The organism is Clostridium sp. K04 (genome assembly GCF_019734375.1).
GTDB lineage: Bacteria > Bacillota > Clostridia > Clostridiales > Clostridiaceae > Clostridium > Clostridium saudiense.
Map to the genome: position 1 here is coordinate 1 of NZ_JAASHD010000026.1, position 57,057 is coordinate 57,057.

General features: G+C 29.0%; 46 protein-coding genes. 10 read left to right on the forward strand and 36 right to left on the reverse strand.

Annotation, left to right across the window (positions count from 1 at the left end):
- Window positions 1-163 precede the first annotated feature (163 nt).
- The 8 genes from HCG70_RS11475 to HCG70_RS11510 form a co-directional block, all read right to left on the reverse strand.
- Window positions 164-1,093, reverse strand: a complete 930-nt coding sequence (locus HCG70_RS11475; RefSeq protein ID WP_221697797.1) for a 1-phosphofructokinase family hexose kinase — start codon at window positions 1,091-1,093, stop codon at window positions 164-166.
- A 77-nt stretch (window positions 1,094-1,170) separates the two neighbouring features.
- Window positions 1,171-2,025 carry a tagatose bisphosphate family class II aldolase gene (locus HCG70_RS11480; RefSeq protein ID WP_195954068.1) on the reverse strand — a complete coding sequence of 285 codons (855 nt, stop codon included), beginning with the start codon at window positions 2,023-2,025 and terminating at the stop codon, window positions 1,171-1,173.
- A 13-nt stretch (window positions 2,026-2,038) separates the two neighbouring features.
- Window positions 2,039-3,466, reverse strand: coding sequence for a 6-phospho-beta-galactosidase (gene lacG / locus HCG70_RS11485; RefSeq protein ID WP_195954067.1), 1,428 nt, complete (start codon window positions 3,464-3,466; stop codon window positions 2,039-2,041).
- Between the two features lie 53 nt (window positions 3,467-3,519).
- On the reverse strand, window positions 3,520-5,196 hold the full coding sequence (locus HCG70_RS11490; protein ID WP_221697798.1) for a lactose/cellobiose PTS transporter subunit IIB: 1,677 nt from the start codon (window positions 5,194-5,196) through the stop codon (window positions 3,520-3,522).
- A 48-nt stretch (window positions 5,197-5,244) separates the two neighbouring features.
- Window positions 5,245-5,559: a PTS lactose/cellobiose transporter subunit IIA gene (locus HCG70_RS11495; protein WP_195954065.1), complete on the reverse strand. Its 315-nt coding sequence runs from the start codon at window positions 5,557-5,559 to the stop codon at window positions 5,245-5,247.
- Window positions 5,560-5,610: 51 nt separating this feature from the next.
- A complete protein-coding gene (gene lacB, locus HCG70_RS11500; protein WP_221697799.1) occupies window positions 5,611-6,129 on the reverse strand; it encodes a galactose-6-phosphate isomerase subunit LacB in 519 nt (172 codons plus the stop codon).
- 11 nt (window positions 6,130-6,140) lie between these two features.
- Window positions 6,141-6,566: a galactose-6-phosphate isomerase subunit LacA gene (gene lacA, locus HCG70_RS11505; RefSeq protein WP_195954063.1), complete on the reverse strand. Its 426-nt coding sequence runs from the start codon at window positions 6,564-6,566 to the stop codon at window positions 6,141-6,143.
- Window positions 6,567-6,568: 2 nt separating this feature from the next.
- Entirely contained in the window at window positions 6,569-7,336 is a 768-nt protein-coding gene (locus HCG70_RS11510; protein WP_221697800.1) for a DeoR/GlpR family DNA-binding transcription regulator, read from the reverse strand.
- A gap of 462 nt (window positions 7,337-7,798) precedes the next feature.
- Here HCG70_RS11510 and HCG70_RS11515 point away from each other — a divergent pair, with 462 nt between their 5' ends.
- Together HCG70_RS11515 and HCG70_RS11520 are read left to right on the forward strand one after the other, a co-directional pair.
- Window positions 7,799-9,358 (forward strand): glycosyl hydrolase 53 family protein, encoded by a 1,560-nt coding sequence (locus HCG70_RS11515; RefSeq protein WP_221697801.1) that lies wholly within the window; start codon window positions 7,799-7,801, stop codon window positions 9,356-9,358.
- 189 nt (window positions 9,359-9,547) lie between these two features.
- Window positions 9,548-10,960: a subtype B tannase gene (locus tag HCG70_RS11520; RefSeq protein WP_221697802.1), complete on the forward strand. Its 1,413-nt coding sequence runs from the start codon at window positions 9,548-9,550 to the stop codon at window positions 10,958-10,960.
- 209 nt (window positions 10,961-11,169) lie between these two features.
- On the opposite strand, the gene HCG70_RS11525 is transcribed toward HCG70_RS11520, so the two are convergent.
- Complete coding sequence (locus tag HCG70_RS11525; RefSeq protein WP_221697803.1) at window positions 11,170-12,009, reverse strand: hypothetical protein; 840 nt, start codon at window positions 12,007-12,009, stop codon at window positions 11,170-11,172.
- Window positions 12,010-12,304: 295 nt separating this feature from the next.
- Entirely contained in the window at window positions 12,305-12,646 is a 342-nt protein-coding gene (locus HCG70_RS11530) for a helix-turn-helix domain-containing protein (protein WP_042399303.1), read from the reverse strand.
- A 130-nt stretch (window positions 12,647-12,776) separates the two neighbouring features.
- Here HCG70_RS11530 and HCG70_RS11535 point away from each other — a divergent pair, with 130 nt between their 5' ends.
- The gene (locus tag HCG70_RS11535) at window positions 12,777-13,115 is read left to right on the forward strand and encodes a TIGR04076 family protein (RefSeq protein ID WP_042399301.1); all 339 of its coding nucleotides are present in this window, start codon (window positions 12,777-12,779) and stop codon (window positions 13,113-13,115) included.
- Window positions 13,116-13,160: 45 nt separating this feature from the next.
- On the opposite strand, the gene HCG70_RS11540 is transcribed toward HCG70_RS11535, so the two are convergent.
- The 3 genes from HCG70_RS11540 to HCG70_RS11550 are packed head-to-tail and all read right to left on the reverse strand — an operon-like array spanning window position 13,161 to window position 15,572.
- Window positions 13,161-14,642 carry a UbiD family decarboxylase gene (locus HCG70_RS11540; RefSeq protein WP_172684725.1) on the reverse strand — a complete coding sequence of 494 codons (1,482 nt, stop codon included), beginning with the start codon at window positions 14,640-14,642 and terminating at the stop codon, window positions 13,161-13,163.
- Entirely contained in the window at window positions 14,635-15,204 is a 570-nt protein-coding gene (locus tag HCG70_RS11545; protein ID WP_042399296.1) for a UbiX family flavin prenyltransferase, read from the reverse strand. The genes HCG70_RS11540 and HCG70_RS11545 overlap by 8 nt, the downstream gene beginning before the upstream one ends.
- Complete coding sequence (locus HCG70_RS11550; RefSeq protein ID WP_042399294.1) at window positions 15,201-15,572, reverse strand: hypothetical protein; 372 nt, start codon at window positions 15,570-15,572, stop codon at window positions 15,201-15,203. The genes HCG70_RS11545 and HCG70_RS11550 overlap by 4 nt, the downstream gene beginning before the upstream one ends.
- A gap of 196 nt (window positions 15,573-15,768) precedes the next feature.
- Between HCG70_RS11550 and HCG70_RS11555 the strand changes: the two genes are divergently transcribed.
- Entirely contained in the window at window positions 15,769-16,638 is an 870-nt protein-coding gene (locus tag HCG70_RS11555; protein WP_042399291.1) for a LysR family transcriptional regulator, read from the forward strand.
- An 81-nt stretch (window positions 16,639-16,719) separates the two neighbouring features.
- On the opposite strand, the gene HCG70_RS11560 is transcribed toward HCG70_RS11555, so the two are convergent.
- The 6 genes from HCG70_RS11560 to HCG70_RS11585 form a co-directional block, all read right to left on the reverse strand.
- On the reverse strand, window positions 16,720-17,628 hold the full coding sequence (locus HCG70_RS11560; protein WP_042399288.1) for an ROK family protein: 909 nt from the start codon (window positions 17,626-17,628) through the stop codon (window positions 16,720-16,722).
- 104 nt (window positions 17,629-17,732) lie between these two features.
- Window positions 17,733-17,972 carry a helix-turn-helix transcriptional regulator gene (locus HCG70_RS17810; protein ID WP_221697812.1) on the reverse strand — a complete coding sequence of 80 codons (240 nt, stop codon included), beginning with the start codon at window positions 17,970-17,972 and terminating at the stop codon, window positions 17,733-17,735.
- Between the two features lie 484 nt (window positions 17,973-18,456).
- The gene (locus HCG70_RS11570; RefSeq protein ID WP_221697804.1) at window positions 18,457-20,826 is read right to left on the reverse strand and encodes a glycoside hydrolase family 3 C-terminal domain-containing protein; all 2,370 of its coding nucleotides are present in this window, start codon (window positions 20,824-20,826) and stop codon (window positions 18,457-18,459) included.
- Window positions 20,819-23,578, reverse strand: a complete 2,760-nt coding sequence (locus HCG70_RS11575; protein ID WP_221697805.1) for an alpha-L-rhamnosidase — start codon at window positions 23,576-23,578, stop codon at window positions 20,819-20,821. The genes HCG70_RS11570 and HCG70_RS11575 overlap by 8 nt, the downstream gene beginning before the upstream one ends.
- A gap of 38 nt (window positions 23,579-23,616) precedes the next feature.
- On the reverse strand, window positions 23,617-24,993 hold the full coding sequence (locus HCG70_RS11580; RefSeq protein ID WP_195952913.1) for an MFS transporter: 1,377 nt from the start codon (window positions 24,991-24,993) through the stop codon (window positions 23,617-23,619).
- 127 nt (window positions 24,994-25,120) lie between these two features.
- On the reverse strand, window positions 25,121-26,551 hold the full coding sequence (locus HCG70_RS11585) for an MFS transporter (RefSeq protein ID WP_195952914.1): 1,431 nt from the start codon (window positions 26,549-26,551) through the stop codon (window positions 25,121-25,123).
- 175 nt (window positions 26,552-26,726) lie between these two features.
- Between HCG70_RS11585 and HCG70_RS11590 the strand changes: the two genes are divergently transcribed.
- Window positions 26,727-27,920 (forward strand): helix-turn-helix domain-containing protein, encoded by a 1,194-nt coding sequence (locus HCG70_RS11590; RefSeq protein WP_195952915.1) that lies wholly within the window; start codon window positions 26,727-26,729, stop codon window positions 27,918-27,920.
- 44 nt (window positions 27,921-27,964) lie between these two features.
- On the opposite strand, the gene HCG70_RS11595 is transcribed toward HCG70_RS11590, so the two are convergent.
- The 4 genes from HCG70_RS11595 to HCG70_RS11610 all read right to left on the reverse strand — a co-directional run bounded on the left by HCG70_RS11595 (window position 27,965) and on the right by HCG70_RS11610 (window position 32,978).
- Complete coding sequence (locus HCG70_RS11595; RefSeq protein WP_221697806.1) at window positions 27,965-29,419, reverse strand: glycoside hydrolase family 1 protein; 1,455 nt, start codon at window positions 29,417-29,419, stop codon at window positions 27,965-27,967.
- Between the two features lie 252 nt (window positions 29,420-29,671).
- The gene (locus tag HCG70_RS11600) at window positions 29,672-30,409 is read right to left on the reverse strand and encodes a DeoR/GlpR family DNA-binding transcription regulator (protein WP_055291255.1); all 738 of its coding nucleotides are present in this window, start codon (window positions 30,407-30,409) and stop codon (window positions 29,672-29,674) included.
- A gap of 259 nt (window positions 30,410-30,668) precedes the next feature.
- Window positions 30,669-30,983, reverse strand: coding sequence for a PTS lactose/cellobiose transporter subunit IIA (locus HCG70_RS11605; RefSeq protein WP_221697807.1), 315 nt, complete (start codon window positions 30,981-30,983; stop codon window positions 30,669-30,671).
- A gap of 24 nt (window positions 30,984-31,007) precedes the next feature.
- Window positions 31,008-32,978 carry a family 78 glycoside hydrolase catalytic domain gene (locus tag HCG70_RS11610; RefSeq protein ID WP_221697808.1) on the reverse strand — a complete coding sequence of 657 codons (1,971 nt, stop codon included), beginning with the start codon at window positions 32,976-32,978 and terminating at the stop codon, window positions 31,008-31,010.
- A 440-nt stretch (window positions 32,979-33,418) separates the two neighbouring features.
- On the opposite strand from HCG70_RS11610, the gene HCG70_RS11615 reads away from it, so the two are divergent.
- On the forward strand, window positions 33,419-34,258 hold the full coding sequence (locus HCG70_RS11615; protein ID WP_221697809.1) for a DUF6518 family protein: 840 nt from the start codon (window positions 33,419-33,421) through the stop codon (window positions 34,256-34,258).
- A gap of 230 nt (window positions 34,259-34,488) precedes the next feature.
- Here the strand turns inward: HCG70_RS11615 and HCG70_RS11620 are convergent, their stop codons facing one another.
- The 4 genes from HCG70_RS11620 to HCG70_RS17445 form a co-directional block, all read right to left on the reverse strand.
- Window positions 34,489-36,405 carry a hypothetical protein gene (locus HCG70_RS11620; RefSeq protein WP_052330775.1) on the reverse strand — a complete coding sequence of 639 codons (1,917 nt, stop codon included), beginning with the start codon at window positions 36,403-36,405 and terminating at the stop codon, window positions 34,489-34,491.
- Window positions 36,380-36,652: a hypothetical protein gene (locus HCG70_RS11625; RefSeq protein ID WP_042403065.1), complete on the reverse strand. Its 273-nt coding sequence runs from the start codon at window positions 36,650-36,652 to the stop codon at window positions 36,380-36,382. The genes HCG70_RS11620 and HCG70_RS11625 overlap by 26 nt, the downstream gene beginning before the upstream one ends.
- Window positions 36,653-36,975: 323 nt before the next feature.
- Window positions 36,976-38,274, reverse strand: a complete 1,299-nt coding sequence (locus HCG70_RS17440) for a PHB depolymerase family esterase (RefSeq protein WP_311776466.1) — start codon at window positions 38,272-38,274, stop codon at window positions 36,976-36,978.
- 12 nt (window positions 38,275-38,286) lie between these two features.
- Window positions 38,287-38,754, reverse strand: coding sequence for a hypothetical protein (locus HCG70_RS17445; RefSeq protein WP_260457819.1), 468 nt, complete (start codon window positions 38,752-38,754; stop codon window positions 38,287-38,289).
- Between the two features lie 249 nt (window positions 38,755-39,003).
- Here HCG70_RS17445 and HCG70_RS11635 point away from each other — a divergent pair, with 249 nt between their 5' ends.
- Window positions 39,004-40,062, forward strand: coding sequence for an AraC family transcriptional regulator (locus HCG70_RS11635; RefSeq protein ID WP_052330648.1), 1,059 nt, complete (start codon window positions 39,004-39,006; stop codon window positions 40,060-40,062).
- A gap of 90 nt (window positions 40,063-40,152) precedes the next feature.
- On the opposite strand, the gene HCG70_RS11640 is transcribed toward HCG70_RS11635, so the two are convergent.
- From HCG70_RS11640 to HCG70_RS11660, 5 genes are all read right to left on the reverse strand, one after another.
- Window positions 40,153-40,767: a sugar O-acetyltransferase gene (locus HCG70_RS11640; RefSeq protein WP_154820632.1), complete on the reverse strand. Its 615-nt coding sequence runs from the start codon at window positions 40,765-40,767 to the stop codon at window positions 40,153-40,155.
- 218 nt (window positions 40,768-40,985) lie between these two features.
- Window positions 40,986-42,752 carry a 1-deoxy-D-xylulose-5-phosphate synthase gene (locus HCG70_RS11645; RefSeq protein WP_154820633.1) on the reverse strand — a complete coding sequence of 589 codons (1,767 nt, stop codon included), beginning with the start codon at window positions 42,750-42,752 and terminating at the stop codon, window positions 40,986-40,988.
- 352 nt (window positions 42,753-43,104) lie between these two features.
- Window positions 43,105-43,989 (reverse strand): carbohydrate ABC transporter permease, encoded by an 885-nt coding sequence (locus tag HCG70_RS11650; protein ID WP_042397752.1) that lies wholly within the window; start codon window positions 43,987-43,989, stop codon window positions 43,105-43,107.
- The gene (locus HCG70_RS11655) at window positions 43,989-44,852 is read right to left on the reverse strand and encodes a carbohydrate ABC transporter permease (RefSeq protein ID WP_221697810.1); all 864 of its coding nucleotides are present in this window, start codon (window positions 44,850-44,852) and stop codon (window positions 43,989-43,991) included. Before HCG70_RS11655 ends, HCG70_RS11650 begins: the two co-directional genes overlap by 1 nt.
- A gap of 19 nt (window positions 44,853-44,871) precedes the next feature.
- The gene (locus HCG70_RS11660) at window positions 44,872-46,125 is read right to left on the reverse strand and encodes an ABC transporter substrate-binding protein (RefSeq protein WP_042397758.1); all 1,254 of its coding nucleotides are present in this window, start codon (window positions 46,123-46,125) and stop codon (window positions 44,872-44,874) included.
- A 221-nt stretch (window positions 46,126-46,346) separates the two neighbouring features.
- On the opposite strand from HCG70_RS11660, the gene HCG70_RS11665 reads away from it, so the two are divergent.
- A complete protein-coding gene (locus tag HCG70_RS11665; RefSeq protein ID WP_055275038.1) occupies window positions 46,347-47,204 on the forward strand; it encodes an AraC family transcriptional regulator in 858 nt (285 codons plus the stop codon).
- Window positions 47,205-47,268: 64 nt separating this feature from the next.
- Here the strand turns inward: HCG70_RS11665 and HCG70_RS11670 are convergent, their stop codons facing one another.
- From HCG70_RS11670 to HCG70_RS11685, 4 genes are all read right to left on the reverse strand, one after another.
- The gene (locus HCG70_RS11670; RefSeq protein WP_055275035.1) at window positions 47,269-48,627 is read right to left on the reverse strand and encodes an MFS transporter; all 1,359 of its coding nucleotides are present in this window, start codon (window positions 48,625-48,627) and stop codon (window positions 47,269-47,271) included.
- Between the two features lie 222 nt (window positions 48,628-48,849).
- Window positions 48,850-51,039 (reverse strand): alpha-galactosidase, encoded by a 2,190-nt coding sequence (locus HCG70_RS11675; protein ID WP_042397767.1) that lies wholly within the window; start codon window positions 51,037-51,039, stop codon window positions 48,850-48,852.
- 261 nt (window positions 51,040-51,300) lie between these two features.
- The gene (locus HCG70_RS17815; protein ID WP_242858424.1) at window positions 51,301-51,375 is read right to left on the reverse strand and encodes a hypothetical protein; all 75 of its coding nucleotides are present in this window, start codon (window positions 51,373-51,375) and stop codon (window positions 51,301-51,303) included.
- Window positions 51,376-51,528: 153 nt separating this feature from the next.
- Window positions 51,529-54,315, reverse strand: a complete 2,787-nt coding sequence (locus HCG70_RS11685) for a glycoside hydrolase family 3 C-terminal domain-containing protein (protein WP_221697811.1) — start codon at window positions 54,313-54,315, stop codon at window positions 51,529-51,531.
- A 195-nt stretch (window positions 54,316-54,510) separates the two neighbouring features.
- Between HCG70_RS11685 and HCG70_RS11690 the strand changes: the two genes are divergently transcribed.
- Window positions 54,511-55,467, forward strand: coding sequence for a carbohydrate kinase family protein (locus HCG70_RS11690; protein WP_042397774.1), 957 nt, complete (start codon window positions 54,511-54,513; stop codon window positions 55,465-55,467).
- A 22-nt stretch (window positions 55,468-55,489) separates the two neighbouring features.
- Window positions 55,490-56,953 carry a sucrose phosphorylase gene (gtfA, locus tag HCG70_RS11695; RefSeq protein ID WP_042397777.1) on the forward strand — a complete coding sequence of 488 codons (1,464 nt, stop codon included), beginning with the start codon at window positions 55,490-55,492 and terminating at the stop codon, window positions 56,951-56,953.
- Window positions 56,954-57,057 lie beyond the last annotated feature (104 nt).

The following is a 57,057-nucleotide window of genomic DNA, read 5'->3' on the forward strand; positions in this document are numbered from 1 at the left end:
TTATTCCAAATCTACCACTTTAAAATACAAAAAAGGATGTAGTAGATTTGTTTTTCCACAAATCTTACTACATCCTCCATAAAATCAATTATCTAGAAAAAGCTAAATCATATATAAATTTATATGATCTAGCTTCCACCTAAATTTGAAATACAAATACCTACTATTCCAAAACTTCTATTCTAATTTTATCTATTAATTCATCAACAATCTCTTTCCTAACACTTCCAGTTTCCTTCTCCATAGCATTAGCGGTTCCACAAGCTGAAGCCAATTTCAATACATCATTTATATTATAATTTCTTGCTAATCCAATAGCTACACCTGCAACATACGAATCACCTGATCCAACAGGATTAATTGCATTAACCTTAGGTACCGTTACCTTATATATCTTATTATTAAAACCAACTATTGAGCCTTCTTCACCTAAAGATATAACAACAAATTCTATTCCCTCATTATGAAAGTATCTAATTTCATTTATCGCATCATTAGTACATTCTATTTTTCTACCAGTCAATGCTTCAATTTCATCTCTGTTTGGCTTTACAAAATAAGGTTTTCCTTTAACACCATTAACTAAAAGTATCCCACTTGTATCTAATAACACTTTCTTGTTCTTTTTATTAGCTATTTCTATTAATTCTCTATAAAATCCAGTTTCAATATTTTGTGGTACACTACCTGAAATTACTATAATATTCGCACTTTCACTTAGTTTATTAAACTTCTCTATAAAGTTCACTCGTTCATTATTATCAATAATTGGTCCTGGCTCAAGTATTTCTGTTTGTATTAAATCATTAGTTATTATAGCTAAACACTCTCTTGTATCACCCTTAATTTTTACAAAGTCAGATTTAATTCCATAATCCTTAAGCTTTTCCTCAATAAATTCTCCTGTCTTCCCGCCTAAAAAACCAGTTACTATACATTCTTCATCTAATATTGTAGCTACATTAGCAACATGTATCCCCTTTCCACCAGGTGTATTCTCCACTGTTGTAGCTCGCATTACTTCTCCTTTATCTAACTTTTCCATTTCATACCTCTTATCTACAGATGCATTTAAATTTATTACTAATATCATATATACCTCCAATATTTTTCCACTTTAATACTTTTTATAGAAAAAGGCCGTGCATTTACTGCAACAGCCTTTTCCTACTAGTATCTATTCATACTTCCACACACTTCAATCTTATTCTTAACTATTTCCTTCATAGCTAGTTTCCCTGGTGTCATATATTTTCTTGGATCACTTTCACCATTATGCTCATCTAAATATTCTTTTACTGCCTTTGCAAAAGGAATTTTTAAATCAGTAGCAACATTTACTTTACATATTCCTAATGATATAGCCTTTTTAACTAAATCATCTGGTACATCAGATGCTCCATGTAAAACTAAAGGAATATCTACCTTTTCTTTTATCTCTACTAATCTTTCAAAGTCTAATTTAGGTTCTCCTTTATACAAACCATGAGCAGTTCCAATTGCTACTGCTAAAGAATCAATATTAGTTCTACGTACAAACTCTGCAGCATCCTCAGGATTTGTATACATTGTATCTTTTTCATCAACAACTAAATCATCTTCTCTTCCACCAAGCTTACCTAATTCAGCCTCTACTACTACATCATATCTATGAGCATAATCTACAACTTCTTTAACTGTCTCAATGTTTTTTTCAAATTCCATTTTAGATGCATCTATCATACAAGACTTAAAGCCTAAGTCTATATTCTTCTTAATAGCATCAACATCTTCAAAGTGATCTAAGTGAATAGCAATAGGAACATCATATTTAGTTGCTGCAACTTCAGCCATTGCTTTAATATAATCTGGCCCAGCATAACTTTCTATTGTGGATGGAGTTCCTGCTACAATAACAGGAGACCTCATTTCCATTGCAGTTTCAACAACCACTTGCAAAGTTTCTAGATTATGAATATTAAATGCAGGCACTGCATATCCTTCTCTTTGAGCCTTTAAAAGCATTTCCTTAGTAGATAATATCATTTACACCATCTCCTTAATACCTTATTTCATTTAAATCAACTAATCTTTTTTCTTCTGACATTTTCTTAAACCAATAAGCACTTTTCTTTGGATATCTTTGTTGAGTATTAAAATCTACATAAAATAGACCATATCTTTTATTAAATCCATTGCTCCATGAAAGTACATCCATAAGTGACCATATAAAGTATCCCTTTACATTTACCCCTTTTTCTTTAGCTTCTAGTATAGCTTTTAAATGTCTTGCTACATAATCAATACGAGGAGTATCCTCTATTTTTCCATTTATAAATTCATCTTTATATCCCATTCCATTTTCAGTTACATATATCTTTTTATAGTTAGGATAATCATTTTTAATTTTTATTAACATATCACAAAGCCCTTGAGGGTAAATTGGCCAATCCCATTCAGTTGTTTCTACTTTAGGATTATTTACACGTGCTCCTACGCCTTTAAGTGCAAAAATGCTTGTCCCTTTTTCTCCATTACCATTATGATATATATTACTTTCACCTTCGTAAGCTTGTAAGAAATGACTTGAATAATAATTCATTCCTAAAAAATCTATTTTTTCAGATGCTGATTTAATAATCTCTAAATCACCAGAATAAATCTTAAGTTCACCATGATTCTTATCCATAATTTCATTAATAACTTCCATAGTTTCTTTAGAATAATATCCCTTAAAATTAGAATCTAGCATAAATTGATTAGATAATACATAATCTAATTTTGCAGCTCTAACATCTTCTGGAGAATTAGTAATTGGATATTTACCTTCTAGAGTATGAACTATTCCTATTTCTCCATTTAGATTCATACTTTTATATAATTCAATAACTTTACTATGCGCTACCATCATATTATGCATAGATTGTATAGCTTTAGGAATATCATACTTTATGCTTGGTGGAAAATTACCAATTATATATCCATTTTGAGCTACTGCCCATGCTTCATTAAATGTTATCCATTTAGTTACCCTATCTCCAAAATTATCAAAACACACCTTAGCAAAATTAACAAAATGATCAATATTATTTCTATCTAACCAATCACCATTTTTGAATAATTGTAATGGTGTATCGAAATGATGCAAAGTAACATACGGCTCAACGTTATTAGCTATACACTCATTTATTAAATTATTGTAATACTCTATTCCTTTTTCATTAACCTCTCCTACACCTTTTGGTATAACTCTACTCCAAGAAATAGATACTCTAATTCCATTTATTCCAAATTCATTTGATAATTTTATATCCTCTTTATATTTATGATAAAAATCACTTGCTACATCTCCATTAAATTTACTTTCTGGTCTATTTAAATACTCATCCCATATACATGGTCCTCTTCCATCATCTTTTGCTCCACCTTCTGCTTGATATGCAGCTGTTGCCCCACCAAAGATAAAATCGTCTCCAAAGTTATACATATTCTTTTTTCTCCTTTTACACTCATAGTATGATATTTACTTTGTTTCTAAAATTAATTATTTATTATATCTAATGCAAATTTTAATGCTCCTAATGAATCTCTTGTTAATTTTACATATTCTACTCCAGAAGTAGTGGCTGATTTTACACCTTTTGCACTACAATCCTTCTCTAATTCCTTATACATAGATGCCATTTGAGGAGCTAAAATTATCAAATCATAGTCTGTTATAACTTCTTTATGTTGCCCATATGCCATTGCAATTGATTCTAATTTTATATTCTTCGCTTTTGCACCTTTTGAAATAGAGTTTGCTAACATACTGCTTGTTGCTCCACTAGCACAAAGCACTAATACACTTAACTCTTTATCTGATTTACTAGCTATATCTATTTCTCTTACTGCTGCAACTTCAGCTTTTACTTCTTCTTCAGCATTTTCTATAATTACATCTGCTCTTTTCTTTGCTTCTTCTTCAACTAACTGTGCATCATATACCTTAAAGAATGGATAATACATTGCAAAATCAATTACTAATAATAATGGTGCTAACACAAATGATAACCCTGCAAATCCAGTTCCTAAAATTAAACCAATTGTTCCTGGTGTTGTCCAAGGTAAAGTATAAATAAAGCTGTTCATTCCTAATACCTCAACGAAGAATTTAAATATCCATACATTAAATATAGGAGTCAATATAAATGGAACAAAGAATATAGGATTTAAAACTATAGGAGCGCCAAATAATACTGGTTCATTTACTGCACATAATACAGGTATAAATGATGTTTTCCCTAAAGCCTTAAGTTGCTTTGATTTAGCCATAAATGCAAACATTGCTGTTAACATTAAAGTTGCTCCAGTTCCCCCTAAAGTAGCAACAAAATATGATGTACCATGTGTTAAAATATTGGTAGCTTGTTCCCCAGCTTGTACAAGTTGTAAGTTTGCCTCAATATTCGAAATATAAATTGCTGTTACAGCGGGTTCAACAATTGAAGGTCCATGAATTCCAACAAACCAAAACATAGCCATAGCTCCATAAATAATAGCTACACCCAAATATCCATCTGCTGCTGTAAATAATGGTTGAAGAACCTCTAAAATCCATGCACTAAAACACATTCCTGCAAAATTAGTAAATACTATATCAAATAGCCAGAAAAATAATACACAAATTGATAACGGAATTAAATCAGCAAAAGTTTGAGAAATATTTTTAGGCACTTCATCTGGCATTTTTATAGTGACATTATTCTTTACACAAACTTTATAGATATTAGGTACTATAAATGCAACAATAAATCCTGCCAATAGACCCTTTGTTCCCATATAAGTGGTTGATAAACCACCTTCAATAGTTTCTACACTTACTAATAAGAAAGAAATTATTGCTACAATCATTACTGATACAATATTTATTTGCCTTGTTTTAGGTAATTTATTATTAAAGTTTTCTGCTAAACTCTTAGCTATTGTTGCTACCATAAGTATAGATAATATTCCCATTGAATAGTTATAAGCTTTCCATAATGCAGTATCTACATCAGCCGGCCAATAATACCCAAAAATATTGGGCACACATGCTACTAAAATGAAAAGACTTGAAAATAAAACTACTGGAATACAACTTACAAAACCATCTCTTATAGCTCTTAAATAAGGATTTCTTGAAACCTTTTCAAAAAAAGGCTTCATTTTTTCAATTAGACCTATTAATTTGTTCATCTATATCTCCCCTTACCAATTTTTCAATACCCAATTACACTTTTTATACTATCCTATTTTTTTTGCCAAATTTACAAAGTTTTTAACTATATCTCTTAATAACATTACTGTCATTAAATGATCCTGTGCATGTACCATTAAAAAGCTAACATCTACTTTATTTCCTGCCGCTTCCATTTGTATCATATTAGTTTGTACTTTATGAGCTTCATTTATTAACTCTGATGCTTCTTCTATTAATTTTTCTGCTTCTCCAAAATTGCCTTCATTTGCATAATTTAACGCTTCTACATATTTAGATCTTGCATCTCCTGCATAAGCTACTATTTCAACTGTTATTAATTCTAATTCTTCTGGTGTCATAATTTAACCCTCCATTATTTTTATTCTTATTTTTATTCTTATTTTTATTTTTTAATCGTGATATTCTCCTCTATCCCACTTTTCTAAAAATTCATCAAAGAATTTTTCATTACCAAATTGCCCTTCTTTTGCTACCGCAATTGAATCAATCTTTTCAATTATTTTATTATCTGCTTCAGTTGGCTCAAATTTAGTTTCTAAAAACGCATCAATTATATTCTCCATTAGTCCTACTCCAGTAATTCTTCCTCCAAACCCCAATATATTGGCATTTAAATGTTTCCTTGCATATACTGCTGAAGATATATCCCTTACTAATGCTGGTCTAGTACCTACAACTTTAGCTGTAGATGCTGTAATTCCAACACCAGTTCCACAAAGGACTACACCTAAATCAGCTTGTCCACCAACAACTTTCTCAGCTGCTTTTTTACCATATATAGCATAGTGAGTTCTTTCATTATTATAAGTACCACAATCTATAACTTCATGACCCTTTTCCTTTAAATATTCTACTACATGATTTTTTCTATCTGTAACAATATGATCACACGCAACTGCTATTCTCATCTTTAATCCTCCTATAACATTTTATTCAACATATCTACTCTTATTTGATGTCTACCACCATCATATTCTGATTCTAAATACGAATCGACTATTCTTTCAGCTAATTTTTCTCCAATTATTCCTGATCCTAAAGCTATTACAGATGTATTATTATGACCTATTGTCATATGTGCTGAATGCTCATCAGATACCTCTGCACATATTATTCCTTTATGCTTATTAGCAGCCATAAATGATCCTGCGCCAAATTCATCTATTAGTATTCCCCTATCTCCTTCATTACTAAGTATTCCTTTACAAACTACATGAGCTGAATCGACTAAATCCATTCCATCTTCTGTTTTATCAATCACTTGATATCCTTTACAGATAAGATATGATTTTAGGTGATTCTTTAAAGATTCACCCTTTTTATCTGACCCTATTAATATTTTCATTTTTATTCCCCCTTTATACTACAAATTATTTTACAATAATTAGAATACTTATCTTTTAATTCTTTATCTAAACATTCATTAGTAACCAATGCAGTAATATCCTCTAACTTATATAATGTATAGAAGTCTTCTTTTTCAATTTTGCTACAATCACACATTAAATACCTTTCCATTGAATTATTAATTATAATTCTTTGGCTTTCACCTTCTTCTTCATTAGATGTCATTATATTATTATCCGAAATACCATTAGCACCAATAAACGCCATTTTAACTCTTATTTTACTTAAAGTTTCATTAGCAAAGGCTCCAACAAATGTACTTGTTTTCTTTCTTAATCTACCGCCAACTAATATGACGTCAAATTTATCATCATCTTTGAACTTTTCAAAAATATTAAGGCAATTAGTTATAATTTTTACATTTCGAGCTTCAATATAATCATACATATACTCAGTTGTTGTTCCTGGCCCTATATATATATTATCATTATCGCTTATTAAACTTGCTGCAATCTTGGCCACTTCTATTTTGTGTTGAGTATTTATACTCCTCTTTTCATTTGGTGAAAGCTCCTCGAATCTTATATATTCCTTAAGCCTTGCACCACCATGAATTCTTATTAATAATCCCTTATCTTCTAAAAATCTTAAATCCCTTCTTATTGTCATTTCAGTTGCTTCAAGCTCATCTGTTAAATCTGCAACCTTAATAATTCCACTCTTATTTAGTTTTTCTAAAATGAACTGATGTCTTTCTTCTTTAAGCATATTTTTTCACCTCCGATGCTTGCCTTTGTTTGTATTTGTTTGTTTTTTATCTTTTTTGTTTATATTTTTATTATATACTTATTTCCTTTTTTTTCAATGAATTTATTTACTCATATTTTACTTAATTTGGGTATTCATTTAAATTATATCACTCTTACTCTTTATTACTACTGATTACTATATTTTCCTATTATTTTCTTTTTAATACATTAATTTCTTGTTTATATTTGTTTTAAATTAATATTTTTTTCTTTGATTATGTTTACATTTAATATTTTTACTTATAAAATATATTTAAAGACGTCTTTTATTCTTTTTAACAAAATAGGATTTGCTATATTAATTTCTAAATTACTTAATAAATCTATTTAGCTTATACACAAAAACAAACATTTTCAAACACATCTTATAAAGTTCTACCCTATTTTGAAAATTCAATTTATTTTTCAGGAGGTAAAGCTTATGTTTAAAAATTTTCTCAAAATTATTTTACTGGTGATTATTTCATTATTCTTGTTGACTTCTTTTAATAACTCTACTAAAAGTATTGCTGCATCTGCTTATTCTACTATTTCTAAGGGTGCTGATATTGGATGGATAAGTCAGCTTCAAGATAATGGAATATCATGGGTAAATGAATCTGGAATTACTGAAAATCCATTAAAAATACTTAAAGACCAAGGGATTGATTCTGTTAGATTAAGGGTTTTTGTTAATCCTCCTACAAGTGCTCAATGGACTAAAAACGATGGTACTACTTGTTTATTAGGCTATGCTGATAAAGATAGTGTAGTCGAAATGGCTAAACAGGCTTCTGATTTAGGGCTAAAAATAATGATTGACTTCCATTATAGCGATCATTTTGCTGATCCTGCTTATCAGGACATCCCTGAGGAATGGTCCAATCATTCATTAGAACAACTCAAGGAAGATGTATATAATCATACTTACGAGGTTATGACTTCCCTTGCTAATGCTGGTATTTATCCTGAATGGGTACAAGTTGGTAATGAAAATAATTCAGGAATGCTTTGGCCTTACGGCTATATCTGGAATGGAAGTAGCACTCCTGATGTTACTAACTGGGTATCATTCATAAATAAAGGTTATGAAGCTGTAAAAAAAGTTAGTCCATCATCAAAGGTTATTATTCATTTAGCAGAAGGTCATGAAAATGAATTATTTAGAACCATTTTTGATTCCTTAACTACTGCTGAAGCTAACTATGATGTTATTGGTATGTCTTATTATCCTTATTGGGCCGATATGGATTATAAAGATAGTATTGATGAATTATCTTATAACTTAAACGATATGGCTTCTCGTTATAATAAGGAAGTTATGGTTTGTGAAGTTGGGGGTTTAGATAGTGATGAAACTGAAAGTTATAACCTAATTAAAGCTGTTATTAATGCTGTTATGGAAGTTCCTAACAATAAAGGTTTAGGCGTCTTTTATTGGGAGCCCGCAGTTACCTCCTCTGTTCTTCCAGATGAATATCCTTTAGGTGCTTGCAAAGAAGTTTCTACTAATACTCTTAAATTTACAACGGCATTAGATGCCTTTAAGACTATTAATAGTTCTTTTCCTAATACTGATACCAATTATAAAATAATAAATAGATTAAGTGGAAAAGCCTTAAATGTTTCTGGAGGCTCTTCTGATAATGGAAGCACAATAGAACAATACACTTATTACGGTTGGGATAGTCAAAAATGGAGGCTAATTTCTACAGGAGATGGCTATTATAAAATTCAAAATGTCGGAAGCGGAAAAGTTTTAGATATATCATCTTCTTCATTGTATGATGGTGCATCCTGTGTTCAATGGCAAGATAATAATGGATATAACCAACAATGGAAATTTAATAGTACATGGGATTCTTATTATACACTGGAAAATAGAAATAGTAGTAAAATACTAGGATTGCAATATGATTCTCGAGAAGAATTAATTCCAACAATTCAAACTACTAATACCGAAGCTTGGTCTCATATGTGGATATTAGTAGAGGTAGATTAAATTTATGTAATATAAATAAATCAAAAATCATATGTGTTTTTAATAATCTCACATATGATTTTTTTGTTTTACTTTTGGCAATTAAATATATTCCTAATTGGAATATATCCATTTTACAAATTGAATTGCTTACTTTCCCATAATAATCTTAAAATTATATAAAAGAATATTATTGAAAGGAGCCATAAAATGAATTACGATTTAAAATTTAATGATAAAAAATATACTATAGAAACAATAACTTTAGATGAGAAAACACTAAAATATCGTGCATTTGAAAACATAATATATGTTAATAATCCAATAGATACTAACTTTCAAAAACTAAGCATATTTGTACCTGAAACTTATTATGAAGGAAATTCAATAGGAAACTATAATTTAAAAACTGCACCAATCTTTTTTCCAAATACAGTAGGTGGCTATATGCCTGGAGCTCCTGAAAGACCTGGCATTAACAAATTTATTAACAAGCCCAATGCTACTTTTTATGCACTTTTACACGGATATATCGTAGTTTCTCCTGGTGCTCGTGGTAGGGGATTAAAAGATAAAAATGGTAAATTTACCGGAACTGCTCCAGCATGCATTGTTGATTTAAAAGCCGCTGTACGTTACCTTCGTCATAATAAAGACATTATTCCTGGTAATGTAGAGAAAATAATTTCTAATGGTACTAGTGCTGGTGGAGCCTTATCTGCACTTCTTGGTTCAACAGGAAACCATCCTGACTATGAATCATATTTAAAAGAATTGGGAGCAGCTGATGAAAGAGATAATATTTTTGCATCATCATGCTACTGTCCAATTACAAATTTAGAAAATGCAGATAAGGCCTACGAATGGGAGTTTTGTAGAATAAACGACTATCATAAAATGAAATTTGAAAGAATTGAAGGATCTCCAAAACCCAAACTTGTACCTATAAGTGGTGAAATGAATGAATTACAAATAGAACTTTCTAAGGAATTAAAATCTTTATTCCCTGAATACTTAAATAAATTGAATTTAAAATCATCAAATGGTACATTACTAACAATTGATTCTGAAGGAAATGGAACTTTTAAAGATTATATTAAATCTTTTGTTATTAAATCAGCTCAAAAAGAATTAAATAAAGGAAAGAGCTTATCAGATTTGAAGTGGATTACTATAGTAAACAACGAAGTAACTGATGTAGACTTTGATAAATTTATAAAGTTCCGTACTAGAATGAAAGATACACCTGCTTTTGATAATATATCAATGGGTACACCTGAAAACGAATTATTTGGTACACCCGAAATTCAATATCGTCATTTTACTGAGTTTAGCAAAAATCATTCAATTGTAAATGGTGAATTATCTGAGGAAGCTCAAATTAAATTAATGAATCCGATGAATTATATTTCAGATAATTCTTGTACTACAGCTAAAAATTTCAGAATTCGTCATGGTGCTATTGACCGTGATACTTCACTTGCAATATCAGCTATTTTAGCAGTAACTTTAGAAATGAATGGAGTTAATGTAGATTATGATCTTCCATGGGGAATTCCTCATTCAGGTGATTATGATTTAGATGAATTATTTGCTTGGATAGATAACATAGTATCAAACTAAAAATTATTATAATCAAATATAAAGTATTCTTTTTTTGCTCTTATATCAGTAGTCTTAAAATAATAAAAGTAGATATACTTATTATTAAAAATACATATATCTACTTTTATCATAATACATCTTTGTATACCTTATATCCCTAGATTTACATTATAAAAAATGCACCTTCTAATAATGCATCTGTAAAAATCCTTAAAAATAATCTACTTTTATCTACCAAAAATAGGTTCATTAGAATTCCTATTATATAATTTAATAAATCCAATTAAAGAAATTATATTTGCTACAACTCCAAATATATTTGCAACTACTAAAATTTGTTTAGGTAAAAGTAATAACTCCTTTTCAAACTCATCACTGCTATTCATTAAATCTTCTAATTCATTACAACTAATATCATAAAGTACTCCCCTTTGTATAACATAAATTTCTGCTGCAATTACTGCATCTACATCAGGATTTTCAATTTTGTCTATTCTTTTATCGTATTTGCTTTTTATTAAATTAATACTTTTTAATGTAGCACTTAACAAAAAATAGTCACCATAAAACCTCATTATAAAACATGCTGCTTGTAAATATAATCTATCTATATGTTTTTTATCACATTTAGAACTATCTATAACAAGACTAACTTTATATATTTCCACGAATACAACTACATTCAATTCATATAGTATGATTGTAAGTATAGATGCTTGCTTTATTAAAGCTTCTGGTTCTAATGACTTATTTATCTCTCCTTTTTTATATCTTTCATTTAGTTCATTATATCTACTAAAATCTATATAAGAAATTAATATACTTGCAATTAAGGCTAAATATTGCCCTTCAATTAATAATATATTTGGATTACTATCTGAAGCTTTTTTATTACAACTTATATTTATACTCTGAAGTGTACCACCGAAAAGAAATATATTGGATATCATATATATTAAAATTATCTTTACTTGCAGATTTAATAATGATAATTGAAATTCATCGCTCTTAGATATGTTCTTAATTTGCTCTTTATCCTTCTTATTTTTCGCTCTCTTACACCCCATATATAGTTTACCCCATATTTATTGTCATACATAAAGCTTCACAAACTAAAATACCAAATTAATTATTTAAATAAACTACTAATATCCTAAATTCTACTTGTATTATATGTAAACACTTAATAGTTAGTTACATCTTTCAAATTCAAAAATATTACTAAAACTTATTAGTAGTTTTATCTTTAGCTATTTATTTTGATGTATAACATAGTATCAAAACAAAAATTATTTTAAGAATACCTAAAGTTAAAATTATGTATTCTTATATACTTTAAATACTAAAATTACTTAAATAAATTTAAATTTTATTGACTTCTCCCCATTTACACATCTCTTCTAAAATGGGCATTAAAGATAAACCACGTTTTGAAAGTCTATATTCTACCCTTGGGGGAATTTGAGGATATTCTTTTCTAATAATAATTCCATCCTTCTCTAATTCTTTTAATTGATTATTTAATATTTTATCACTTATTTGCCCTATACACCTCTTCAGTTCCCCATATCTTAATACTTCATACTCCACCAACCAAAACATTATTATCATCTTCCATTTTCCACCTATAATTGAAAGCGTATATCCAAAAGGAGTAGACTTAATATCTGTTAAATCTGAATTTTCCAAGTCCTTCATACTCATTTTTTCACCCTCTTAAAAATTTAATACTAACCCAAAGGTATGTACTTTACCTAAAAGTGCATACTTGTTTAAATATAAAATACCACATATACTCATATTCGTAAAAGATAGTTAAAGGAGATGGAATTTTATGAAAAAGTGTAAAATTGAAGTTCTTAAAACAACATTCCATGAAGATTTAGCAAAACAATATGGTTGCAAGAATCTTGGAAAATGTCCTATGCATAAAGTAGGAGATATATTTTATGGAGATTATTCAAAACCTGAAGGATTATGTGATGAAGCTTGGAAAGCTATGTATCAATATGTTTTTGCTATATCTCATGGCTGTGACAAATTTTATTATGAAGATTGGATAGATCAAAAGGGAATAGCAATTTGCTCCTGTAATGACGGTATTCGCCCAGTAATTTTTAAAATTGAATCAACTAATGAACAATCTAAAATTAACTACGAACCTATTAAATAATTTAATAGAGACATCAAAAGTTATTTTGATGTCTCTTATTGACTATTATTTATAATCTTCTATTTTAAACTTCTCTAAATCCACTTCAGTAAATTTAGCTCTCTTAAATTTATCTTTTAATTCATAAGGTACAGTACAATCAAATATAGTTTTGCACGCTATCCCCCTATCTCTAATAGTCCAACTATATTCGGGACTTTGTGAAGGATCTAAAGGATGACATCTTACTCCTGGAATAAATATTGTATCAATATCCCCTTGATATCTAGTATTTAATGCCCATAAAACATCATTACTATCAAATGGATCTACATCTTCATCAACTAATATTACAGTTTTTAATTCTGAAAATGCTGATAATGCCAATAATGCCGCTTGTCTTTCTCTACCTTGATCACTAGCCATACTCTTTTTAATTTGTAATATAGCCATATATTTTCCACCACCTGCTGGATGAGCATATACATTTACAAGTCTACCTGGCATTGCTTTTTCAACCATTTGAATTATACTTGCTTCTGTTGGAATCCCAGCCATATTAACATGCTCTTCACTTGGTCCTATACAAGTTTGCATTATTGGATTTTTTCTATGAGTTATAGCTTTTACTCTAATTACAGGTAATTCTTTAGCAGCTTCACCTGTGTAACCTGGAAACTCAGGCATTGCCTTTCCAGTGTTTGTATTCATATCCTCTCTTACTCTCTTATTAGGTACTAACTCACCTTCAATTACATATTCAGCTCTTGCAATTGCAGCTTCATCAACAGTTAAACATTTTACCATTTCAACTGGTTTCTTTCTTATTGCTCCAGCTATAGATAATTCATTAAATCCAATTGGTGTAGTTGGTGGTTCAAAACATGATGCTATTTCAATTGCAGGATCAACACCTATACTAATAGATATTGGTAAAGGTTCTCCACTTTCCTCCGCCTTTTTTCTAAATGCATCTAAATGTCTTACCCCAGGTGTAAAGAACATTGATAATTCGTCCTTACCTTGTAAACATAAGCGATGAATTGTAACATCCCCTTCTCCAGTTTCAGGATCTCTTGCATAACACATTCCTAAAGTTATATATGGTCCAGCATCCTCTTCTGTATTAGTAGGTGCAGGTAATATTTTTCTTATATCAAACTCTTCATCTGTTGCATAATGTACAACCTCTTGGCAAGGTGCATTTTCATTTTCTATTATAATTGGATTTATTGGATTCTTTACTGCTTCATTCAATAAAAAACCTAACTTTTTAGATTCACAACCTAAAAGCATACCAACTCTTTCTCTACTAGCTAAAAGACCGATTATAACTTTAGCGTCTTTATGACCTTTAATATTATTAAAAATCATAGCTGGCCCTATCTTTGTTGGTCTCTTTACAGTTCCTCCAGCACCAACATATCTATATACCCCTGCAAGTTCGCCATGTGGATTTACTTCAACATCACTTTTAACTAATTGTCCTTTAATATCCTTTAAGTATTCAATAGCACTTCTTAAATCATTAATTTCTACTTTATTCATACTCATTTACCTTCCATCTTAAATCATTTCTTATATTTATATTAAATTGATCTAATATTTTCATAATATGATGATTTATAATATCATCTAAAGATTTAGGATTTGAATAAAATCCTGGCATTGGTGGCACTATTCTAACCCCTAACTTTGAAAGTTTTAGCATATTTTCTAAATGTATTGAACTTAAAGGTGTTTCTCTAGGTGAAATAACTAATTTTCTTCCTTCCTTAATCATTACATCTGCAGCCCTATCTATTAATGTAGTTGAAAATCCATTACTTATACTGCTTAGTGTCTTCATACTACAAGGAAGAATAATCATTCCATCGGTTAAAAAAGAACCGCTCGCAACACAAGCTCCTAACTCATCATTATTATGTATAAAGTCAGCTAAATCATAAACATAATCTAATGAATAATCTGTTTCAACTTCTAAATTATTAATTGCCCATTTACTCATTATTAAGTGAGTTTTTATTTCTTCTATGTCTTTTAAATATTCAAGTAACCTAACTGCATATACAGTGCCAGTTGCTCCAGTAACTCCTATAACTAAATTCATTTTTCCACCTCATTTAAATTAGTAGTAACTTTATAAAGTTCCACCTTTGATTCTTGGAAAATTTTATTACAACATTCATAGACATCTTCTATCTGCTCTTTTGATATATTATCTATATGTATCCCACAGCTCACAGATATATTTCCATTAAAACTATCTTTTATACTGTTTATAAAAATCTCTCCAATAATATAATCCTTATGATTTTTCAAAGAAATTGTTTTTATTCCCTCTTCTTTTGAATACACAGATATTGCTCCAACATGAGGCTTATCCCCTCCTGTTACTACTGCACACAAATCATCACCTACGAATATTGCCTCTAATTTTATATTTATATTTTTATAACAACGTTCTATTTTTATCATATAATTTTCCCTATTTCTCAAAGTTTTTTAAAGTTACTACTATATACTCAAATTATATTTAACACTATCTTAATGAACAATTCTTTAATTAATATACATTTATTCCATTTTGGAATAAATTCGAAATATATGTCCATTCCTTAATAATTATCGTGATATAATATTAATATATTTCAGAAATGACGGTGATAAACTTATGAATATAGAAAGCTTAAAATACTTCTTAAGTGTAGAAAAATATAATAGCTTTTCTTTGGCTGCTGAAGAATTATGTATATCTCAATCTTCATTATCTAAACATATAAAAAAATTAGAAAGTGAACTTAATTGTGTACTTTTTGAAAGATGTACTCGCCATGTTAAGTTAACAGATGCAGGTATTTCATTAAAAAAATATGCTATAAATATAGTTAGTAATTATGATGAACTAATACTTGATTTAAATAAATTTACCTCTTCATTCCCTAAATTATCTATTGGATATATTCCAGTAATAAATCAATATAATATTGCAAAACTTATTGGAAGTTTTAAAAATACAGTTACTGATTTACAACTTACTTTCCATGAAGGAGAGCACGCTGATATATTAAATTTATTATTCTCTCAAAAAATAGACTTTGCATTTTTAAGAAGTGACACATTAGATTATTCGAACTTAGATATTACTCCTTTAGCTCAAGATGAACTTGTGTTAATTGTTCCTAAATCTCATCCCCTTTCAAAAAGGAAGTATGTTTCTATTTCTGAATTATCAAATGAAAGTTTTATTTCCTTAGGAAAGAATTCTGGTGTTTATGATTTCTTTGTAAGTGAATGTATGAAAGCTTCATTTGAGCCTAATGTTGTTTGTTTTAATAGTAGGATAGAAAATATTATAGGTCTTGTTTCTGCTGGCATGGGTATTTCTCCACTTATGAGAAAAACTGTAGAATGTTTTGATAAGAAAAATATTTCTGTTGTTTTGTTGAAAGAAAAAATACATAGTAATTTATGCTTAGTTCATTTAAAGGATAAGAAATTATCTAAAATTGAAAAAAATTTTAAAGACTATTTAAGCAAATAATGAATTTATTTCTCTCTATAAAATGAATTTACCTCCGGCGAGAGTTCATTTCATAAACTTTCTCCGGAGGAAGTTTTTTTACTATTGCTTGTCCTCTAATCCTAAAAAATTATATAATGCTCCAATTAAATTAGCATCATTTCTAAATTTACATCTAACCACTTTAACTCTTGGAATGTCAAAGGGAACTTTATCAAATATCTTTTCAATATTTTTTTGAATATATTCTATTAATATATCTTGTTCACTAATTCCTCCACCGATAGCTATAACTTCAGTATCTAAAACACAATGTAAGTTATACAGTTGAGCTGCTAATTGATATGTAAATTTATCTAACACATCTATAGCTTCCTTATCTCCAGAGTTAACAAGTTCAAAAACCTTAAAACCATCAACTTCTTCTTTAGCTAAGTTTTTAGCCATTGCAACTGCTCCATTTAAAGCTGATGCACCATTAACATATCCCCACATGTTATCAGTACTATCTATTGCAAATGTAGTATCTGTCCATATATAACTAAATTCACCTGCAAAGAAGTGCTTTCCATTAAGTATTTTCCTATCTTTTACTACTGCTCCTCCCACTCCTGTGCCTAAAACAACTACAATTCCATCATTATACTCCTTTAAACTTCCTTTCCATACCTCTGCTAAAGCTGCTGATTTCGCATCATTTTGAATTGTAATCTTAGTTGGACATCTTTCTTGAAGTATTTTAACTATATATTTATCATCATTATATCTAAGCCATCCGCCTGTTCTTGCATAACCATTTTTACTGTCTATTAAACCAGGCATACTTATTGCTATTCCCTCTATTTTATCTTTATATTTATCATATAAATCACCAATAACGTTTACAAAACTTTCAATAGAATCTTGTGGTGTTGCAACTTTTCCTTTTTCTAAAAATTCAACACACTCAGTCATTAACGCATATTTAATTGAACTTCCACCAATATCTAAAACTAAATATTTATTTCCCATAAATACTTCCCCCTCACACTCTACTTTAAAAACTTCTACTTACATTTTAACTTATATTAAATTAACTTCCAATTGTTATTATTATTCAAAATAATTGATTTTTTTTAATTTTTAATACCCTTTCTATGCTGAGTTGGAGAGACTCCAAAATTCTTTTTAAAAGTTCTAATAAAGTGTTCCTTATTATCGTACCCTACCATATATGATATATCAGTTACAGTAAAATTAGTATTTAACAAAAGAGCACTCGCCTTATCCATCTTTATTTTTTGTACTATTTCACTAAAGGTTTTTCCTGTATACTCCTTAATTATTTTACTTAAGTATTGAATTGTAATTTGAATCTCCGTATGGTTCTAACTTAATAAATAGCTATTGCCATGCTTGGAGCTGTACCCCAACTTACTTTATTAGAAAATATTTTATATAACTAATAACATTTAAATAAGTAAAATTGCTACAAGTTAATCATATTATCTTTTAGCAATTTTATTTACCTATTTTATATTATTAATTTAACTCCTATACCTTCTTTGGATATTCTCTCACTTCATTCATTTCATGAAGTTGATTCAATACTTGGGCAAAAAACGGATCTCGTTTAGCCCTTTCTCCATAATTCCAACTTTTCATTTCACACTCAGGACACCAATGCCCCCCTCCAATATCAACCTTGGACTTGCCTCAAATCCGTGTCCAAAAGCACATTTAAATTTTAACTTCTGTCTCCAATCAACAATTTTCATATTGTTTTATATCTTTTTCTAAACTCAATATATAGAAAGCAATAGCAGAAATATAAGTTCTACTATTGCCATCCTATAATCGTTATTCTTTATTTGCCATTTGTACTATTCCCTTAAATGTTTCATATAGCTCTGAATCACCACTTTGTTGTGCTAATCTTTGCATTGGAGTGGTTGATGTAATTGCTTGAAGGAATATAAATTCTTGATTATTTTCATCTCCCCCAAACCCCTTTAACATATTGGATCTCATCTGTTCGAGCATCATACTACCAGCATTGGTATATCTAAGATCATTTAATGAGCAATTTAAATCGTACTCACCCTTAGCTGGTAATTTATATGGTTTAATTTCTTTACCATATAATTTTTCAAAATCTTTTCTTGTTGGATATCCTTGCAATTTAAAGTACCATTCTGGTAAATTATCATCATTTAAACTCTCGCTACTACTAATTACTTCAACATCAGCTTTTAATTTAATATCTAAACTTGAAGCTCCTAATAATATCTCATATTTACCTTGTAATACTTTCCAATCCTTTGACTTAACATCATAATAAGCAAATGACCTTTCATCTAATTCAAAATCAACTTCTTTTTCCTCACCTGGATTTAAAAATATCTTTTTAAATCCCTTTAACTCCTTAATAGGTCTATACACTAAGTTAGTTTTATCTGAAACATACAATTGAACAACTTCAGCGCCAAAAACTTTCCCTGTATTTTTCACACTACATTTTACAGTAAGTTTTTCTCCTTCATTAATCTTAGAATTTGAAACCTTAAGATTAGAGTATTCAAATGTTGTATAACTTAATCCAAAACCAAATGGGAATCTTACATTCTTATTAGCTTTTTCATAATATCTATATCCAACATAAATTCCTTCTCTATATTCAGCTTGTCTTGGATTAATTCCATAAATATGTGAACATTGATTATCCTCATATTTAATAGGATAAGTTTCTGCAAGTTTCCCACTTGGGCATTCATTTCCTAATAATAATTCTATGCAAGCATCTCCAACTGCTTGTCCTGATAAATACATATTTAATATAGCCTTTGTTGAATCTATCCATGGCATTTCAACAGGAGAACCACCTAAAAGTATAACTACTACATTATTATTAACCTTATAAACTTCTTCTAATAACTTTACATGACTGTCAGGAATTCTCATATGCTGTCTATCATATCCTTCTGATTCATATTCAGATGGAAGTCCTATAACAACTACAGAAATATCAGAACTTTTAGCTAATTCAATAGCTTCATTCACATACTCAATATTTTCTTCCCCATTCATTTCATAACCTGGACAATATTTAAAATTAACTCTACTTTTATTAAATCCGTCTACTATACTAATAAGCTTGCTTGGATTAATATGAGATGATCCTGCCCCTTGATAACGAACATCATTGCCTAGTGCACCTATAAGAGCAATCTTTTTATCTTTATTAAACGGTAATATATTATTTTCATTTTTAAGTAGAACTGAACCTTCAATTGCTATTTTTTTAGCTAAATCATGATGTTCTTCTCTATTAAATTTAAAGTTTTCTCTTCTACCTAAAGTACATTGCTTAATTAATGATAATATTCTATCTACAGCTTCATTGACATAGTCTTCTGATAAACTTCCATCATTAACAGCATCAATAACCATTTTGTCAAACATTTTTGCGCTACTTGGCATTTCTAATTCGAGACCAGCCTTAAATGCTTCTATCTTATCATTCATTGCACCCCAATCTGTTACAACAACTCCATCAAATCCCCATTCATCTCTTAATATATCCCTCAATATATAATTGTTATCACTTAAATAAGTTCCATTTATTTTATTATAAGCACACATTACGGTCTTTGGTTTTCCTTCTTTTACTGCTATTTCAAATGGTGCTAGATAAATCTCTCTTAGTGTTCTTTCATCTATTATACTATCTGATGATAATCTTTCATTTTCTTGATTATTTCCAGCAAAATGTTTTAAACTAGTTCCAACACCTTGCCCTTCAACTCCTTTTATCCAAGCCGCCCCTAATTTTCCTGCAACATATGGATCTTCACTAAAATATTCAAAGTTTCTACCACAAAGTGGATTTCTTTTTATATTAACTCCTGGTCCTAAAACAACATCTACCTTATATTCTAATGCCTCTTCAGCTATTGCTCTTCCCATTTTTTCAAGAAGATCTACATTCCAAGTTGAACTTGAGCAACATGCTGTCGGAAAGCAAGTTGCTGGCACACTATCATTAATTCCTAAATGATCACCTGCACCCTCTTGTTTACGAAGTCCATGTGGTCCATCACTCATTGATATTTTCCCTATTCCATATTCATCCATTTCTTCTGTATTCCAAAAATCAGCTCCTGAACATAATTTAACTTTATCTTCTAGTGACATTTTATCTATTATATTCTTATTTTTTAAACTAGACATTGCTTTTCCCCTTTCTATCAGCTTCATTTGCAGCCTTTATAGCCATTTCATATAATCCAATTCCCTCTGCTGGCACATATGCCATAAGCTCTGAAATAGTTTGATCATATGCCATTTTAATCATTGGATTACTTGTTGATCCTGGAGCATATTTTTCTATTAAATCTACAGCTGCTTCATTTTCGAATAAAAATCCTAATGTACTTGCCATACTATATTTTTCAACTTCTAAATTTGTATCTGTTTCATATTCATAATGATAAATACCTGAACCAACTTCAAATGAATCTTTCTTTTCTGGAAGAGTAATTATTGCTGTAGTATTAGCAGGTATTTCTATATCAACTATTATCTTTCCACCTTTGCATATCCAACTACAAGACAATCTACCATATACAGTTTCTATTGCAGCCTTTGCATTAGTTATTCCCTTTATAAATTGTGGAGCTATTTTACTCTTTTTATATCCAGGCTCAATTATTTGTAATCCCGCTAATTTCTCATACATCCAATCACCAATTGAACCATATGCATAATGATTAAATGAATTCATTCCAGACTCATCAAAAGTCCCATCTTCTTTCATTGAATTCCAACGCTCCCACATAGTAGTTGCCCCTAACTTTACTGAATAAAGCCATGATGGATAATCTTCATTAAGAAGTAATATTCCTGCTAAATCATGTCTACCCATTTCAGATAATAAATGACATATATAAGGAGTTCCTACAAATCCGGTTGCTAAATGATTTTTGTGTGCTGATAAATTATTTATAAACGTATCTCTTATTCTATTTTTATATTCTGGTTTTGCAAGATCAAAATATAATGCAAGGATACAAGCTGTTTGTGTTTCACTTACTAATCTTCCTGTCTTGGTAATAAATTCTTCATTAAATGCTTCTTTTATTTTTTCATATAAACTTATATATTTTTTAAACTCTTCCTCTTTACCCAATAGCTTAGCTGTATCTGCTACAATTTTTGTTGAATGTGCAAAGAATGCAGTTGAAACTAAATAAACATCTGTTGCTCCTGTTCTATCAGTAACCTTAACCTCTTCCTTATCTAATCCAAGCCAATCTCCATATTGGAATCCTTTATTCCAAAGATGACTTTCTCCAGCCTTACTATCTATATATTCAACCCAATCTCTCATACTATCATATTGAGTTTCTAATATCTTTTTATCCCCAAATATTTTATACATATTCCATGGAATAATAGTTGCAGCATCTCCCCATGCAGCTGTTCCATCTTTTTCATCACCTAATATGTTCGGAACAATATCTGGAACTCCAAATTTAATAGTTTGTTCTGAAGCTAAATCCTTTAACCATTTACTAAAAAACAATGCTGTGTTCATATTAAATCCTGCTGTTTTACAGAAAACTTGAGCATCTCCAGTCCATCCTAAGCGTTCATCTCTTTGCGGACAATCAGTTGGAACATCTAAGAAATTTCCTCTTTGTCCCCACTGTATATTACTTTGTAGCTGATTTACCAATTCACTAGAACAAGAAAATTCCCCTGTTTCCTCCATATCAGTATGAAGAGCACAAGCTGTAAAATCGTCTAAGTTTAGATCTTCTCCCATTCCTTCTACACAAATATATCTAAATCCATGGAAAGTAAAATGTGGCATAAAAGTTTCTTCTCCACCCTTACATATAAAAGTATCCATTGCTTTAGCAGATCTAAGATTTTCTGTATAGAAATTACCATCCTTATCAAGAACTTCTGCATGTTTAACTACTATTTTCTGTCCTTCTTGTCCATTTATCTTTAATTCAACTATTCCCGCAATATTTTGTCCAAAATCTAAAACTATTTCATCTTTTGGTGTTTTAATTAACTTCTTAGGCTTTAACTTTTTTGTTACTCTTACATATTCACATTCTTGTGAAACTAATTTGTTATTATCATAACTGATAATTTCTACTGGTAATTTTCTCTCTTCTAAAATTGTAGAATCTATAATTTCTCCATTATAAATTTCACTATATCTAATCTTTCCAGTAGTACAGTCCCAAGTTTTATCCGTGTGTATAATTTCTTTACTACCATCTTCATACCAGACATGTATTTCTGCTAACGCTGCAACTCTATCTCCATAGTGATTAGATTGATACATAAATCCAAATCTTCCCTTATACCATCCATCAGCTACAGTAATCTTTATCTCATTTTCCTTATTAATTTTTTCTGTTACATCATATGTTTGATATTGCAATCTCTTTTTATAATTTGTCCATCCTGGGGTAAAGAATGCTTCTCCAACTTTTTCTCCATTTAATTCAATTTCATAAAGTCCAAGTGCAGTTGCATAAATACGTGCTCTTAAAACTTTTTTATCAGCTTTGAATTTCTTCTCGAAAACTGGGCATGCTTCTACTTCACCTAATGTATGAGTTATCCATTTTCCTTTAAAATTATTTCCATTAAGTAATCCACTTTCAAAATTACCTTTTATCTCCGATTTATTTCCTTTATTGTCCCAAACTGTTATATTAACCATATAAATAGTGCTAGGCTCTATATTCTTACCTTCATATTTAATTAATATTGATTTATCGCTTTCAACTTTATTAGTATTCCATACTAACTCTGAATTTTTATATACTTTAATTTCATATGCATCTTGCACAACATCTTTTTCATTAGATTCTATTTTCCATGAAAACCTAGGATTAACTTCATCTAATCCAATTGGATTTTTTCTATACTCTATCTTTAAATCTCTTATTTTCATTTTTCCATCCCCTTGCTATATATTTGTCCTTATTTAATTTATTCATTTTTTCTTTTATCTAAATCCATTATTATTTGTTGATATTTATTATCTAAATCATATTTACGCAAGATTAAATACATTATTATAAATAAAACTAACGGTAAATAAATACACAATATCAATATCATCTGTATTGCTGAATGTGGTTGTGCTATTAACCTACCATCATAATTACCAATTGCTAAAATCCAACCAATCATGGCAGTTCCTATACCTGCTCCAATCTTTGCTCCAAAACTACTAACACTATTTGTCATTCCAATTATCCTTTTTCCATGAATCCATTCACCATATTCAATAGTATTATTTATTAAAACTCCTCCAATGGACATCATCGGTATTGTGGCAAAAGTAGTTATTCCTCCACATATTAATGTAGCTATAAAACTATATGGAATAAACGCTCTGATTATATTAGCTATAATCCCAATAAGAAGTGTTATTCTTGTAGTAGATGCTAATCCAAACCTCTTTACCATAGGCCCTATTATTGCAAATCCAATAATTACTGGAATTAATCCTATAGCTCCCATTATTCCAACTAAATTTTCATTTCCTAAAACATACTTTGCATAATATATACCTGTTGAAGCGCTTAGTGAATATCCAATATTTGAAACAAACATTACAACAAACATAATTACCCAATATTTATTTTTAAACAATAAAGATAAACTTTCTTTAAATGATATTTTTTCTTCTTTCTCTTCTTTTTCTACATCTTCTTTAGATACAGCAAAAGTAGCTAAAAAACTCAATGAACAAATTACTCCAAATATAACTGATATTATAATCCACGCTTTTTGATTTCCACCCAACATATTTGTTATTGGAATTAATCCAACTGAAATAATCATTCCTGATATATATCCAAATATTGACCTTATTATCCCCATTTTACTTCGTTCTTCAACTTTGTTAGTTCTAACTGCAACTAAACATCCATATGGTATAGCAACAGCAGTATATACTATTGCTGTTGCTATTATATTTGTAATTAATGCATAAGATCCTTTAAATAAAGGTGTTGCATTGGCAGGAATATAAAATATAGCTATTATAGATACTATAACAGGAATAGACATCCACAAAAACCACGGCCTTACCTTTCCAAACTTTGATTTAGTTTTGTCTACGATACTTCCCATTGCTAAATCTGTAAATGCATCAATTATCTTTGTAATTAATAATATAGTTCCTACAACTCCAGCAGATAATCCTATTTTATCTGTATAAAAATACGTTAACATTCCTATTAATCCAGTTATGGCATTTAATCCAAACTGAGTTGAACCATCACCTATGAAATGATACCATTTCATACTATTCTCTTGTTTTGGAACCAATTTATTCCCTATTAAATTAATATCCATAGCAATAATTCCCTCCACCAATTTAAACCTTTACTTTATAATACAAGAAAATCTATTTTATTTATTGTAAATTTGTGCTAATTCATATAAATATGTTTTTAATAGGAAATTTATTATCCCCTAAAACCTATTTTTGTGCTTTACGTTCTTCTAATTCTTTTACTATTTGAGGATATTTTTCATCTAAATCATATTTTCTAAGAATTAAATACATAACTACTAATAATATTGCTGGTAAATAAACACAAATAAATAAAATCATATTAGTTGCTGTTTGTGATTGAACAGCTAATGTTCCATCATATCCACCTAAAGCTAGGAACCATCCTATCATTGCTGCTCCCAATCCAGAACCTATTTTAGAACCAAAACCACTTGCACTATTTGTCATACCAACAATACGTTTTCCATATTTCCACTCACCATATTCAATAGTATTGTTTACTAATACTCCACCAACTGCCATCATAGGAATAGTTGAAAAAGTTATAAATGCTCCACCTATCAATGCTGACATAAAACTATAAGGAGTAAATACACGTACTATACTTGCCGCAATTCCTATTAAGAATGCTACTTTGGCAGTCTTCGACAAACCAAAAAATCTAATCATTGGTCCAACTAAAGCAAATCCAACAAATACTGGTATTAATCCTACTGCCCCCATTATTCCAACTAAATTTTCGTTACCTAAAATATATTTTGTATAATAAACACCAGTAGATCCACTTAATGAATAAGTTATATTAAGAATCAACATAATTACAAGCATCATAACCCAATACTTATTTTTAAACAATAATACTATACTTTCTTTAAATGAAATATCATCTTCTAAAACTTCAGCATTTTCCTTTACATCAACAACTTGTTCTTTAGATGTAGCAAAAGTTATTATTAATGAAATAAATGAAATAATTCCGAATACTATTGCAACTTTAATCCAAGCCGCTTGATCTCCACCTAACATATTTGTTATTGGAATTAATAAAATAGAAATAACCATTCCAGCTATATATCCAAATATAGAACGAACTATTCCCATTGTACTTCTTTCAGCTATACTCTTTGTACGTGTCGCCATTATACAACCATATGGTATTGCTATAGCAGTATAAATTACTGCAGTTGCTAAAATATTAGTAATAAATGCATAGATATTTTTTACAGTATTTGATGCATTTGCAGGAATACAAAATAGTGCAATAATTATAAGTCCTATCGGTAAAGACATCCACAAAAACCATGGCCTAGCTTTTCCCCATTTTGATTTTGTTTTATCAACAATTCTTCCCATAAATAAATCTGTAAAAGCATCACAAAATTTTGTAGCTAATAAAATCGTACCAACTATCCCAGCTGATAAACCTATCTTATCAGTATAAAAGTATGTTAACATACCAACTAGCCCTGATAGTGCATTTAATGCTAGCATAGTTGTTCCATCACCTAAAAAGTGATACCATCTCATAGTTTTTTGAACACCAAAATTATCAACACCTAGCTCCTTCCTTATTCTAAAGCCTTTTCTCTTGTTTTCCTTTACATTAATATCCATATTTCTCCTCCATCCCCCTTGGTTATTAACCAATGATTTTAATCAAATTAATATGAAGCTATCAATAATTTATGATAACGTATTCCTTTGTTCTATTTACATATTAACAAACGATTACATTTTGGTATTGTAATTTAATGCTTTTTTTAGTAAAATTGTGCTTGAGGTGATTGTTTTGTACGAAGAAACTATACTAGATTTTTGTAATCATTTATATGGCATATTAAATATCCCAATTTCCTACTATGAAAATAATATGATATCTTCAACTCCATCATATAATACTTTAGATTACCTCTTAGTAAAACCCTATGAAAAAGATTTGCTTTCATCAAAAGATATTCTTTCTTTTTTAGTTACATCTGAATATATGTATTACGGAATTGTAAAAATAAAAAATACTAATTCATCTATTATTATTGGACCAATTAGTAGCACTAAACCTAATTCGAATACTTTAAAGTCAATATTGAGTTCCCTTAAAAATGCTTCTGTGACAAGCTTAGATTTAAAATACTATTTTGATAATCATGCCTTAATTTCCTTTGAAAAATTTTTAAAAATATTATGTTTCATTAACTTTTTATGTAACAATGATAATTTAACTACAGATGATATTTTTGGATATAAAAATAAAAATTATGAATCTTATATATCTAAAGCTTATACTAAATCAAGCTATGAATCTAAAGAAAATGAAAATATGCATAATACTTATCAATTTGAACAATTATATTTAAGTTATATTGAAAAAGGTGATTTAAATGGGTTAAATAAACTCTTAAGAAATAAAGTTAACTTAAATGCTGGAATAATTGCTCTTGATAATATTAGACAATCTAAAAATATATTTGTAACTTCTGCTACATTAATAACTAGAGCTGCTATCAAGGGAGGATTAGAAATAGAAACTGCCTATCAACTAAGTGATACTTATATTCAGCAAATGGAACACTTAAATGATATTACATTAATTAATAATCTTGCATCACAAATGATGTATGATTTTACTGAACGAGTAAACTCAACTAAATTACCTGATAAGGTGTCTAATATTGTATATAAATGCATTCAGTATATTTCAACTAAAACTAACGAAAATATTACTGTCAGTGATGTAGCTGATCATGTTAATCGTAGTCGATCATTTATTTCTAGAACTTTCAAATCAGAAATGAATATTGAACTTAGCACTTACATTATGACTAAAAAATTGGAAGAATCAGAAGGCCTTTTAAAATTTACAGATAAATCAATCAGTGAAATAAGTAATTATCTTTGCTTTTCCAGTCAAAGTTATTTTCAAAATGTATTTAAAAAGAATTATAATTTAACACCTAATGAATATAGAAAAAAGTATGCAAAATAAGCAGCTAAAAATAGCTGCTTATCTTATCAAAACCAATTTATCTTTTATAATTCTTCACCATTGCTGCCAATTACTTTTTTGTACCAATAGAAACTCTTCTTTCTTGCTCTATCTAAAGTTCCAGTACCATCATTATTCTTATCAACATAGATAAATCCATATCTCTTTTTCATTTCTCCAGTTCCTGCACTTACTAAATCAATGCATCCCCATGGAGTGTATCCCCATAATTCAACCCCATCTCCAATTGCTTCCTTCATTTGTTCAATATGAGCTTTTAAGTAATTAATTCTATAATCATCATTAATAGAACCATCAGCTTCTACTGTATCTACTGCACCTAATCCATTTTCAACAACCATCATTGGAATTTGATATCTGTTATAAATTTCATTTAAAGTAGTTCTTAATCCTACTGGGTCAATTTGCCATCCCCAATCACTAGCTTCTAAGTATGGATTCTTTAATCCCATTGATAAATTTCCACCTGTAGTTTCAACATCTGGATTGTTACTTACACAGTTTGTCATATAGTAACTAAATGTATAGAAGTCTACTGTTCCATTTTTAAGAGTTTCTAAATCGCCTTCTTCCATTTTAATTTCTACATTATTTTCTCTAAAGAAACGTTTAGCAAATCCTGAATATGCACCTCTAACTTGTACATCTCCACATAAGTAATTTGAAAACTCTTCTTGTTGTTGTGCTAATAAAACATCTTCAGGACTACAAGTATATGGATATAATTTTCCAAATGCAATCATACATCCTATTTTAAAATCTGGATTTATTGAATGTCCTAATTGAACAGCTTTAGCACTTGCAACAAATTGATGATGTAAAGCTTGGAAACATTCTTGATAGTGATTATTTTCAGATGCGCCAAATTTTAATTCTCTTATATCATCAAACATTACTCCAGCACCCATAAATGCTGCTGCAGGTCCATGAGTTAAAATATTTATTTCATTAAATGTTAACCAATACTTAACTACATCCTTATATCTATTAAATATAGTTTCACAATATCTTAAATAGCAATCTATACTTTCTCTTCCTAACCATCCATTCCATTTTTTTGTTAATCCAAATGGTGTTTCATAATGTGATATTGTTACTAATGGTTCTATATTATATTTTTTTAATTCAGCAAATACATCATCATAGAATTTTAAGCCTTCTTCATTTGGTTCTAATTCATCTCCATTAGGGAATATTCTTGTCCAATTTATAGATAATCTAAAAGTCTTGAATCCCATTTCTGCAAATAGTGCTATATCTTCTTTATATCTATGATAAAAATCAATTGCCTCATGGCTTGGATAATATGTTCCTTCTTCAAGTTCAGGAGTTATTCTTCTTGCTGTAGTATGTGTTCCTCCTGTCATAACGTCAGATGTACTTAAACCTTTTCCACCTTCTCTATATCCACCTTCAAATTGGTTTGCAGCAGTAGCTCCTCCCCATAAAAAGTTTTCTGGAAATTTAATATTACTCATAAATAATTCCTCCCCTTATTCCACTCATTAATTAATTTATTTATTCTCTATGATCTTATTTTATTCATATATTGAACTTTTGTCAATACAATAATTCACATTCAGTTCATAATAAGAATCATTTCCACACTTAGAATTCAAATGGTTCATTCTGAATTCTGAATTTATCTATACCTTATTCCCGCTAAAAAACTTATATTTCTCATATTTTTTGCACAAAAAAAAGCTGATAAATCAGCTTTTCATATTTATCTAATATATTATTTTTGCTTTTCCTTCTTCAAACTTAATTTCTGAATTTGTTATAATTGTAGCTTCTGTAAAATCACCATAGGTGTAGAATTTTCTTACATTGAACTTTGATTTATCAGCTAATATATAGCACTTATCTGATGATTTTATAACTGCCTTTTTAACTTCTCCGTCTTCTAACATCATTGTAGTAAATCCACTTCTTGCATCTATTCCCATAGTCCCTAAAAAGGCTTTATCAAAGTTCATAACACTTATCTTATTTACCATATCTTCGCCCATAATTAAGTTCTTTTCTGGCTTTGCATAACCACCTAAAATATAAGTATTTATCCCTTTTGCCATAAGCTTTTGAATATGCATTATTCCATTTGTAACAACTGTTATCTCTTTAGCTTTTATATAATCAATCATATAAAAACATGTTGATCCTGAATCTATAAATATTACATCATTATCTTGTATTAAACTTGCTGCTTTTTTAGCAATTATTATTTTATCTTCCTTATTTGCATTAAATACTTCTTGAAAATCCATTGGAAGTATTGCATCTACTTCTTCTATTGCCTCAGCTCCACCACGAACTCTCTTTAATAGCTTTTTTTCTTCCATAGCTATTAAAGTACGTCTTACTGTAGATCTTGATAATTGAAATTTTTCCATTATTTCATCTATTGAAGCATATTTTTTTTCTTTTACAAACTCTGAAATTTCTATCCATCTATCTATAAGTACCATTTTATTCACCTTACTTATTTTTTATTCAAACTGTTCACTATATGAACAAAATGGTAACATTCTTTCATTTAGATGTCAATACACTTATTGTCTATGATTTTTTAACTACTTAATAAGTACATTATACCATAGCCTTATCTTTTCAAACTTCATACTTTTCTCCTTTTAAATTAATTATTTAAATATTATTCTCTATCATATCTTAAAGATAATATAAAAATACTGCCCACATTTTATAACCGTGAACAGTATTTTATAGCTATTTACTACTTAAATCCTCATGCATCTCTATAATCTCAATAGCTAAATCCTTTATAGTTTCAGCACTAATTAATTGATCCTCAGCATGCATAATTATTAAAGAAAATTCTAATTTTTCTCCAGCTGCTTCTTTTTGTATTAAGCTTGTATGACTATGATGTTCTTGTAATAAAAACTCTTTTGCTTCTTCAATTTTTTTATTAGCCTCTTCATAATTACCTTTTCTAGCTTCTCTAATAGCTTCAATGGCCAATGATTTTCCCATTCCTACGTTACTTATTATTTCAAATGCTACTAATTCTAAACTTTCCATTTAAACTCCACTCCATTACTATAATTATTTAATTAATTCTAAAGCACTTTCAAGAACTCCTTTTCCATTCATAGTTCCATAAAATCTCATATCAATAACCTCTACTGGAATTCTTCCATTAGCCATTGCTTCTATTTGTGGCTTTTGGAATCTAACTTGTGGCCCAAGTAAAACTATATCCACTGTATCTATTACATTTTTACATTCTGCAACTGGTAAAGCTTTAATGCAAATTCCCGAAAAAATAGCAAATGCATATCCACTTTGTGTTTTATCTCCATAAGTTCCATCTTGATTCCTGAACTTATCATCAATAATTTTTTTTAATTTAATTAATTCTTCTTCATATTTTTCATAAATCAAATCATCCATTAATTTTGCAAAATATATATTGTATTTTAAGAATAAAACATAAGTACAATGTGCAATTAATTTTTTATCTGGTGTTCCTACCTTAAAATTTTCATAAGTTTCAGGACTACCATGATCCCCTAAACATTTATCTTCTAAACCATCTATCCCAATATTAATTAAATAGTTCATTTGCTTTTTTAAATATTCATATTCATTAACTAATAATTCTTTATCTCCATAATATTGATAACATTTATATACTATATAAGGATAAACAAACTGCCATAATATTGGACCTTCCCCTTGTCCTGTTCCATTAGACTGAATTCCCATATAAGGTGCAGTTTCAGGTATTCCACCATTTTCAGTTTGATCCTGCCTAAAATCTAACATTATCTTTTTATAAAGATCTCTTAAGTCAAACATATATAAATTAGATGGTGCCAATGCAACTATATCACCACCATAACCTAATCTTTCCCTTGCACAATCTTCAAATATTGAATGAATATTATTTAACTTAGTTTTTTGCGCAATATCATATAAGGTATTTAGCCATTCACTTGATGTATTTATATCACCTATAATCTCTACATCTGAATAAACATAAGTTGCTTCAATATCTATTAAATCTTCTTTTGATAATCCACTTATTTCAACATATCTAAATGAATGATAAGTAAATTTATTAGTATATTGATTTAGTCCAGATATAGCTATTATTTCGTCTTGTTGAGCTGCCATTTTAGGTGCTCCAGCTCCACCAGTAAATGTTATATCTGCTTCTTTTAAATACATACCAACATGTCCAACTAATGTAGAAGTACAATCAACCTCATTACTATCGTTTACATCTTCAGCATAAATAAGTTTAATATGTTTTCCTTCTATGCCTTTAAATGCTATATTAATGACTCCTGATAAAGTTTCTGTAAAATCAACTAGTAAATTTCCTCTACAATTTTCTATAATGCTTGTGGGTTTTAACGTTCTTTTTCTTTTTATTTTAGGAATATGACTTAAAACTAATTCACCCTTTTTGCTATTATCTATAATTGCTTGAGTCCAATCATCATCATCGAAATCAACTAAATTCCAATTTTCTTTGTATAGTCTATTATCTATTCTTTCTCCTAAATATAAGTTATTAAATATTAATGGACCATCTTCAACCTTCCAACTTTCATCAGTTGATACTATAATTTCATCTTCATCATTTTGTATGTTGGCTATTATTTTGGGTTCACCAATTCCTCTTAGTTTATCTCTCAAATTATATTTTCCAAATAACTTTAATGGTGATGGATTATACATTCCATTCCCTAACTCAATTGCTATTATATTATCTCCATTAGTTAATAAATCTGTAACGTCATACTTATCGTAATATATTGTTTTATCATATTGTGTCCAGTCTGAATTCAATTCATAATCACCAACACGCTTTCCATTAATGTATGATATATAATAACCAAGACATCCAATATTTAAATAATATCTTTTATTTTCTTTATTAAGTTTAAAAACTTTTCTTATTAATGTATTGGGATTATCTTCATAATAATCTGACGTATCTTCTTTGTATTTTCTAGGTACCTTTGAAATCCAGTCTCCTTGAAAATAAGTCTTCTCCTGCCTCATTAAATTCCTCCCATTATATACTTATTTAAAATTAAATTTCTAAATAATTTATATTTTATTTCTCTGTTCATTTATATAATATTACATATTTTACTAGTTAACTATGCTTATAAATGTCACACTAAAGGAACCATTTCTGACATATGTTATACGTTTACTATAATTCTATTTATTTTATAAAAAATAAAAGAGCATGATAAACTCCAACGGGTTCCGTTTTGAGGTGCAAAGATATAAAATCTCATAACAAATCACAGTAATAATCACATACTAAATCACATAATAAATCACTAAGATTCTAAATCATTTATTTGATTTGGAATCTTTTGTTATACATATATTAATAATAGAAGGAATTTTTGAGATTAAATAGAAAATTGTGTTATAATAATATTAAACAAGTAATGAACAATTGTTATAAATTTGAAAGGAGGAAAGACATGAAATCTAAGTATGCGAAAAAATCATATATAGAGGTAATATGTTTTGGTGCAATTATTGGTCTGATTACTGAATTATTGAATTTTTATCCTAATGATGATTTATGGGGTTGGAGTTCTATTGCAAGCTCTTTTGGCTTTTGGATATTCTCAACAACATTTGTGATTTACTTTAGTTCTTCAAATAAAAATGCAATGATAAATACCTTCTCATATTTATCCAGTATGTGTATCAGTTATTATTTGTTACAAGGTATCATTGATTTTTTTACCCCAAATGTAACAGTTGATAAGTTTCTCCAATGGAACCATCTATTCCACTGGATTGGTATAGCTGTTTTTTGCGGACTTGTAGCTTATGTCTTGTTCTATTGGAACAAAAAGACAGTTTGGGGTAGTGTGTTGTATGCACTTCCTGTTGCGGGGATGTTAGTTGATACGATTAACAACTGCATGAAGTTCTACTATTCGCAGACAAATTTAGAAAACAGCATTTTGGGTATTATATTTCTTCTCATTATGTTCGTGGTGCTATTTAAGAAAGTAGATAAGAAATGTATATTTGTGTTTGTATTAATCGTTGTTGCGTTAATCGGCTTCATACTGTTCCCAACGACTTCTCAAAGTATTACAATGGAATCTACTATAACTTGCGAATTAGGCGGTGAAACTGAGGTGTTTTACATAAAAATGAGGGATGACGGTAAAATATTAGAAATTGAGGGTGACGAAACAGTTTATGAGGAAATAGATATTAATTCCTTAAAAACTATTCCAGAAGTAGTCCATGCATTGCAAAACTATTACGAGAGCAAAGGCGGAGCATGGAAAATGGAATAACTTCCAATTTGTAGAGTTGATTTAGCGAACAATTTTAAATTGCGAAATAAAGTCCAGCAATTTGCTGGACTTTATTAATATTACATACTACACATATATAATATATAAAGATTTGATTTTTAGTATCTTTTTAAAAATTTACTCTTGATAACATTTGGACATCTTTTTATGTTGTAGTTATTTGCATATTTTAAAAACAAAGACTAAATTTATAATGTTTAGTATTATACTTATTTAAAATATAATATATCCTCTATTTTATATTTCTTTTTTGCTATCCCAAGCCTCATAGCAGGCGTTACTTCCTCACCTTTATATTTATGTGTCTCACAGAAGTTTAAATATGTTCTTAGAATAGTTATCATATATTGAGCATATTTAGGGTTGAAGTTAGCATATATATAACTTTTCCCTTCCCCTCTGCCTCCTGACAATGGTCTTTCTAATATAGACACCTTTCTTCTTATTTGATTGAAAAATGTGTTTATAGACCTCAAATCTATTCTGTACATTATCTCTGCTAATTCATAACAATTAAGGTTAGATAAATCTGTAACACAATTAATATATCTATTTCCTTCATCCTTATAAGGAAATGGATGGGGGATAGAATCATTAGTTCCAACAACATAATCTTTTTCGTTAATTGTTTGTGTTATATATATATCGTTATTAAATATAGTATGAGCCAATAGGTCTATGGCTGATTTACCTAAACCATCTTTTAAATTATTAGCCTCTTGCCATAATTTAATATTTTCTTTATGAGTTAAATATTGTTTATATGCCTCATTCTTATCTAATTCTTTATCAACCTTGCAGGTAAAAATATGAGTATCATTCTTAGAAATACCTTCTTTATGTATCCTCAAAAGAGAAGTCAGTAAGGCAGTATCTTCATCTGTAACTATAAATAATTTATCAACATTCAATAATTTATTTATTAGCCAATGATGTGCATAAGTAGTGTATGTTGAATTAACATGAAATCCATCTACATACGATTGTCTAACTTCTAAATCTCTTAAAAAAAGTTCCAATTCACTTAAAGTAGAATCATTAGTTATTTTAGATACTTTATACTTACTTGTCTTTTGCAAATATGTATTCAACTTATCTTCCTTATATTTTATATAGTCATTTTTAACTTCGTTTACGGAGGTTGTGAAGTCAAAAGCAACATCTGCTCTAAATATATATCGACTTCTCGAATCCGTAGTCGCTACAATACTTGTAGGAAACAAAGGTTTCTCTTTTTCTAAAATAGAATTTTTACCATGTCCCTTTTTTCTAACATTGTTAAGATGATAAGTGAATTTATCAGTGTTAAGCCATAATGTATCAAAATGAGTATTCTTTAATTTCTTATCTTCATATCGCTCAAGAAATTCTAAACACCTTCTATATAGCCATTCTAACTTATTGTAGTAAGTGCTACTGCCAATATCTAATATTTCACATATTCTTGTTACAGGAGTTCTACTTAGTATTAGTTTCATAAACAGAGGTAGTATATCATTCTTCTTTTGATAGTAAGTAAAACATTCCTTCTGCTCTGGTAAGACATTTGCAATTTTCTTGCATAATTTGCACTGATACTTTTGAGAGTTGCTTGAACTTTTGCCACGTCTATAAAAACTATCAGGATTATCAAGCGGATTTAAATCTTTTTCACAACAATCTTCTTTATGGAATATATAATCTGGCTCAATAGGAACTGTAGTATTAATATCTATTAACCTTTTAATTTCTTCTGCCATTGCCCAATTTGAATAAGGAGCCGCATAACTTCTTATTACAGGTTTATCAATAGTATCATCATTAATATCATTACACTTTATTGATTTAAAACTCTTTCCTGTAATCATATATCGAGAAGGATTCCCCTTTAGATTCTTATACTTTAATTGCTCTTTACCATACCATTTACAAAAGGGATTAGCACAAAAGTTAGTTTGAATGTTATAAGATTTTTTATCAACAACTAATTCTACTGGGGTATATAGAAGGTATCCATATTTTCTCGAAAACTCCATCTTTGATAAAGTGGTATAGTCTATTTCCCTCTGATTAACTTCTTCTTGAGTAATAGGTGGAATAACTTTTACTTTACTAACAGTTTTATCTGACAATCTCTTTAGTTTCATTATTTTTCAACTCCGAATCACTAATAGTATCATACAATGAAGCAAGTATTTTCTTATTGTATCTTTGCTTATTAACCCATTCTATAAAATTAGTATCATCTAATAGGTTTAATAAAAACATATCCAGTATTTCTTCTTCGCTATATTGAGTGTATTTAGAGTAATGCTCTAATATAGCAAGTGTTCTTGTTGATAATTCCAAAGAAACCTTTTTCTTATTTTCTTTTTTAGGTTTTATATACTTCACCTCCGCAACTCCTTTCTTTTAGGTATAAATCACATACGTATTCACATATAAAATCACATACCTATTCACAAAGATAATAAAACTATTATTTTTTTATTTTATATGTGATTTACCCTGTGATTTGCTATGTGATTTTCAATCATTTCTATATTATAATTATTCCCTAAAATAAGCAATATAAACAATTTAATAAAAAAAATCACATGTGAATCGTAATGTGATTTCACATGTGATTTTGATTGAGATTTTAACTTGATTAGCAACTTTTGCACCTTAAAACGGAACCCGTTGGATAAACTCTTGCTCTTTTACTCATATACCTATTATTTAAATATAAGCTCTCCATTCTCAATATTTCTTTCGTAATTTTTAAAGAAATTCCAAATATATTCTGCTTCGGGCTTGTAATTCCAATGTGCTAAATCCTTAACTGCTGCTAATTCCATTACTACTCCATTTTCATTTGATAATGTACCTGTATACATATCCTTATCCCCTAATTTGGTCCATTGCTGATTATCCAGTCCAATTCCATAATATTCATTTTTACTCATATCCATTTCAGTTACTTCTAAACCATTTATCTTTTGGTATGCTTGTAATGAACTAAAAATATGAGTATTTTCATCCTCATCCCAAACCTGATCTCCATATAAATATTGAGTTCCATATTGGCTACTTCCATCTACAGGTATCATTTGGAAGAAATCATGATCTCCACATATATATAATAGAGGTACTTCCCCACCAGTATAATTTTCTGAGATTTCTGTTACTTCCTCTGCAAATACATTAACACCTGCTACAATTCCTACAGCTGCAAAAACATCACTATATTTTGCACCTAATAAAAATGATTCTGCTCCACCAATTGAAAGTCCTGTTAAATATATTCTTGAAGGATCTATTTGAGGGTATTTAACCTTTAAATCCTTAATCAAATTCATAACACCTTCCTCACCTAATCCATCACATCCAAAAAAGTTCACTTCTTTGTCTTGCCATTCAGGAGCTACCATAATAAAGTTTTCTTTAGCAGCTAATTCTGGCCAACCTGTTGAATCACCTTGTAATCTTGGGTCATTTTGATTACCATGTAAATTTACTATTAGGGGGACTGATTCATTTTCACTTTCATTTATAGAATTAGGAACATACTCAAACCATGTATATTTGCCACTCATTCCAGTAACACTTTCATCAATCATTTGATTATAAGATATATCTAAATCCTCAAATATAGGAATTTCTATTAAATCATAGCTATCAGTTACATCTCTTGCACTAAGATTATAAAATTCAGATATATCATTATGTTGACGATAATTTTGTGAAAAAATACTTTCCCATGCATTATTAAAGGCTTCAGATAAATCCTCCTCTTTACTTGATACTGCTACAGCTTGAAGTGAATTATCTTTATTTCTATAAATAGTATATTTATCACTATTTTCTTCTTCTGTCGCCTCATTTATATGCTTATAAAATGCTTGAACATTCTCATTTGAATTACTTAAATATGCTGGAACTACATCATTTTTTTCTAAATTTTCATTTATCTCTCCACCATAAAGCATCATTCCAGCTACAAAATAACATGATTGTGATATATAATTATTCACAAAAGTACTACCTTAATCTATACCAATTACTTTTACATTTTTAACTCCTATACCTACTAAATCAATAAATGCTTCCTTGTCATCATTTCCATATCCTTCTTCATTTAATGGATTTACTACATAAACTTGTGCACCCCATTGTTCTAAATTATTTATCATATTTAGTTCTTCCACAATTTTATTTGCTTCCTCTTGAGTTTTACTTCCTGCAAAAATATAATAAGTAGGTATAACTACATCTGCCCTTGTAGGTGTAAATCCATCTTCATATGCATTGTAATAATAATAGTTAGTATCTGTTCCATCCTCATTCTTTGCTAACTTTAATTTACTTCCATCATTTAATACCTGAGCCTGCTCACTACTCTCAATATTGTTTCCACTAGTATTAGTAACACTATTCCCACAACTGATTAACCCCATAGTTGTACTTGTTATAGTTGCCAATAGAATTGAAATTTTAATCCACTTTTTTATCATTTTCCTCAAACTCCCTTTATTCTAAAATTGAATTACTTAGTTTATACCCACAAAACGTTTTCACTTTTTTATATAATTAAGCATTCATTAAATTTATAATATTACATAAGAAGATAACACTCTATATTTATAACCGTCATAAAGCACAAACCTTTTCTGACATATTTTTGTAAACATTTTAATGACAAGCCTGTAAAATATATGTATTATATTTATATAATCTTAAATTTTATAAAAGGGTGATTTGGTATGAATTTAAAAGATATAAATTATTATTTACCATTAAATAATATTGAGCTTACATATAAAGATATTTTTTTTAATAATCCTAATTTTGAATTTGATAAACCTAAAATTCCCCAAACCATTGATTCATTTTTAGAAAAACTAAATTTAGATGTAAGTAAATTGAAAGATCCAATTAAAATCTCCTCTAAAAAAGAATCTATGACTGAAACTTTATTTCCTAAAGAAAATGATGTTATTATTAGTAAGCACCTTAGATACAGTCCTTGTTTCATTCATTCACATAGTTTCTTTGAAATTATATTCGTGTTAAACGGTTTCTGCAGTAATGATATAGGAAATTATAATCTAAAGCTAAAAAAGGGTGATGTATGTATAATAGCCCCTAATACTACTCATGCTCTTAGTATTTTTACTGATGATTGTATAGTTTTAAATTTACTAGTTAGGTCAAGCACTTTTGAAAAGTCATTTTTTGAACTAATTAAATCTAATGATATATTATCAGCATTTTTTTCTCACTGCTTATATTCTAGCAAATCAGAATCTTATTTATTATTTACTAATCAAGATGACATACATAGTATTAATTATGCTTTAGAAATGTATGAAGAGTTTACTAATGATTTGAGATATTGTGATAGAATGTTAACATCTATGATGTCTTCATTTTTTATAAGACTTCTTAGAACTGATCCTAAAAATATAATAGTTCCAAATCCTGTTGGAACCCATACTGATAGAAATGTAATGTATATTTTAAATTATATATTAAGTAATTATAAAGAAATATCTTTAAAGCAACTTTCAATTAAGTTTAATTATAGTGAGAGACAAATGGCACGTATATTAAAAGAGTACACTGGTAAAACATTTATAAATATAATTCAAGATATTAAGCTTCAAAATGCATGTGCCCTTTTGAAAAATCCTGATATTTCAATTAATAAAATTATTGATTCCGTAGGTTATTCTAATAGTACTCACTTCTATAAAATTTTTAAGAAGTCTTATGGAGTTACTCCTATTGATTACAGAAATAATAATATTAATTTCAATTAAAAATAAATGGATATACATCTATTATTGTATATCCATTTATAATTACACAAATTTCACAAACTTTTAATAACATTTTTTTATATTCCATTGTCATATGTTTTTATACTTTTTTTCAAATGATTTAAGCCCTCTATAGTGTTTATCTATAGTTTTAATTAACTTTGCTGGAACTCCACCAACAACAGTATTAGAATCAACATCCTTAGTAACTACCGATCCTGCTGCGATAATCGCATTCTCCCCAATAGTTACCCCTGGAACAACTGTCACACTAGCACCAATCCACACATTTTTCCCAATAATAACTGGTGCCGGTTTCATACCACTACGTAGTTCTGGTTCAAAATTATGATTAAGAGTTGTAATTACAACATTATGCCCTATTAATGTACCATCTCCAATACGAATTCCCCCCTGATCTTGGAATCTACATCCTGAGTTAATAAATACATTTTTACCAACATTAATATTCTTTCCACAATCAGTATAGAAAGGTGGAAACATAGCAAAACTATGATCCACCTGTTTACCTATTAATTTAGAAAACAATCTACGGATTTCTTGTGGTTCATGATAAGAATTGTTTAATTCACATGTAACCTTCATAGCTTCTTGACTAAGCTCTATCATATATTTATGAACTTCCGATCCACCCTCTATATTTAATCCACTATTCATATAATTTAAAAATTCATTAAGTTTCATATTTTAACTTGTAAAAATTCTATTTTTAACAATAAAATTTCTACAATGCCTCCTTATTCATTCTACTTCATCTATACACATATATTATATGACTCAACACTTATATATAACTAATACTTATATCAAATACCTATATATACTTTAATGATTATAAAATAGGTAGTAACTTTTGAACCTATTTCTATAACCGCTTTTAATATATTATTTAATTATTGTTACTATTTTAATGCATTTTTAATATCTTCAACAATTAACTCTTCTGTTAAATGATATCTTTCATATAATTCTTCCATTGATACTCTATCTGTAAATTCTTTTGTAGCACCAAAATTTAATACCTTCATATCTTTATCACCATAGAATCTAGAAATTTTTTCTCCGAAACCACCATCAAGAACTCCATCTTCTAAAGTAATTACTAATTTGTGACTCTCTAATAAATCCGTTAACATCTCCTTATCAATACCTGTAATAAATCTAGGATTTATTAACGTTGCATTTATTCCAGTATCTACCTTTAACTTTTCTTGAACCTTTCTTCCAAGGTCATGGAATGATCCAAGTCCAATAATTGCAACTTCATTTCCTTGTATAGTTTTTTCATAAACATTTAAATCACCAAAATTAGGTTCAACACTTACTCCAGTTGTTATAACATTCCCATTTGGTACACGTATAGCTACTGGGTGATCTTTTTGTTCTATACCCCATTCAATCATTGCAAGATACTCTTCTTTATTTGTAGGTGCAAGATATACTATATTAGGTATATTAGATATTAATGGTATATCGAATATTCCTAAATGTGTAACATCTCCACCAGTTATTCCTGCCCAAGAAACCATAATAAGTGCAGGATTATTATTTATTGCAAGGTCTTGTGATAATTGATCATAAGTTCTTTGAACAAATGAACTTAAAATTGATACTACTGGCTTTCCACCTTGTGAAGCTATTCCTGATGCAAGGGCTATTGCATGTTCTTCTGCTATCCCAACATCTACATATTGTTCCTTAAGGCTTTCTTCTTGTCTGAAATAATTTAATCCAGCTGGCCCTGGGGTTGCCGCTGTTATTGCTACGATTTTTTTATCTTCTTTAGCTTTTTCAACCAAAAATTTCCCTAAAATATCTGTGTAACCTTCTGGAAATTCAATTTTATTTGATTCTTTATTTTCTAAATCAAATGGCATTACCCAATGAAAAGCTTCTTTATTTGCTTCTGCTTCTTCAAATCCTTTACCTTTAATTGTATGGATATGAACTACTACTGGATGATTAGTATCTTTAACTTTATTAAATGCTTCTATAAGATTTTCAACATTATTTCCTTCTTCTACATAAAAATATTCAAATCCTAGAGACTTAAAGAAATTATCTTCTGCAGTTCCATTAGTTTCTCTAAGTTTTGCTAAATTTTTATATAATCCACCATGGTTTTCTGCAATTGACATGTCATTATCATTTACTACTATTATTATATTTTTTCCTGATTCTGCAGCATTGTTTAAACCTTCATAGGCTTCTCCACCACTTAAAGAACCATCACCAATTACAGCTATAATATTTTCATTTTGTCCTTTAACATCTCTAGCTTTAGCTAATCCACATGCTAAACTAATTGAAGTTGAAGTATGACCTACAGTAAAGAAATCATGCTCACTTTCATGTTGTGATGTATATCCTGTAATATCAGCAAACTTTTCTGGATTAATAAAACTTTCTTTTCTTCCAGTTAAAATTTTATGTGGATATGATTGATGTGAAACATCATATACTATTTTATCTATTGGTGAATTAAAAACATAATGCATTGCAATAGTTGCTTCAATCATCCCTAAATTAGGTCCAAAATGACCACCTGTTTTGCTTACTTTTTTTATTAATACATCTCTTATTTCTTGAGCTAATATATTTAATTCCTCTCCACTAAGAACTTTTAAATCTTTTGGTTCATTGACTTTACTTAAAATATTGTTACTCATAATCTTTCCTCCACTACCTTTAACCTTATTTGACTTTTTCTTATATCTCTATGTTAAATTCTGGAGTTAACTTCAAGTCAATACTTTTTTCTAAATTTTATTCAAAAATGAAAAGTTAAATTCTCGATTGCAATACTAAATTCACTTTAAAAGAGTTTAGAATTGCACTAATAGTCAATTCTAATAATATATAATAGATTTCTCTCAAAAGGAGGATTTTGATTTCTATAAAAAATTTTTAATACAACTATAACTTCTTTCATCTTTAGGTTGTTATCAATACTCAATTAATACAAAAAGGATAATTTCCTTTTCATCAGAAATTATCCTCTATACATTTCTATTTTTATAATTATTTTATTGCCCCTTTTGTTACACCATTTATAATCCATTTTTGAGCAAATAAATAGAATACTAATAATGGTAATAAAGCTAAAAGATATGAAGCAAATGCTACATTATAGTTTGTCCCAAATTTTGATTGGAATATATATTGTGCTAATGGTAATGTTGCTGAACTTTGCTCACTTAGTATTACAAGTGGCATCATTACATCATTCCATGCCCAAAGAGCTGTCATTATTCCAACTGTTGCATGCATCGGCTTTAACAAAGGGAATATAATCTTCCAAAATACAGTCCATTGTTTAGCACCATCAACATAAGCCGCCTCTTCTAATTCAAGAGGAATGTTCTTCAAATATCCAACATAAAGCAATGTATTCATTGATATACCAAATACCATATAAAGAATTATCATACCAACTTTATTATCTAAGTTAAAGAAACTTACTTGCTTAACAAGTGGTAACATTAACATTGAAAATGGTACAAACATTGCACTTACAAAATAAAAATATACAAATTTATAAAACTTTTTATGCATATTTCTTGCAATAGCATATGCAACTAATGAATTTGTAACAATAGTTACCACTACAGCTCCCGCTGTTATAAATAAACTATTCATTATTGTATGAAAGAAATTAGTCATCTCAATAGCTTGCTTAAAATTACTAAAACTCCATGACTTCGGAAGTGATAATATATTCCCCATCATTTCTGATGGTTGCTTAAATGCAATAACAATAGTTATATAAAGTGGAAATAATATTGTTAATGAACAAATAATAAGTAATATAGTAATTGGCAAATTAACTTTTCCATCTTCCTTCTTTATAAAAGATATTTTTTTTACTTTACTTCTATTATTAGATTTTAAACCTACCTCAGCCATTATAATTGAACCTCCCTCTTCTCTAATACTTTAATTTGGAATAATGATATAGCTACAATAACTATAAAATATACAACTGAATTTGCTGATTGATATCCAAATTGACTTCCACCAAATCCTGCTTTATATATAAGCATAGAAATTGATTCTGTCGATTGAGCAGGTCCCCCACCAGTTAAGGACATTATTTGATCAAATACCATTAAGAAGTTTTTCATGCATAAAACCATATTTATTGTAAAGAATGGTGCTATTAAAGGGAATGTAATCTTTCTAAATTGTAGCCATTTCCCTGCTCCATCAATTCCACTTGCTTCATAAACATCATCTGGAATTGTTTGAAGCCCCGAAATGTAAATTATAGTATTAAACGCTATCGATTGCCACGAAACTACAATTACAACAGCTATCCAGGCTAAGCTTGTACTACCAAGTATGCTTTTACTAAGAACTTCACTCCCCATAACTTCACCTAACTTTGGAAGTATAAATGTAAAAATATAATTAAATATATATCCTACAATTAATCCACCTAAAATATTAGGTAAAAAATATAATCCTCTTAATGTAGTTTTAAATTTTATTTTTGAATTTAACGCTAATGCTAATGTTAAACTTATTAAATTTACTATTATTGTTGTAACTATAGCAAATTTAAAGGTAAACATATATGAATTTAGCACCCTTGAATCAGTAAATAAATCTTTAAAATTCATTAATCCAATAAAATCAAAATCTCCAAAACCTCTAAAATTAGTAAAACTATACATTACCCCTTTTAATAACGGGAATGTGTGAAATAAGAAAAATACAACTATCATTGGTATTATTGTACACAAGAAAAATATATCTCTTTTTTTCATTTCTATTCACCCCTTCATACTATTCTTTAATATACTGTCTATTTGCCTTTAACCATTCCTTTTGAAAATTATTTAAGAACTTGTTCTTATCCCCATCTAAAAGATATGTTTGTATCATATCAGATGCTGGTAATTCTGCTGGATAATAATGATCTTGGAAGTCAACAACCCTTGAATTTTCAAAGAATTCATCAAATACTTCAAATTTTGAATCTTCTTGCACTACCCCCTTAACTGCTGAGAATGCACTTTGTTCATCTATATAAGTTTTCGCATTTTCTTCTTCTAATAAAAAGTTTATAAACCTTATACTTTCCTCTTTATTCTTAGAATCTTTAGTAATAGCAAAATATACATCTACACCAGAAACTAATTTATTTTCCTCTTCATTATTAGATGCAGGTAACGGAAACATTCCTAGATTTAAATCTGGATTTACAGTTAAAATTGCAGGAATTGCATAACTACCTTGTAAATACATTGCAGACTCCCCGTTAGCAAATGCTGTATTACCATCATTATAACCAACACCAAAGTTGTCAGAATGTCCATATTTCATTAACTTCATAATCTTATCTGTTGTTTCAGAATAAATTTCATTAAATGTAGTTTCCTTACTATTTACCTTCTTAAAAGAATCACTACTAACTAAAGTACTTGCTATAGTGTTCCATGCAGGTAAAGAAGTCCATGACTCCTTTAATGTAAAGTAAAACGGTGTTATACCATTATCTTGTACAGTTTGAGCTAGCCCTAAAAATTCATCCCATGTTTTAGGTATTGATAACCCTAATTCCTCAAATATATCTTTATTATATATAACTCCACTTGCATTTAATGCATATGGCACACCGTAAATTCCATCTACACTTTCAATTTCCAACTCCTTTAGCATTTGATTATAAATCGGATCAATAACACTAAAATCTATTTTCCCACTTAAATCTTCTAATATATTAGCATCTACAAAATCTGCAAAACTTCTATCTGCTGATAGTGAAATAATATCTGGTGCATCACCTTTTACTAATCTAGTCTTTAATACAGTTGTTGCATCTGGTGGTGCACTAACAACTACATCTATATCTGGATTTTCGGCTTCAAATTTTTCTACAAGTTTATTATAGGTATCTACAGCTTCTATCTTATTACTAAAGAACACTATCTGCTTTTTACTATTACCAATCCTAATACTACTTGTACAACCTGTTAATAATGTTGTTGCCATTGATATTGATACTAAAATTGTTGCTATCACCTTTTTCTTTCCCATTATCTCATTCCCCTCTTTTTATATCGTTTACATAATTATATTTTAAAACTTTTTATAATAATTCTAAATAGATTAATGTAATTAAAACATGTCTAAATGTTAGTTTTATTATTTGAAGTATATCTTTTAATTAATATATATTGCAATATATATCCTTCTAATTTAAAATTTATATATCGGTTTAATAAGCACATGTCTAAATGTTAGATTTAGGAGGATTTATGTTAGATATATACTTTTTAGAAAATACTAATCGAAGTTTTAATGATTTATATCTCTGTTACTGCGGATTAGAAAAATGTGTTCCTTTATATTCATTTGGTCCAGCTGTTCGCCCAAATTATTTAATTCATTATGTATTGGATGGAGAAGGCTATTATTATGTAAATGACAATAAATATAAAGTTAGAAAAAATCAAGGTTTCTTAATCGAACCTAATGTTGTTACATTTTATCAAGCTGATAAAGATAATCCTTGGACATATCTTTGGATTGGTATCGATGGTGATAAAGCTAAACTTTATCTCAATTCTGTTGGATTAGATTCTGAACATTTAATTTTTACTTATGAAAAAGATGATGCTTTAAAAGAATATGTATTAGAAATGTTAAAACATCATACAATGTCTGATTCTGATGCTTTTAAAATTGAAGGATTATTATACTTATTCTTCTCAAAACTGTGTGAAGATCATAAAGAAACCTCATCATTAACAAGGGAGGAAAATACTAATAATTACATAAATAAAGCAATTGAATTTATTCAAAATAATTATCATAATTCTATAAAGGTAACAGACATTGCTGATTATATTTGTTTAAATAGAAGTTATTTAACTTCCATTTTTCAAAGCAATTTAAATATGTCTCCTCAAAAATTCTTAATGAAATTTAGAATAACTAAAGCTGCTGAATTATTATATAATACTGACCTTCCAATTGCTAATATAGCATACTCCTGTGGCTATAGTGACCCTCTAGCCTTTTCTAAAACATTTAAAAAAATTAAAGGAGTTAGCCCTAAACAATATAGAGATACAAAAAAAGAAACAACTAAAAAATTTCTTTTATCTCAATAAAACAAAACTGGTTTGTATTTTTTTATTACAAACCAGTTTTTATTTATATTTACATTTTTATAAATTATGCTGTTTCTAAAGGCTCATCTTTATTTAAATCTTCAAGTATCGCTTCATATTCTTTTTCAGTTAAGTTATATCTTCTTAAAGATATAATACTACATACCGCAATTATTCCTGGTATTATTGAATACATTATATGTATTCCATTTAATGTATTTACGGTTTGTGCTACATTTGCTTCATATCCAACAAATGCTAATACATATCCACATAAAGCCCCACCTATTGCACTTGCAAGTTTTGTTTTAAATATATTTGAAGAGAATATCATTCCCTCTGATCTTTTACCTGTTTTCCATTCCCCATATTCAACACAATCTGCAACCATTGATGCTAAAGATATATTAGCTGCCCCTTCAGCAAGCCCCATAAAAGCATTTATCACTAACATCATTTTTAAGTTTGAATATTTTAATAAAAATATTGATAAAAAGCCAATAGCATTAATTGCTATTCCAAATAAGGCTGTTTTTCTTTTTCCCAGTATTTTTGTTATACTAGGTGTACAAATTCCACCAAGCATTCCTGTTGTTATACTAATTCCAGTTACTAAAGGAATATATAATTCTGCATTGAAATTATACTTTATATAATATATTGAAAACCCATTTCTTAGAGCATAAGTTATTTCTAACATTAACATAGATATTAATACAATTCTTAAAGGTCTATTTGTTTTAAAAAGTTCTTTTAATTGCTTAATTCCTTGTTTTTGTGGCTTTCTATTTGTATTTATTTCTCTAACTCCCCATACAGTAACCCAAGTACAAATTGCAGCTGTTATAGAATATACTATTGCTACTATCGTCCAATTTCCAAACTTAGCTACTAAGGGAAGAGTAAATACTGAAACAACTAAACTCCCTCCAAAGGCAATGGTTCTAGCTGATGTTATAATTTTAGTTCTTCCTTGTGCTGATTGAGTTATATTAGCAGATAATGACCAATAAGGTGTATCCATAGCTGTAAAACATATACCCCATAGTATATAAGATATATATACCCAAACTATTTTTCCTGTATCACTTAAATTTGGTGATGAAAAACACATTATCGTCGCTATTCCCATGAATATTGGAACAAATAAAAGATATGGTCTACTCTTCCCCATCTTAGACTTTGTATTATCAACAATCATTCCCATAATAGGATCTGTAATTGCATCGATTATTCTTGCAACCAAAAACAATGTACCTACAGCAGCTGCACTTATCCCAAAGCTATCCGTTAAATAAATTGTTAAATATGTACCTATCATTGCACATATAATATTATTGCCTAAACTCCCCATTCCAAAAGAAATTAACGTTTTCATAGAAACGTCACTTTCATTCCTATTTACTTTCTCTAATACTTCCATATTTAATACCTCTCTTGTTATTACTTTTTTTGCTACAATTGTTTTATTATCACTATTATGTTTGTTTCTACATTTTAATTATAATCATAGCTATTGCTCTCGAAAACGTATTAATGTTTTTAAAATATGGTTAAATGTTAGATATATTATTAAAACTCTAAAAAAGATAGCATAAAACTACTATTTAAATTTATGCTATCTTAATATTTATATTATAAATTTTTAATCAACTTTTCTTAAAGTCCAGTTCTTAGCTTGATAGTCTCCCATAAGTTCTCCAATTTCAAGCCCTATATACATAAGTTCATCTCCACCAAATACTTCTCCAGTTTCAATTACTTCATATAATGAATTTTCATCTAAAGCTTTAACTTTTAATCTTCTTGGTATTACATTAGCTTCAGCATACTTCTTAACATAACTTACTACTACTTCTTTGCCATCTTTAGATAAATTCATCCAAGCTGCTTCATTACTATCAAATGAGCTTTTCAATCTATACAAATCTCCAAATTGAACAGTACTTCTAATATTTTTATAAAACTCAACTTGCTTTTTAACTTCTTCTTTTTCTTCTTCATTCATTTTAGTTACATCTAATTCATAACCAAAGCTTCCTGCCATTGCTACTACTCCCCTTGTATTAAGTGGTGTAATTCTATGAACTTGATGATTCGGTACAGCGGATACATGGCTTCCCATCGAACTGGTTGGATATACTAATGACGTTCCCTCTTGAATCATTAATCTTTCTATTGCATCTGTATCATCACTTGTCCAAGTTTGTGGCATATAGTATAACATTCCACCATCAAATCTTCCACCGCCACCAGAGCAACTTTCGAATAGTATATTAGGGAAATTAGAAGTTATATTTTCTAATATTTTATATAAACCTAACATGTATCTATGAGCAATTTCCTTTTGTTTTTTTGCAGGCCATGCTGTTGATCCTATTTCTGTCATATTTCTATTCATATCCCATTTAACATATGATATAGGTGCTGATTTCAACACATCTGTAAGCATTTTTATTACAGCTTCACAAACTTCATCTCTAGATAAATCTAATATAAGCTGTTTTCTTGCTTCTGATCTTATTCTTCCATCAATATGAATACACCAATCTGGATGTTCTTCATATAACTTACTTTTTGGTGAAATCATTTCTGGTTCAAACCATAAACCAAATTGCATTCCCATTTTATTAATATCTGTAGCTAAAGAATTTAATCCTCCTTTAAGCTTTTCCTCGTTTACAAACCAATCTCCAAGTGAGCAATCATCATTATTTCTTTCTCCAAACCAACCATCATCTAAAACAAATAATTCTATCCCAAGCTTACTAGATTCCTTAGCAATCTCTTTAATTTTTTCATTATTAAAATCAAAATATGTTGCTTCCCAATTATTTATAAGTATTGGTCTTTCCTTATCTCTATGAGCTCCTCTACATAATCTTTCTCTATATAAATCATGATAAATATGAGACATTCCTGTTAATCCATTAGGTGAATATACCATAACAACTTCTGGTGTTTGGAATGATTGCCCTGATTCTAAATTCCAAGTAAAATCAAATGGATTTATACCAATTTGTGTTCTTGCATTACTATGCATATCTACTTCAACACTAGCTAAAAAGTTTCCACTATAAATTAAATTAAATCCATAAACCTCTCCTTTATCTTCTGTTGCATCTTTACTTACTAATGCTATAAATGGATTTTGAGCATGACTACTTGCTCCTCTTCTACTTTCAATACATTGTCCACCACTTCTTAAAGCTGTTCTTACTATATGTCTTTCCCTAGCCCAAGAACCTGATAATTGAATTAAATCAAACTCACTATGTGTAAAATCAACATTCGCACTTAAAGCTCTTAATATATCAACTTCATCATTACTATCATTTATAACTTTACAACTTCTTGTTATTGAATCATAATTTTCAAATACAGTATAAGATAATATAACTCTTAAGTTAGCTACTTCATCTTTTAATGTTATTTCTAAACTCTCTACTTCATCTTCTTTTTCAGCATAAGTTGCAGGTAATCCTTCAAGTTTTTTCTTTCCTCTGTAAATTTCATGACTCTCATACCTAAAATCTGTTACTGTAGTTCCATTTGCTAGCTTTACTTGAATTGCAGGTGAACGCAAATCTGGATTTCCATAGCTTGGATATTCTTGTGCTATAACTTCTAAGTGCAATGCATCTATATTGTCTAAATCCGCTAAAAAGCTTCCACACGCCCTCTTTTTAACTACATAATTTATTTTATTAGAATTAATTTTTCTTCCCCAATATAGATTAATTAAATGTCCTGTTTCTAAAACACTTAAAATATAACTAGTCCTTTTTGATTGAATGTGAAATAATTTATTATCTTCATTAAATACAATTCCCATATTATCCTCCTACTTATATATGTTTCCATTTCTATACAACGTTTTCATGCTATAGTTATATTATACTTTTAGATATAATTTAAAACTATGACCATATGTCATTAATATATGTCTAAATGTTGTATAATAAAAATATAGTATGATGAGCATACTTAGGGATAGTTAATAAAGATATAGTTGTAGATATTTATTTTAGCAAAAATTTATTTAGAAAATATAAAAATATCTTTTTCCAGTATAGAATTAGCTTGTATACTCAATTCACAAAAAATGGTTTCTATAATCACTTATTTCTACTTCAATAGAAGCAAAAGGCTCATGTGCAACTAGTCTCATTCCATAAGAATTATATATTAATGTATATAAAGCAATTCCAGTTTCCCCCTATAAGCCTTAGAAACCCAACTATCTATGACCACAAATTACCTTCAAGGTCAAGTTAAATATTTAATTGACCCTAAAGGCAACTACACTTTTCTTATCTTTTTTTTAAAATGGTAACTTTCCTTTACCAACAAATTTAATAACTACTTTATCAATATCTAGTCCACTTGCTCCAAAGTATAATTTAATATAATGATTTACCCCAAAAACAAATCCAAGCTCCCTACTTTCAGTAACCCATTTACCTTCCGTTCCTCTAATAGTAATAGTTTCCTTTAATGCATTATCATAATAAATAGAAAGCGGTAACTGTGCTAATGGACCTTGTTCTGATTTCATTGTTACTTCAATGTTATAAAGTCCAAGTTCATTTAAAGTTATTCCAAACACTTCTGAATTACCTTTTTTATTATTAAAACTGCTTGCATCTATAATAATATCATTGCTATCCTTATCTGCATAATAATAAACAATATCCCCTAGTGAAATATTCCCATCATCATCTTGTGCATTAATTTCTTCTAAATCTTCTTTACTTATTAAATTTAGCTCATGTAACATTGCTTGTGATTTCATAATAAATTTTAATATATTTTTAGCATTTCTTTGCAAATCACTTCTTGTAACTTCTCCAGCTTCAAACCTTTCCTTAACATTGTCATTTTCAGGATTTTCTAATGAATTTGATACACACATATATAAATCATTTTGTGCTAGCACCATAGGAGCTTTATTTCCTCTTGTAGACTTTTCACCTTCAGTATTTGCTTCTGCCCACCAATCTGTCATTACTATACCATCAAATCCCCATTCTTTTCGTAAAATAGTAGTACATAAATCATAACTTCCTGCTGTCCATATCCCATTTACAGGGTTATAAGTAGTCATAACAGAGCGTGCTTTACCTTCTTTAACTGCAATTTCAAATCCTTTTAAATAAATTTCACGAAGTGCTCTTTCTGATACTATTGAATCTACAAAACGCCTTGAAGCCTCTTGATTATTGGCACAAAAATGTTTAATTGTTGCTGTAGATCCAGCTTCTTGAATACCAATAACTTGAGCTGCACCTATCTTTCCAGTTAGTATTGGATCTTCTGATACGTACTCAAAGTTTCTTCCGTTTAATGGGTTTCTATGAATATTCATTCCAGGTCCTAAAAGAGAATCTATCCTATTTCTACATAACTCTATTCCAGTCATTTTATAAAGTTTTTTAACTAAATCAACATTAAACGTACATCCTAATGCTGTCCCATTTGGCAGTGAAAATGCCTTTGTTCCACAATCCATTCTTATACCTGATGGACCATCAGCACAACATGCAACAGGTATTCCAAAGTTTCTTAATGATTTAGTAATTCCACCAAATGCAGCTGCTGTTCCTGGAGTAACCTTAGGACTACACATTCCCTCTCCTCTAAACATACAAATTAAATCATTGTAACTTAACTGTGCTACAAAATCATCTAACTTTACTTTATTTTCAAATACATCAGCAAGCTTATAGCCTCTATCCCCTGTATAAATTATTTCTTCATCACGATTTTTAAACATTCTCTCTTTAGGATTTATTCTTCTCACAGGAACTTCTTCATTTTCTATATTAAATTTATTATTTTCATCTAATACAGGCTTAATTCTTTTAAAATAAACTATTGGTGCACAAGCCTCTTCTAAACTTTCTACTATTGTAAATTTTTCATCGTATTGCCCTGATTCTTCAGCATTTCTAACATCTGATCCTATATAAATCTTATATAAACCTTCTTCTAAGACATAACAAGATTTATATCCGTCTACACCCCTATCATCATAAGATGCTATATAACTTTTAGGTATATTTATTATTAACTTTTCACATTCACCGGGTTTAATAATACCTGTCTTCTTAAATCCGACAAGAGCTCTTACTGGCTTTCCAAGTTTACCTTGTGGCGCTTCTATATAAACTTGTACAACTTCTTTCCCTGACATATTGCCATTGTTAGTTACATTTGCTTCAACAACTATTTCCTCATGTGTTGATTCAAGTAATTTCCCCTTAATATCAAAACTTGTATATGATAATCCATATCCAAAAGGATACATAACCTTTTCTTTTGCAAAAGTTTCAAAATATCTATACCCTACATAAATATCCTCTTCATAATAATTTCTCTCTGGATCTCCGAAATTTTTAGTAGATGGATAATCTTCTATATTTTTTGCAATAGTATCAGTTAACTTTCCACATGGATTTACTCTTCCAGTTAAAACATCAACAACTCCATTTCCCCCTTCTTGCCCACCTTGCCAAGCATAAAGTACTGCTGATGGGTTATACTCATCTACCCATTTCATATCTATAATATTACCAACATTTAAAACTACTACAGTTCTCTTAAATGCTTGGCTCACTTTTTTTATCATATCTTTTTCAACATCTGTTAAAAGATAACTTCCAGCCTCATTTTTACTATCTTGATCCTCACCTGCAGTACGGCCTATCATAACTAATGCAATATCATTTTCCTTAGCTACTCTTACTATATAATCTTCTAATTTCATTTCTTTTTGAGACCAAGGTACAGTTCCCCATCCATGTCCTTCATCATATGGATTTTCTTTAATCCACTCACTATATATTTCTAATAAATCTTCATCTAAAACAATATCCTTTTCATTCCTTAAAGCATCTAATATACTTACCACATATTTTGTATTTACAAGTCCTCCAGAACCTAATCCACTTTTATAATAATTAAAAGCACTTCGACCAAAAACTGCTACCTTATCTCCTTTTTTTAGTGGAAGTGTATTATTATCATTTTTTAATAATACACAGCTTTCAGCTGCAACTTCTCTAGCAAGCCTTGCATATTCCTTTAAATCTAAGCTATATTTCCCCATAATATCCTCCTTAAATTATTCTCACCCTTTATCATTCATATATATTTTTATTATCTCCTTATATTATACCATCTATTTTTTTGTAAAATTATCCATATTTTTAAACTTAAAAAAATTAATTTTATATGTCAAGCGATTGACATATTAGTAAATAATATCTATACTCTAGTTATAGAAAACTATTTGGAGGTAACAATGTTTAATTTTAGTAATACTATACAATTCCAAGATAAAATAAATGACGTATTTACAATTGGGGAAATTTTAGTAGATATGATTTCTGATGATTATGATACTAATTTCAACTCCAATAAATATTCAAGATTTTTTGGTGGTTCACCGGCTAATATAACTATGAATATAAAAAGACTTGGTGGTAATCCTATTATAACAGCTTGCGTTGGAAATGACGGATTAGGTAAGTTTTTAATTAATCACTTAAAAAACAATAACATTGACACAAACTTAATTAACTCAGTAAATCATTCTACAAGTATGGTACTTGTAACTAAGAGCAAAGAAACTCCACTACCAATTTTCTATCGTAGTGCAGATTACAACTTAGAATATAATTCAGACATAGATTCAACATTAAAAAATAGTAAAATAGTTCATTTTTCTTGCTGGCCTATTTCTCAATCAAAATCAAGAAAAATGATTGAAAGGGTTATTGAAGAAGCTAGAAAAAATAATGTTCTTATAGGATTTGATCCAAATTATCACGAAATGATTTGGGAAGAAGGACATGATGGAATAGAATATATAAAAAACCTTATAGGTAAAGTAGATATTATAAAGCCTTCTGAAGTTGATGCTGAAAGAATTTTTGGACCTGATACTCCTGAAAATCATGTAAACAAATTTATAGAGTGTGGTGCAAAGCTTGTAATAATGACCTTAGGTAAATATGGTGCAATAGTTTCTGACGGAACTAAAACTATCAAATTCAATACTTTAGCTACTGAAGTTATTGATACAACTGGTGCTGGAGATGCTTTCTGGGGTGGATTCTACACAGCTATAACTAGCAATTACACTTTAAAAGAAGCTTTAAATATAGGTTTTGCAACAAGTGCCTTCAAACTTAAACATGTAGGAGCAATTGCTAAATTGCCTTCAATAGAAGAATTAAAAACAATTTATAATATATAATTAATTAAGAGGAGATATAAAAATGGCAGTTAAAAATAAAGTTCAACTTATAACTTATCCTGATTCTCTTGGTGGAGATTTAAAAACATTAAATAATGTTCTTACAAAATATTTTCCAAAAACATTTAAAGGTGGTATTCATATACTTCCTCCATTCCCATCATCAGGAGATAGGGGATTCGCGCCACTAACTTACTTAGAAATAGAACCTCAATTTGGTACTTGGGAAGATATTCGTAAATTAGCTGAAAACTATGATATCCTTCTTGATCTAATGGTTAATCATATTTCTAAAAACTCTGTATTTTTCCAAGATTTCTTAAAGAATGGGCGAGATTCAAAATATGCAAATTTATTTATAACATTAGATAAAATATGGTCCGATGGCAAACCAGTTCAGGAAGATATAAATAAGATGTTCTTACGTAGACAAGTTCCTTATTCAACATTTAATATAAAAGGTGAAGAAGTTTCTGTTTGGACTACTTTTGGTAAAGAAACACCTTCAGAACAAATTGATTTAGACATAAATTCTGAAGCTGTACGAGCCTTATTAAAGGAATTCTTTGAAAACTTCCACAAAAACAATGTTAAAATTGTAAGACTTGATGCTGTTGGATATGTAATAAAGAAACTTGGAACTAGTTGTTTCTTCGTTGAACCTGAAATATATAAGTTCTTAGACTGGGTATCTGATTTAGCTAAATCTTTAGATATTGATTTATTACCTGAAGTTCATTCCCACTATACTACTCAATATAAGTTAGCTAAATACGGTAACTATATATATGACTTTATATTACCATATACTATACTTAGCACATTAGTTAACAAATCAAGTTCAGCACTTACTGACTACTTAAAAAACAGACCAACTAATCAATTTACAATGTTAGATTGCCATGATGGTATTCCTGTAAAACCTGATCTTGATGATTTAGTATCTACAGCTGATGCTAGAAAGATTGTTGATCATTGCTTAAATCATGGTGCAAATTTAAGCTTAGTTCATTCTGATGCTCATAAGAGTCCAGATGGATTTGATGTTCATCAAATAAGATGTTCTTACTATTCAGTTTTAGGATGCAATGATGATGCATACTTAAGCGCAAGAGCAATTCAATTCTTTGCCCCTGGTATTCCACAAGTTTATTATGTTGGGTTATTAGCTGGCGAAAATGATGTTGAAAATGTTACTCGTACTGGAGAAGGTCGTGAAATTAATAGACATAACTTTACTTTAGAAGAAATTGATAAAGCATATAGTCAAGAGGTAGTTCAAAGATTACTTAAGCTAATTGACTTTAGAAATGATTATCCTGCATTTGATGGAGACTTCACTGTTGAACCTTCAAGTGATACTGAAATCATCCTAACATGGAAAAAAGATAATAAATATTGTACTTTAAATGTTGATTTAACTACTAGCAAATCTACAATTAAATATATAAATGATGATGGTATTGTTGAAAGATACACTATTTAATGATATGGTATTTTAACTTAATAATAATGAGACTGTAGATAATTTTGTGTAATATAGTTTCTTATAAATCAAATATTACTGGAAATTTTGATTTCCAGTAATAT

Coding starts and splice junctions, on each gene's coding strand:
- HCG70_RS11675 (WP_042397767.1), bottom strand. CDS start 51,039: ATGGGAATTGTATTTAATGAAGATAATAAATTATTTCACATTCAATCA.
- HCG70_RS11490 (WP_221697798.1), bottom strand. CDS start 5,196: ATGAACAAATTAATAGGTCTAATTGAAAAAATGAAGCCTTTTTTTGAA.
- lacG (WP_195954067.1), bottom strand. CDS start 3,466: ATGTATAACTTTGGAGACGATTTTATCTTTGGTGGGGCAACAGCTGCA.
- HCG70_RS11555 (WP_042399291.1), top strand. CDS start 15,769: ATGAATATAGAAAGCTTAAAATACTTCTTAAGTGTAGAAAAATATAAT.
- HCG70_RS11640 (WP_154820632.1), bottom strand. CDS start 40,767: ATGAAACTTAATGAATTTTTAAATTATATGAATAGTGGATTAAATATA.
- HCG70_RS11620 (WP_052330775.1), bottom strand. CDS start 36,405: ATGAAACTAAAGAGATTGTCAGATAAAACTGTTAGTAAAGTAAAAGTT.
- HCG70_RS11550 (WP_042399294.1), bottom strand. CDS start 15,572: ATGATAAAAATAGAACGTTGTTATAAAAATATAAATATAAAATTAGAG.
- HCG70_RS11515 (WP_221697801.1), top strand. CDS start 7,799: ATGTTTAAAAATTTTCTCAAAATTATTTTACTGGTGATTATTTCATTA.
- HCG70_RS11610 (WP_221697808.1), bottom strand. CDS start 32,978: ATGAGGCAGGAGAAGACTTATTTTCAAGGAGACTGGATTTCAAAGGTA.
- lacB (WP_221697799.1), bottom strand. CDS start 6,129: ATGAGAATAGCAGTTGCGTGTGATCATATTGTTACAGATAGAAAAAAT.
- HCG70_RS11520 (WP_221697802.1), top strand. CDS start 9,548: ATGAATTACGATTTAAAATTTAATGATAAAAAATATACTATAGAAACA.
- HCG70_RS11665 (WP_055275038.1), top strand. CDS start 46,347: ATGTTAGATATATACTTTTTAGAAAATACTAATCGAAGTTTTAATGAT.
- HCG70_RS11650 (WP_042397752.1), bottom strand. CDS start 43,989: ATGGCTGAGGTAGGTTTAAAATCTAATAATAGAAGTAAAGTAAAAAAA.
- lacA (WP_195954063.1), bottom strand. CDS start 6,566: ATGAAAATATTAATAGGGTCAGATAAAAAGGGTGAATCTTTAAAGAAT.
- HCG70_RS11615 (WP_221697809.1), top strand. CDS start 33,419: ATGAAATCTAAGTATGCGAAAAAATCATATATAGAGGTAATATGTTTT.
- HCG70_RS11510 (WP_221697800.1), bottom strand. CDS start 7,336: ATGCTTAAAGAAGAAAGACATCAGTTCATTTTAGAAAAACTAAATAAG.
- HCG70_RS11660 (WP_042397758.1), bottom strand. CDS start 46,125: ATGGGAAAGAAAAAGGTGATAGCAACAATTTTAGTATCAATATCAATG.
- HCG70_RS11685 (WP_221697811.1), bottom strand. CDS start 54,315: ATGGGGAAATATAGCTTAGATTTAAAGGAATATGCAAGGCTTGCTAGA.
- HCG70_RS11575 (WP_221697805.1), bottom strand. CDS start 23,578: ATGAAAATAAGAGATTTAAAGATAGAGTATAGAAAAAATCCAATTGGA.
- HCG70_RS11595 (WP_221697806.1), bottom strand. CDS start 29,419: ATGAGTAATATTAAATTTCCAGAAAACTTTTTATGGGGAGGAGCTACT.
- HCG70_RS11580 (WP_195952913.1), bottom strand. CDS start 24,993: ATGGATATTAATTTAATAGGGAATAAATTGGTTCCAAAACAAGAGAAT.
- HCG70_RS11545 (WP_042399296.1), bottom strand. CDS start 15,204: ATGAATTTAGTTATAGGAGTTACTGGAGCAACTGGCACTGTATATGCA.
- HCG70_RS11655 (WP_221697810.1), bottom strand. CDS start 44,852: ATGAAAAAAAGAGATATATTTTTCTTGTGTACAATAATACCAATGATA.
- HCG70_RS11535 (WP_042399301.1), top strand. CDS start 12,777: ATGAAAAAGTGTAAAATTGAAGTTCTTAAAACAACATTCCATGAAGAT.
- HCG70_RS11670 (WP_055275035.1), bottom strand. CDS start 48,627: ATGGAAGTATTAGAGAAAGTAAATAGGAATGAAAGTGACGTTTCTATG.
- HCG70_RS11540 (WP_172684725.1), bottom strand. CDS start 14,642: ATGAATAAAGTAGAAATTAATGATTTAAGAAGTGCTATTGAATACTTA.
- HCG70_RS11495 (WP_195954065.1), bottom strand. CDS start 5,559: ATGACACCAGAAGAATTAGAATTAATAACAGTTGAAATAGTAGCTTAT.
- HCG70_RS11560 (WP_042399288.1), bottom strand. CDS start 17,628: ATGGGAAATAAATATTTAGTTTTAGATATTGGTGGAAGTTCAATTAAA.
- gtfA (WP_042397777.1), top strand. CDS start 55,490: ATGGCAGTTAAAAATAAAGTTCAACTTATAACTTATCCTGATTCTCTT.
- HCG70_RS11475 (WP_221697797.1), bottom strand. CDS start 1,093: ATGATATTAGTAATAAATTTAAATGCATCTGTAGATAAGAGGTATGAA.
- HCG70_RS11605 (WP_221697807.1), bottom strand. CDS start 30,983: ATGGAAAGTTTAGAATTAGTAGCATTTGAAATAATAAGTAACGTAGGA.
- HCG70_RS11690 (WP_042397774.1), top strand. CDS start 54,511: ATGTTTAATTTTAGTAATACTATACAATTCCAAGATAAAATAAATGAC.
- HCG70_RS11600 (WP_055291255.1), bottom strand. CDS start 30,409: ATGGTACTTATAGATAGATGGATAGAAATTTCAGAGTTTGTAAAAGAA.
- HCG70_RS11645 (WP_154820633.1), bottom strand. CDS start 42,752: ATGAGTAACAATATTTTAAGTAAAGTCAATGAACCAAAAGATTTAAAA.
- HCG70_RS11585 (WP_195952914.1), bottom strand. CDS start 26,551: ATGGATATTAATGTAAAGGAAAACAAGAGAAAAGGCTTTAGAATAAGG.
- HCG70_RS11480 (WP_195954068.1), bottom strand. CDS start 2,025: ATGATATTATCTACTAAGGAAATGCTTTTAAAGGCTCAAAGAGAAGGA.
- HCG70_RS11570 (WP_221697804.1), bottom strand. CDS start 20,826: ATGTCTAGTTTAAAAAATAAGAATATAATAGATAAAATGTCACTAGAA.
- HCG70_RS11635 (WP_052330648.1), top strand. CDS start 39,004: ATGAATTTAAAAGATATAAATTATTATTTACCATTAAATAATATTGAG.
- HCG70_RS17445 (WP_260457819.1), bottom strand. CDS start 38,754: ATGATAAAAAAGTGGATTAAAATTTCAATTCTATTGGCAACTATAACA.
- HCG70_RS11525 (WP_221697803.1), bottom strand. CDS start 12,009: ATGGGGTGTAAGAGAGCGAAAAATAAGAAGGATAAAGAGCAAATTAAG.
- HCG70_RS11530 (WP_042399303.1), bottom strand. CDS start 12,646: ATGAGTATGAAGGACTTGGAAAATTCAGATTTAACAGATATTAAGTCT.